The following is a 52,610-nucleotide window of genomic DNA, read 5'->3' on the forward strand; positions in this document are numbered from 1 at the left end:
GATCCGCCTGTCGTTGCCGATCTGACGTGCCAGCCAGTCGAGCATCGGCAGGGCGTTACCGGTGGCCTCGGTCAGCCCCGAGACGCTCCGCGTGCCGTAACGTCTCGGGGCCGGTCTATGTCGGTGACCCCGCCCTCTCGCCTCCAGAGGGCGGGGGCCACCACCCGGTGGTAACGGACCCCGGGGACTCACAGGCGCGGCGACACGGGGATGGGTGTGGTGTGCCGCCGCGCCAGCTTTTGGGGTCTACGGCACAGAGGCCGGCCGTAGGTCCTGCATGGTGACGATCAGTTGGGTGGCCAGAGCCAGGTTCAGCCGCTGGAACTCCTCCAAGGCGATCGGCACCTGGTGGTGGGTTTCCACCACCCCGTTGCCGAGCGGCGCGTAGAGGTTGGCCAGCACGCCGCTCGACCAGTAGTGGCCGACCGTGTAGAGAATCGGGGTGCCGGTGCGCAGGTGCGGGCAGCGGGCCAGCGCGAGCCGAACATGATCTTTGCATGTCGGTGCGTGCGCGGTTGTCCAGGAGTCCAGCATGCGGCCATCGGTCGGCGCGGCGGGCAGGATCCACCAGGTGCGGGCTGGGTCATCGGGGTCGGCGGCGCTTTGCCCGCACACGCGGCACACGCGCTCAAGCATGCAGCGGCGCTGCAGCAGCGTGTGGACCATGCTCATCATGGGCGTCGCGCCCGGTGTGACGCTCATCCGGGCCCAGAGCACGCCGAACATCCAGTCCTCGGCGTTGGCGTCGATGTAGGTGAGTCGTAAGCCTTCAGCCGTCCAACGACACACCAGCGGCAATGGCACCGTCTGCTCTTCGTAGGGTGTGATGTAAGGGACGATCTCATGGTGGCTGCCGACCTTGGCGATGGTCGTCATGGCAGCAAACCTCCCCGCTTTTCGAAGGGCAGGGGTGCGGGCAACGCGACCGGGGCGAGACTTTCAATGAGGATCTGCTCGGCGTACAGCAGGGCAGCGAGGCCCTGAAGGCTGTCGTCGTCGAGGAGACCCTTGCACCCGGCGTCGTACTCGGCGACGGTCAGAAAACGCTGCGCCCAGAATCGGCCGGCACCGGATCGGCGGATGATCCAGTGCGGGTAGGCGCGGCATAGTTCTTCGAGGGTGGTAGCGAGGCGCGGGGAAGGCATACCTGGAGGCCAGGGGGACCCCAGCCACATAGGAGCGGTGGGGGGTGGATCGTGCTGGGACATGGGTGGAAATCCTCGTAACGCTGGGTGGCATGGAGGACTCCGAGTGTAGGCCACCGTCCTATGCCGGTCTATGCGATCTCATAGCGTGTCACAGGATCTCTTGATGGAGAGGGGGCTGTCATGCCTCCCTACGGTGTTTCGTGTGATCGAATTCCGCCCGGACCGCACCCGATATGACCAAGTAGCCGACGTGATCCGTTCACGGATCGCGGAGGGCGTCTACCGGCCGGGAATGCCCGTTCCGTCGATCAATCGCCTATGCCAAGAATTCGGTATCGCGCGGGTCACCGCTGGCAAGGTCGTGACAGCTCTGCAGAAAAGCGGGCATGCTTACACGATTCCGAACCTTGGGACGTTCGTGATGACGGAAGAGAAGCGGCGAGAGCTGGGCGGGGAGACGGAGTCCGCGGAGGAGTAGTCCAGCGCGGAGGGTGGCCGGACGATTCAAAAACGCCCTGGTGCGGGCAGAGCGTTTCCAGGCGCCTAATGGTGTATCACGTCGGCCAGCTCGACGCCGTGTTCAAGGCCCAGCGCGTATACCTCCTTGGAGTCGGCGACCATCCGGCTGAAAGCCCGCAGCGTGAACAGAGTCACGGTGATGAAGGTCGCCGCTATCGCGGCACTGTGCACCCACAGCAGAATAATCAGAAAGCGGGGGGCGACGTCCGGATCGATAGCGATCCACGTAGTGACCGCCGCGCCTAACCAGGCGAGCACTGTGACGGTCACGGATACCTGTAGAGCCTGGTCGGCGCGCAGCATAGAAATTCCCCGGTGACGAGCGATGGTCATAGCTGGTCTTTCGTTGCGCAGTAAGTAAATGAAGTGTGCCCCTGCGACACTCGTTAATCAGCGCTTGCTCGGTGGAACGCTCCACCGTTCAGAGGAGCGCTCAGGCGTGGAGTCGATCGGTTCTACGGGCCGGGAGGGAGCGTAACTTCTGGCCACTCCCTCCCGGCCGGGGTCAGCGCTTGGAGATCATGCCGACAGCGCCGATGACGGCGGGGGCGTTCTCCGGGTAGGGGTCTCCGTCGACGGGGTTCCATTCTGCGACCGGCACAAGGCCGGGCGACAGGAGTTCCAGGCCGTCAACCAGAAGCCTGATCTCCTCGGTACTGCGCGGGTGCGCGGGGTTGCTGGTCTGCCGGTAGACGTCCTGACCAGCGGCTTTCTTCTCCTTGGTCATCGCGTCGGAGCAGGCGTGGGACAGCACGACGTAGGAGCCGGGGGCGAGGGCGTCGCACAAGACGTCCATGATCTTCCCGGTGTCAGGGCCGGGCAGGAAGTGCCACACCCCGACGAGGATCAGCGCGATCGGCTGGGTGAAGTCGAGGAGCTCCCGGATCTGCGGGTTGTTCAGGATGTCGTGGGGCTGCTTCAGGTCACCCTCGATGGTGACGACCCCGTCGGGCTCGTCGACGTTCGCATGGTTGTGGATGACGACGGTGAGGTCATTGTCCACGTAGGCCACCCGGGCGCCGGGCTGAACGGAGCGCACGGTTTCATGGACGTTCGGCCGGGTCGGCAGGCCACACCCGATCTCCAGGACCTGGGTGACGCCCTTTTCGGCGACCTTGCGGGCGGCGCGCAGCAGGAAACCGCGGTTGGCCCGGCAGGCGTCTCGCACCCACATGTCGTCCGCCATGAGGATTTTGGCGAATGCTTCGTCGGCCCCGAACCATTCCTCACCGTCGAGGAAGTAGTCGTAGATGCGAGCGGAAGATGGCTTCGACGCATCGGTCGGAGTGGTCATCGACTGGAGTGCCTTTCGTTGTTGAGGCGGGTCAGAAGTCCACGACAGTGGGGATACGGGCGCGGATTTCCGTGAGAATCTTCGGTGTTTCATGGGCGCGGGCGGCGGCGACCGCGACCCGGTCGAACGTGACCACGTGCTGCTCGTCGCTACGCCGTGGGATGATCACATCTTTGCCCTGCCGGTGGAAAGCGATCATCTGAGGCTTGTCGTCGAAGCGAAACACGCTGAAGGGACCGCACTCGGGCACGAACCCGGAGGTCATCCGGTTCACCTGAATCGTGATCCTCGGGTCCTGGCATGCCCGGATCAGCACGTCGAGCTGCTCGATGTGGGTCTTCAGATTGGCGATCGGCCGCCAGAGCACGGGCTCCTCGATGATCGCCCAGAAGCGGGAGTCATGTTCGGTGAGGATGCGCTGGCGGCGGGCGAGCCGCTTGACGCTGGTCTCGATCACGGACGCTGGCGGCTGATGTTGGGTGATGCGGTAAAACTCGGCGGCGTACTCCTCGGTTTGGAGGAGTGGCGGCACGAAGATCGGCTGGTAGGTACGGATGTAGCTTGCGGTCTGCTCCAGCCCCCACAGGGCTGTCGCTTCGAGCGGGACCTGCTGGTCGTCCCACCAACTGGGTTGGCGCTCCCCCATGGCTACGGAGATCAACGCTTCCTGTTGGTAGGGGTCAGTGACACCGTAGAGGGTGAGCAGGGCGGTGAGGTCGTCTCGACGGAACGGCAGAAAACCGTTTTCCAGACGGCTCATCTTCGAGTCCGACGCGCCGATGTGCCGGCCAGCGGCGCGGGCGGTGATCCGTGTTCCGTCTACGGCTTCGCGTAACTGGCGTAGGCGGGCGCCGACGAGTTTCCGTGTGGGGAACTCGTCGGTATTCGCCTCCTGTTCCGGGCCCCCGGACATGTGCTCCTCCTGATCGTTTCGCCCGCAAAGATCATCTCGCCCCGGAAGATCATGACTTGCATAAGCAATGCCGTCAAGCGGCCAGGGGAAGTGAGAGTACGGCAAATATCCCAGTGCACACTAGTGTTTTCGGAATGTCCGAGTCAGGCTCATGGTTTGCATACGCAAACTTCTGAAGGGGTGGTTCACGGATGTGCTGGCCGGAACGGGCGCATGCTCACATCAGCCATCAGGCCGGGGCATGAGGTGTTCTGTGGTGTGATGCGGCTTTCGCTTTTGGTTGTCACCAAGCTGGTGTCGAAAAGGTCACGATCCTCGCCGCATAATGTCGACTTGTCGATTGTGCTGATCCAGCGTGGTGTCGACCTTCTCCAGGAGCAGCGCCACCAGCTCCTTGCGCTGGTCTTCGTTAAGGATCGCCAAGGTGTTGATCTGCTCGATCGCCCGCTCCAGACGTTCAACCGTGCGTCTCGACGCTCCGGTCAGGGTGGGCGCGCGGCGTTGCTCGATCTCCTGGCGCAGGATCGCGGCGGCGTCGGCCCGGCCGGTTTCCTGTAGTTCCTCGGGCAGGGCGCCGACGACAAGGGCCATGAGGACGAGTTCCCGGTCGGGGATGTGCGACTTGCCTTGCTCGTAGTTGGCCCAGGTGCGGTCGGTGAACGGCTTGTCTGTGAAGGTCTTCAACATCTCGACGCAGCGGGCGAAGGAGAGGGGGCCTTCCAGTCCTCTCTCGGTTCGTCGTCGCAGGATGACAACGGCCTCGGGGGGTGTGGCAGTGTTGCGCTGCGATGGGGTCACCGGGGGCGCCTCCTTCGGTTTTTGGGGCTACCTTCGGTTTTTGCCCATACGGCGAACACTATCAGCCTGCGTCTGAACGTGCGGGTAAATGCGCGAAACACGCGTTGTCATCGCGAATTTCGCGAAGTTTCGCGAAACAACTTGAATTTCGCGAACGACCGTGTAACGTCATCCTTGAAGTTGCGTTGATCTTCAAAACGAAGATCACGAAGCACTCAGGGGGTGGCAATGACCAGCGCAAACACGGCGACGATGCCGGAGCGCATCGTCGCCGACCTCATCGACGCGGGCGAGCCGACCGGCGAGCTCCTGCTCAAGGTCAGCCAGGTCGCGAAGGTGCTCCAAGTGGTCGACCGCACCGTCCTGTACCTCCTGCAGGAGAACAGGCTCGGCTACATCACCACCGGCAAGCGGGGATACCGCATCCCCCGGGCGCTCCTTGCCCAATACATGCTGGAAAATCTCGTGCCCCGGCAGATCACCGAGGCTGAACAGGCACTCGCCCAGATCCAGCAGGCCATAGAGAACAGCAGAACCGAACTCGCCAGCCTCACCGCGCGCATCGCCGCGGCGAAAGCCGAGCTCGCCGAAGCCGGCACCCCCACCCGGCGTAGACGGTCCACCCAAACCGTCGCGTGACCAACCCACCAGAACCACAGATAAGGAGGCGAACCACCGTGACCACTACTGCTAGCACTATCGCTAGCGACAGTTTCCCGTACGACCGGTACGCCGAAGCCATGTACGACCTGATCCGTGGGGGAGAACTGTGAGCCGACTCGCAACCTCCGCCGTCGACGACCTGGCCTACGCCGCCGACGAGTGGCCCGAGCCCGAGGACGTGGCGGCGTTCCCCGACGTCTACCCCTGCCCGGGGGAGGAGTGCAAGGGGAAGCTCCAGAAGGTCAACAAGGGCGGCACGATCCGCAAGCACAAGGTGAACAAGGGCGACGTGCTGCCGTGCACCGGCTCCGGTGCTCCGATCCTCACCGCGCGTATCCCGCGCCGATCCAAGGCCGGGTTCTACAAGGACCCCGCGACCGGCGTGCTGCTGCGCAGCGTGACGACGATCCTCAACCAGGGCGGCGGCCACGAAGCGCTCGCGTTCTGGGCGGCCAAGGTCACCGCTGAGACCGCGATGGACAACGTGGTCGAGATGGTCGCCGCCAGCCGCACCGAGGAAGGCCGCGCCGAGTTCATCAAGTGGCTCAAAGGTGAGCCGAACCGCCGTAAGGACGAACGCGCCGACGTCGGCTCAGCGGTGCACAAGCTCATCGAATGCAGAATCCTCGGTGAGCCCGCACCGATCCGGCTGCTCGCGAACAAGAGCCTCACCTCGTACATCACCCACTTCCACCGGTGGGTGAAGGAGTGGGAGATCGAATTTGAGGCATCCGAGATGGTCGTCGCTCACTACGAAGACGGCTACGCCGGGACACTCGACTACCTGTTCCGGTCCCCGAAGGTCGCGAAGAAGCTCGGTGTGCCCGCCGACACCATCATCCCGGGCGACACGAAAACCGGCGGCACGCTGAACGGGACGACGTACAACGGCGACGTCCACGGCGTCTACCCGGAGGCCGGCCTGCAGATGAGCGCGTACCGCAAAGCGCCGTGGGGGTGGGAGCGCAACGGCGACCGGATCGAGTTGCCGCCCCGTCACGACGTCGGCGTGATCCTGCACCTCCGCCCGGAGGGCTACAACCTCTATCCGGTGAGGTGCGGCGACGACATGTACGACATGTTCCAGACGGTCCGCCGCCTCGCGGAATTCAACACCGGCCTCGCCAAGAACGTCGTCGGTGAACCTCTGACCCTCGACGACAACGACATGGAGGAGGTGGCCTGATGGGCGGCCGGATTCTGACCAGGCAGCAGCGTCTCCGCACGATCGGCCGGATCCGTCTGGGTACGTTCGAGGGCAGGGCGAAGGCGTCGGAGTTCTTCATCCCTACCTCGGAGTTCGAGCACTTCATCCGGCAGATGGAGGACATATACGGCGGCCGCGTCGAGCGGTGGAAGCCCCAGGGTGACGGCGGCATGCAGTGGCGGCTGATGAACCCGGAACTCACGTCCCTGGACGCGATTCTGCCGCCCGGCAGGGACCCGCTCGACCAGGCGTACGAGAAGTGGTCACGCGGCGGACGGCAGGCCCGCTGCAACGGCGAAACCGTGGAGAAGACGAACCAGCCGTGCGTCTGCACGCAGATGTGGGGGGAGCGGTTCTGGGAGAACGCGCCGAGAGACCAGGCGTGCAAGCTCCACACCCGCATGAACATCTGGATCCCCCAGATCCAGGACATCGGGACGTGGCTGCTGGAGACCAAGGGTGCGAACGCCGGAGCGGAGCTGCCGGGCTTCGTGGACATGGTGCGCGGCATGTTCGGCGATGCGGTCGCGGTCCCGATCAGTGTGTGGCTCGTTCCCCGCACGGCGCGGGAGAAGGGCCTGCTCAAGCACTTCACGAAGGTGGAGGCGGCTATCCGCGGTATGACCGCTGGGCAGGCAGCGGCCCGCATCATGGCCGCCGCACCCGAGCACGCGGAGCTCGGCGCCGGAGCGTCGGAGGATCGGCTGGCGATCGAGTCGGCCAAGCCCGCCCAGACGGATTACATCGCGGCGATCAACGCGGCGCCGACGTACGACACGGTCGTGGAGCTGTGGCGGCAGGCGAAAGCCGACCGTGAGGTGTGGATGGCCAACGGCCAGCGGATCGAAGCGGCGGCGAGCAGCCGCGCCCGGGCCCTCGAACGGATCGCCGAGGTGTGGAAGCAGGTCGTTGAAGCGTGGGAGGGCGGCGACATGGACGCGCTGCACCGCGCGTTCACCGACCACACCCGAGGTCGAAAGATCGAGGACGCCACCGCCAAGGAGCTGCAGGCGTTCCTCGCGAGCATCCAACCCGCCGAGCCGCCCGCCGCTCCGGCGCCGCCCGTGCAGGCCCCTGCCGGCCGCAGCGCCGAGGACATGCTGGTGCCGCCCGACGACGAGATCGAAGATGCCGTCATCGTTGACGACCCCAAGGACGTCCCGGTCGCTGCGGAACGTCTGACCTCGCTGAACATCGCGATCGGTGAGCGCGGCATCACCCCGCACACCGGCAAGGGCAGCACCGCGGCGAACAAGGCCGCCAAGGCGGCGTGGTTGAACGCGACCGTCCAGCGGCCAGCTGGTCAACCGCCGATCGAGTCCACCCGGGATCTGACGGAGCGGGAAGCCGACCAGGTGATGGCCGCGCTCAAGGCCATGCCGATCACGCACCCGGCCAAGCCGAAGAAGCCTGCCCAGCAGGTCGAGCAGCAGGACCCGGCCGAGCGTCGCGTCCACATGCTGAACCTGTTCGGGCAGCTCGGCATCGCCGACCGCGAAGAAGTGCTGCGCGACATCAGCATCATCACGGGCGACACCCTCACCGCGGCCGCCCCGCCGACCCCAGAGCAGGTCCAGGCCGCGATCGACGTGCTGGAGTCCGCTGGCGGCGACGTCGCCACCTACGACGCGATGGTCTCCGCCATTCAGGAAGCCCGCGCTGAGAACTGACCCCGCTTCACCCCCGGCCCGCCCCCAGGGCCGGGGCCAACCCCTCAAGGAGCACCGCAATGCGACCCATCTACTCGCAGTACGACCACCTCCGGCCCGAGCACGTCCGCTACACCCGGACCGAGGACGAAGCGTCGCTCGACCTCGGCGCGTACCGGATGCCCGCACCGGCGAACGACAAGACCCAGCTCGAAGACGCGGCCAACCTGTACCGCAGGATCCGGGACGAGGCGGACCGCGCCCACCGGGACGTGCTGGCCCGTATCGAGTTCCTGGACCGGCAGGAGAAGCAGCGGCAACTGGCCCACGCCACGCAGCAGACCGCCCCGGAGACGGGCGTCATGTTCCGGCGGCCGTGCCAGTGCGGCAACTCCACGGACACGCGCCTGGTGCACCGCTTCAACGGGCCGTGCCACCCGGCCGTGCAGGACGGGCAGCCCTGCCCCACGTGCAGTGGGAACGGCTGCCCCGACTGCTCCGCCTCCGGCCTGGCCGCGCTGAACACCACGCAGTTGATGCCGGCCGAGGTGTACCAGTTCCCGCAGACCCCGGTCGCCCCCCAGGGCCCGCCCGCTCCGCCCGCTCCGCCCGCTCCGGCACCGGCCAACTGACCTCGCACCACCACAGAAAAGGAAAAATCTCATGGCTTCGAAGCTCACCCCCGGCACCACCCTCTTCAAGGACGACATCATCGCCGCCGCCGCCGACAACTCCCTCATCAAGGAGGAGGCGTTCGAGGCGGACCCCAAGCTCATGGCCAAGGCGTTCGAGGCGATCATGAACGCCATCGAGGACCAGGTCTCCCAGGGCGCCCGGGTGCGTATCACCGGGTTCGGAATGTGGGAGCTGGCCGACCGGGCCCCCCGCACCGCCCGTAACCCCCACACCGGGGAGCCGGTGGAGGTCCCCGCGACGGTGAAGGTCCGCTTCAAGGTCGGTGCGGGCTTCGCGGGCCTGGTCAAGCAGAGGGCGGCCCAGCGCTGATGCAGCAGCACATGTTCCCCGGCACCGGGATGGTTCGGGTGTTCCCCTCCTGGGATGCCAGGAGGGGAACGTTCACCGCCTACGCCAAGGACATCCACGACACCATCGTCTGGCAGGTCGGCCAGCAGGCCGACCTGGTGACAATCGAGGACCTGCGGCTCGCGCTCCGCGCGCACCGGGCGTTCCTCACCGTCGAGGTGGCGGCTGCTCTCCTGGGAGACCAGGAGAGCGGCCCCGCCGTCCCCCTCGCGGACGCTGACCGGATGGTCGGGGTTGCCCAGTGAGCACCGCAGAGACGGCTCTCATCATCGGCGGCTTCTTCGTGGTCGGCGTCGCGGGCCTCGTGCTCGGCTACTTCGGCGCCGCCGCCAAGGGCCACACCCCGCACGACTGCCAGTGGAAAACGATCGGGGCCTCACCCGGCCCGCAGCCGTTCACACTGCACACCTCCGTCCTGCGGAGGTGCGCGATCTGCAGCGACTTCACCACCGTGACCCTGGACGGGCGATGGAAGATCGAGCAGCTCAACGCCCACGACCCCGAGGCCGGCACCGCCGTCGAGGAGGCCGCCCGGTGAACACAGACACGGTCGCGATCATCGTCGTGGCGGTCTGCGCCGTCGCGATGGCGATCACGTGGGGGGCGTGCCACGCAATCGACGCCCGCGCCGCCGTACGAGAGCGGGACGAGGCTCGGGCGCAGCGCGACCGATACGAGGAGTTCGTGAACAACCTCGACGCCCTGGCGAAGGGGAACCGCGACGACTACTTCGCGAGGGTGGTCATCGGCCAGGTACGCGTGTTCCACACGTCCCCGCCGCAGGTCACTCGATAAATCAAGGGCGCGTTGATCTCGGCGGGGGCCTTGATCAGCGCGCCCTTCACCCCCTCTGTGAGGAGAGACGTTGAAAACCCCCCTTGCCCTGGTCGTATGGGCGGCGCTCACAACGGCCCTGCTGGTCCTCAGCACGTGGCCCCCGCTGCTGTACATCCTGGTCGTCGTTGGCGCAGTCTGCGGGGCGTTCGTCGCGCTGGTCGCCGTTGAGAGCGTCTTCCAGAACGTGCGCGGCACCCTGCGGATGCATCTCTACGAACGGCGCCAGGACCGCGAGCGTGCGGCGTTCCTCGCCCAGCGGGACCAGTACTCGCGCCGGGAGGAGCGGTGACGCTCCAGGGCGGCGTCATGTCGCCAGTAGAGGCAGCCTGGGTGCAGGCACACGTCTGGACGGACGGCATGCGGCGCGTGGAGTCGCTGGCTTGGCCGGGCTTCTACACCCGGTGCGAATGCCAGCGCACCCGCTGTTACCAGTGCGACCGCGGCAAGCACGAGCAGTGCAGCGGCATGCCGCGCCAAGCCCGCGAAGGAATGATCGCCGACAAGAGCGGCACGGGCCCGGCGTGCTTCCGCGAGTCGTACCAGCACCGCACGATCGACGGGCCGCCGCTGGCCACGGTCGTCGCCCAGGTGTGGCTCGCCGATCGCATCTGCCGGTGGGCGTGCCGATGTGATTGCAAGGGCAAACGCCCCATGTCGCCAGTAGAGGCGGCCTGGGTGCGGGCCCGCGTCTGGACGGACCGCCAGCGGGCTGACCGCCAGCAACACCCTGACCGGTACACGCTCACCGCGTGCCAGCCGGTTGCCTCAATCCCTGTCCCCGGCGGCACACAGGACGCCTTGCCGGGCTTCAACATCGTGAAAGGAATCTGATGAACGACCCGTTCGACACCACCTCCAACCCGTTCGACCGGCGGAAGAAGAAGCGGAAGCCCCGGAAGGTCAACGGCAAGCGAGTCCCCAAGCGCAAGCGCACGCCGGACTACTCGATCCCCCGGCACTCCGTCGTCTCGGACAGCGGCGTCGTCATCGCCATCGTCGAGGGCCACGGCGTCACCCAGGACGACCTCGACCGCGCCCGCGCGATCGCCCTTGGCGTCGGCCTGGCCCACACCGGAGGCATGTGATGTCCGAGGACTTCATGGCCAACGCCGCAGTACGGCTCCGCATCACCCGCCAGATCGTGCTGGAGCGGATGGCCCAGCACCGCAAGTACGGCGTGCAGCGCCACCGCGACCGCGCCTCATTCACGGCGGCCGAGTTCGAGTTGCCCGAAATGCTCGCCGCAGCCGAGCGGCAGATCAACGACGACCCCCAGCGGAAGACCTGGCAGTCAATTTTGCTGGAGCAGGTCTGGGGGGCCATGGCCGCTGACGAGCTGCCCGCGATGCGCGCCGAGCTCGTCAAGGCCGGTGCAGTGATCGTGGCGTGGATCGAGGACATCGACACCAGGCCCACCCCGGGTGATGTCGATGGCAGATAACCCCACCAGCACACGAAGGCGCCGAACCTTCGTGGAAGGCGCCCGGCACGGGACGCTAACCGGCTACACCAAGGACGGGTGCGGCTGCGACAAGTGCCTGCCCGTCGGCACCAAGGCCCGGAAGATGCACCACCTCGGCATGTCGCTGAAGGCCGACGCCACCCCGCTGCGCAAGCACATCAAGGAGCTGCGCCGCACGATGAGCCTGCAGGACCTCATCGACCACAGCGGCGTCAGCAGGATAACGATCCTGAAGATCCAGCAGGGCAAGCAGGCCGCGGCGCTGCGGAGCACCGCGGAGAAGATCCTCGCGGTCACCCCGATGATCGGAAAAGGCGTGCGGATCAACGCGACCGGGTCGCAGCGCCGCGTTCAGGCGCTGACCGCCATGGGCTGGACCAACGACGAGATGAGGGCACGCATCGGCCAGCAGCAGGGCAACACGGCGACGAACCTCACCCACATCATGCGCAAGCCACAGATCACCGTGGCGCTGGCAGACGCGATCAGGGCCGCCTACGAAGAGATGCGTGCCCAGAAGCCGCCCATGGAGTACGGCAACCGCCGCGCCAAGGCCCGCGCGCAGCGCCGGAAATGGGCGCCGCCGGCCGCGTGGGAAGAGAACATCGACGACCCGGCCGCGAAGCCGGACTGGGAAGCGGTGCTGTGCGAGTTCGTCGAGTGTGGCCGCCCAGTGAAACCAGGGCGGCCACACTGCGGGCCGTGCGAGACACGGCTGACCGACCACGGCACACTCGACAGCTACGCCCCGTTGAAGAACGGGGCGGCGCTCGTGGAGAACGCCCAGTTCGTTTCCCACGCCGAGGGCTGGCCCCTGAACCAGGAGGCCGGGCAGATGCTGATCGCGAAACGGCTCGGTGTCTCCCTGACCACACTGAGCAAGGCTCTTAATCGGCAGGCTAAGCAAGAACACGAGAGGCAAGCAGAAGTGCTAGCGACAGTGGCAGGAGCAGGAAAGTGAAGGGGCACCCGAGGACGCAGCCGATCGTGGCGGCGCGGCACTTCGGCGCCTGCACCTGCGGCGCCGACCGGTACTCCAGCAAGAAGGTCGCGAAACTCGCGGTCAGGCAGCTCTACCCCGGCAGGAACCTGCGCGTGTACCGGTGCAAGGGCTACTGGCACTACAGGCCGCAGATGCTCGGCGTCAGCGCTTCCCTCGTGATCGTCGACGAGGCCGTGAACTGGAACCCCATGGGAAGGAAGGGCGCCTGATGGCGACCGAGAGTGAGCCGCGCACCCTGACCGACTGGCGGGGCAACTCGTACACGGTCGGCACGAGGGTCTTCTACCCGCGTATGTCCGGCCGCTCCTGCGAAATTCAGGAGGGGACCGTCCTGGACATCTGGGACGCCGTGTACGACTTCGACAAGTTCCGGTGGGTTCACTTCGACCCGGACAACCCCCGCCACCAGAAGATCAGCGGAAGAGACCGTGTCACCAAGGTCAAGGTGCAGCCGACCGGGCGAGGCTCCCGGGACTTCTACCGCAGCAACAAGCAGCACAAGAAAGACAACGACGGCAAACTCCTCTACGGCGACGACGGCTGGCCGGTGATGGAAGACGCTGACGCCAAGCCCGTCACCCTGGCGATCATCGAGAACATCACCGTCGTCTGCACCCACGAGGACGGCGGCCGATGAGCAGCGACGAACTCGTTTCCCGGTCGCGTAGGCGGATGTCGTCGAACAGTGTGGCGATCGGCACGATCACCACACTGTCAGTGATCGTCGCGGCGGGCTGCACCCCTGGCGACCCTGTCACCGCTGACTGTGTGATCACTTCTCCCGGCGCTGACGGCTCATACCAGGTGGTGGACGACCGGTTCTGCGACGGTGGCTCCCACAGCAGTTACACCTACGTGTACGGCGGCTCCTCCTCGGGCGGTCGGATCCGCGGCGCCACCACGGTGCGCCCCTCCGACGTGCACATCACCACCCGTAAGGGAACCGTCGTCCAGCGCGGCGGGTTCGGCGGCCGCGGGGCAGGTGGTAGCTGATGGCGAAGCGACCGAACCTCAACGTCGACCAGCGCCACCACCTGGCCCGCCTCGTTCACCTGGCCCTGCAGGGCAGCGGCGTCGACCAGGACCAGGCCCGGCTGGTGCTGGCCGCCTTCTTCGAGGACCTGTCGGCCTGGTGCGAGCCGGACTGGTTCACCCTCGGCTACACCGGGTGGCGGGGCGCGGACCGGGCCAAGGTGCGCGCGGACCTGACGGCCCGTCGTATCGAGGTGGGGCCACTACGGCTGATCGTCGGGTTCGACCCGGTCAAGCGCACCCCGCGCGGCGGTGACCTGCACGCCTACGAATGGGGGATGGAAGCGCCCGGCGTGATCGTGGAGTGCCTGCCCGCGCCGTGGCACCTGGAGGAGCTGGGCCACTCGGCCGGGCCGATCCGTAACGGCGCGCTCGTCGAACGGGTCGCGGCCGCGCCGGGCCCGAAAGCGATGCTCGCGCACCTGCACCCGGCGTCGCGGGGCGCGGCCGGCACCGCCGCGTACGCGACGTGGCGGGACTTGACCGTGTGGAAGGAGTCAGCGGTATGAACGCGAACCCGATGAGCGATCAGTTCTACGCGGCGGCCGCGGCCGCCAGACGCATCGTTGCCGCTCACGCTTTCCCTGACTCTCCCGTGGTGGTTCGTCCTCGCGGCTGGGTCGATGAGGTGTCGGACGACTTCATGGCTGCCTACAGGGCGGATCCTCGGGGTTGCCTGCACCTGCAAAGCCCGCAGCCGGTGTTCGGCACGTTGCAGGAGATGGGCATCGTGCGTTGCGTGGGCTGCTACACGCTGCACGCCCTGGCCGGGGTGCGCCCGCCGTGTGACCGGTGCGGCGGTGACAGCAGCGACGTGTGCCAGGGCAGCGTGACGGTGGGGCCGGTCGTGATCGTCGTGTCGATGTGTGACGCGTGCCGGGCGGTGACGAACGCCGAGCAGCAGGGGTAGACGAGCCGTGTTCTCCCGCGCACACAAGGGCTTCTGCAGGGGCGGCAAGGGCAAACGGCCATGCGGTGAGCTGGTCTGGTGGACGAAGACCAGCAACAACGTGGACTTCGCCGTTGACCTGAAGGAGAACCCGAAGGGGAACACAGCGGTGTGGTGCGACGCGGCCGGGACGCTCCGGTCGCGTCGCGTCACCGACGAGCGTCCCCTGGCCAAGCATGAACGGCGGATGATGCCGCACGTCGCGACGTGCAAACCACCGCAGGCGAAGGCCTCTTCGCGGCCGCCGAGGTCGCCCAGGCCCATGCCGACGCTGGGGGAGTTCTATGTGCGGCTCGGGGTGCCGGCGACCGCGACGGGCGACGACATCCGCCGCGCGTACCGGCGGCTCGCTCGCCAACTCCACCCGGACGCCAACCCTGGTGACGAGGCGGCGGCCGACCGTTTCAAAGGGGTGACCGAGGCGTACGCGACGCTGTCGGACCCCGCCAAACGCAGAACGTACGACGTGACCGGCAGGGCACCACGCCCTGGCCGGTGAAACGCATATGTGAAGGAACACCACATGGAAGATGACGAGACCCTCGTCCTGGGCCGGGTGACCGACCCGGTGGTTGAGGAGCTGGCCGCTGTCTACACGGCGGCGATGGTGCGTCAGATGCGGTCGGCCGGGGCCGGGGACGACCGGCTGAGCATGGACGAGATACGCGCCGCGGCGCTCGCTGAGGTCGCGGTCAGGGTGGCTGCGACGGAGCGGGGGAGGATCGCCGCGGCGTTGCTGCGCCGCTCGGTTGATCTCGGTGTGGGCGGGGAGCACCGCATGGTTGATCTTGGGCAGGGCCGTCAGCGGCCCGCTGGTGATCCGCTCGTGGAAGGGCTGCGCGAGGTGGTGCCGTGGCGGTGGCTGCGTCATGGCATGGCCAGGGTCATTTACCGTGTTCTGGCTGAGATGGTCCGCTGTGACCAGGTCTGATCTCCCTTCCCTCGAGGGACTTATGTGCGACGACGGGGGGAGTGGTGGCCGAGAGCCTGGTTGGGGAGGTGGCCGCGTGGCTGAGGACTCCTGCTGCGCAGGGGATGCCCGCGTCGGACCGGCTGGTGTTGATGATCATCGCGGAGCGGGCGCACAAGGTGTCGCGGAAGATGCTGTGGCATCGCGGGGACCGCAGGGACGACGGCACGAAGATCACGTTGACGGAGACGTTGCAGCTGGGGACGGGGCTCGGTGCGCGCGGTCTGGGCGATGCGTTGAAGCGGCTCGCGGATCGGGGGATCGAGGTTCGGATGCAGATCGACACGGATTCGCTGGGGCGGCCGGTGTTCGCGCGGCGGGGTCACGCCGTCGACTATCACGTGCCGTTGTTGCCGGCGTCGGTGGAGTTGCCTCCGGCGCCGGATAGGTCACGCTCTGACCGTAACCAAAGCCGGTCGGGGAAGCCTGTGGATAACTCATAAACGATCATGGAATCAGGGGGAGTTAGGTCACGTCTGAGCGTGACCCGTAGGTCACGCTCAGACCGTAACCAAACCCCGAGTTAGGTCACGCTAGAGCGGGGGCCCCTATCCCTACTAGCTATCCCTTCTCTATGTCCTTCTATGGATCCCTCCGTACGTGGCTAAGGAGGAAGGGGGCCAGAACGCGCGCCAAAACCAAGATCAACGAAGATGACGCCAGCACTCATGCAAGCGGAAACGCAACCACGAAAGGACCCCATGGCCCAGCCCACCATCCAACCCGCCTACGGCGCCCTCGCCGCCCTCCTGGTCGAAATGCGCGAAGACTGGAACCTCGGCCAAGTCCTCACCGAACTCGCCGGCTGCCCCTGGTCACCCCGCCTCGTCATCGAATCCGTCCTCGCCGCACGCGACGAAGAAGGCACACGGCTCCACGTCCGCAACGCCATCGTGAAAGTCCCCTCCCAGGCCCAGCGCATGACCCCCGAACAGATCGCCGCCTACCGCGCCCACGCCAAGCGCATCCTTAACCGACACCACACCGGAGACGACACATGAGCATCCGCATCGGACTCCACTGCGACACCCCCAACTGCGGAGCCCGCGTCTACCTCACCGCGGACTCCGCCACACACGCCCGCACCCAAGCCACACACCGCTACAGCTGGACCCACACCGGCAACCTCGACCACTGCCAGACCTGCACGACCACACCCACCCCGGACACCCTCCTCGTCGCGGAGAACTTCCCCACGAACAACACGACGCGGAGAACGGACCAGAAACCCGTCTAGAACGCTCTCAGACGCAAGCTGAAGCGCTAGCGCACACAACTCGACCAAAGAGGCGGGGGGCGCTCCAAAGCACTCAGAGAGCCACATAGCGTCTCGCAAGAGAAAACACGCCACCAACACCCACACCCACACGCACGAAAAGGCGGTTAGCCAAGACACAACGTCGGGGGACGGCTTCGCGCGAGGGGCGGCGGTGCCCTGACCTGCGGAAACACCGAGTGGTCGTTATGTGATCGTGACTCAAAAGGTCATCAGGCATTCCGAACGACCCATAGGCTGTCGCCATGATCGATTCAATGAGAGCAAGGGGGGCGGCGGCTGCGGCGGCCACCGCCATCCTGACCGCCTGCGCGGTGCTCCTCACAACCGCCACCGCCACCGCCGCCCCCGTGCCGGTACCGGAGAACCCGGTCCCAGCCATCACTGTGACGGAGACCGTCACGTCTACGACCACGGTGTCCGCCACGGTGTCCGTCACTACGACGATCACCCCGGCACCGTCCGTGTCCGTGTCCGTGACCACGGCGCCGCCAACTGTGACCCCCACGGTCACGGTGACCCCGGCACCGAAGACGGTCACTCCGGCACCGAAGACGGTGACCCCGGCACCGTCCGTGTCCGTGAGTTTCGTCTCCGCGCAGCCACTTCCCACGGTGCCCGCCGCACCGCCGGTGCCCACTCCGGAGGACACGCCGGTATTCGCACCCCCGGCGACCCCCGCATGTGGGACTCCGCCGGTGCCCGGTCTGGCTTGCATCCCGCAGGCTGTGACCGTGCCAGACGCGACGGACGTTCCCGTCACGCAGTTCGCCAGTAACGACACTCCGATGGGTATCGCTCTCGGTTCGCTCGGAGTGCTCGCACTGGCAGCGATCGGTGTAGCCATCTGGGCTGTACGGCGCAACGCCAAGCACTCCCCATCACGCAAGCAAAAGCGCAAGCGTAAGCGTGATACCTCCGGCGACGACACCGTCATCGCCTAGCAAACCCCCACGGGTCGCCCGCAACAGGGCGGGCGGCCCACTACCCACAAGGGAAGATCATGACTGAGTCCACCCCCGCCCCCGCCACCGTTGAGATCAAGCTCACCCGTGAGCAGGCGGAGACCCTTCTCCCCGTCTATGCGTGGCTCACCCGCGCGGAAACCCCCAAGGGAGGTTCGGCGCGTGGGACCGCGTCGTTTTGGGCATTCGTCGGCGGAAACCGTCCGTCCATCGCCACCCTGGTCAGCCTGCACAAGGCCGACAAGCTGCACGGCGACGCGCTGATCGGTGAGGACCTGATCCCGCTGCCTGACGGCGCAGACTTCCCCGCTGCCCACATCTACACGCAGGGCACCGGCAAGAACGTCACCCGGTGGACCACGCGCCGGTACGACGGCATGCGGGATCTGTCCCTCACTGACGAGACTCACCCGCTCGCCGCGCCCGCCGGTGCCAGCGTGTCGGACCTCACCAAGTGGATCACCGCCGTCATCCCGGACGCGATGGAGCAGATCAAGATCCGCCGTGAGGAGGCCCGTAAGGCGGCTGAGCGTAAGGCCGCCGGGGACCTGATGGACAAGACCGTCAAGGACCTGGAAGCCGCCATAGAGGTCGCTCGCACCCACGGGCTGGACGTCACCGCGCAAGAGGCGATGCTGGCCACCTTCAAGGCTCAGCAAGCCGCACAGCAGGCCGACATCAAGCCCAACGCCAAGTAACCACCACACCGGGGCGCGTACCCGCGCGCCCCGGTCCGTCCCAACCAACCTAGAACGGAGACTCTCCAATGGAGTCCAGCACCACGCCCACCAACGACCTGATCACCGACGCCGCAACGCTGTACGTGCTGTTGCTCACCGCCCTTCAGATCCCGGCTGCGGTGTTCGCCACCGCTGGTGCCAACCGGCGTCCGATCGTGGTCGTCACCGTCCCTAACTGCGCGGTTGAGCAGGCGGTGATCTACTGGGACGAGAAGATCACGGCGCAGCTCATCGCCGCGCATGACGCGATGAACCGGCTGAGCACCGTCAGCCTGAACCGCGCGACCAGCGACTACCAGGCCAACGGACGGTACGACGTCGTGACCCGCGCGGAGATCAAGAGCCTCCGCCTGGTCATCGCGCAAGCGGAGAACGTGATCCGTCACGAGCTGGCCAAGACGGAAGCCCAGATTCGCGCGGGTCTGATCTCGGAAGTCCTGGAGTTCTTCCGGAGCTAGCCAACGCTCGCACCCAGAAGCGCCCGCCGGTCATGCGACCGGCGGGCGCTTTCGTGTTCCCGGCCAGCACCCCCACCCCCCCGCGGGGCCCCGGGCCGGGCCCCGGTGTGTGTCGCTGTCCCGTCTGCCTTGTCTGGCCTGTGTGGTTTGTGTGTGGTTGTGATGATGGTGGTGTGTGGGTGGATTTTGCGGCGGCTGCTGCTCGTGTTGGGGTGGATCGTTCGACGATCGGGCGTTGGGTTGCGGCGGGCCGGTTGCGGTGTTTGGTGGTCGACGAGTGGACGGGGTTGCCGCGGGTTCGTCGGCGGGGGGAGGTGGGGGGGTTGGTGAATGTGCGGGAGTTGTTGGTGGTGGAGCGGGAGCGCCGGGGGTCGCGGGGCCGGCCGGGTGCTCGGTTGCCGGGTGTGGTGGCGGGGCGTGCCGAGGGTTGAGTGTGGGTGGTTTGGGTTCGGGTGTGGGTGAAAAGACCTCACGCGATCTTGGCTTTAACTCACGATAACCCCACTTATCGTGAGTTAGGATCAGCGTAGTGATCACGTAATTCAAGATCACAAAGCCCCATGATCACGAAAGTGCGTGATCAAGAAAACGCGCGTGACACACCCACGCCACGCACGCCGACCAACCCGCTAGCAGAATGGATAGCACCAATGAACGACTACCTGGCCAACCTGGAGAAGCGCCACTACGAGGCGAAGTACCGCGACGAGGTGCGCACCGAGACGACTCGCTACCGCGAGAACGCCGACGCCGCCGAGAAGATCCTCTTCGACCTCAAAGACGCCACGATCGACCCCACCGAGGACCCGACTACCCAGCGCCGCATCCGCATCGAGACGGTCGCCATGGCCCAGGTCTACGCGACCCTCGCACAGGCCGCCGCCACTCGCCTCATCACCCTGAGCCAGGTCTCCGTGAACAGGGACTGACCCGCTCCGCCCCCGGCGCACCCACGCCGGGGGCACCCCCCACCAACCAACCAGCGAAACGGAACACCATGCCGACGAAGGCCATCACCGAGCTCCACCCCGGTAGCAAGCTCTACATCCCCTACCTCCTGGAGCGCGACGTCTACGCGACCGCCACCGTCATCGAGCCAGCCATCCCCGGTTCCGACACCGACACCTGGGGCGTGCTCGTCACCTACGACTACAAGCCCACCGGTCAGCCGACCATGCTGTGGCTCGACAACAACGTCCCCGTCCCGGCGTCCAACGACGTACCTGCGCAGGTATGCACCCTGATGCTCCCGACCTTCCCGGGCCTGACGCTCCTCGGTCAGATCGACTTCTACGACGGCCCCGAGAGCTGCGACATCACCGGCGTCTGGCGCAACGACACCACCGGCCGGCTCTACCACGGCGACGAATGGGCCGGTCTGTCCCTCACGGTCGACCCTCTGACGTCCGAGGACCTCATCCCGTGCACCCCCAACGAGCTGGAGGCGCACCTGAACATGCGGCTCAACGCCGCCGAGTGGATGAACGACCGCGCGCCGTTCGCCCAGGCCGTCACCACGCTCATGGACACCGTCCGCAAAGCAACCGCCAAGCCCGACACCGCGACCCTCGACTTCCCGACGTTCCCCGGCCTGGAGCTCGTCGGTAGCGTCGACTTCGCCTCCACCTCCGAGGAGGTCGCCCACACCGGCGTGTGGCGCGACACCGACACCGGCACGCTCTACTACGGCAGCGACTACTACGCGCTGTGGATGGGCATGCCTTCCAGGCCCTGCCTTGAGCGGCACGAACTCACGGAAGCCACCCCCGACGACGTGGAGTGGTACCTGAACGACCGGCTCGCCAGGGTCGAAGGAATGGACGACTCCGCCCCGTGCGTCGCCGCGATCGCGAAGCTCATGGACCTCGTCCGCAACCTCTGATCCCTCCCAGCTCCCCGGTCACCCAGCCGGGGAGCCCCGCCCCCTGACCAACCCTCGGAAAGGCAAACCCCATGATCGACTCCCTGCGCGCGACGTTCCACACGCCGCTCATCGACCTCGACGGCGAAGGCGACTTCCTGTCCCTGCGCGACCTCGCCCTCACCTCCCGCGCGATCCACCCCGACTGGACGGCGGAGAGCATCCTCACCTGGCTGGACGAGGAGGGCCACATCAACTACCTCGCCGCCGAGGGGCACCTGCCCGCGGACTCCTCCACCGAGCTGCTCGCTCTCATCACGGACGTGATCCGCTGATGCCGCGCTGCCCTGACTGCCGGGTGGACGCCGGCCAGCCTCACCACCCGGAGTGCGACCTGGCGCGCTGCCCGGTGTGCGGCATCCAACGCCGCTCGTGCACCCAGCACCACGGCGCCGAGGTGTTCTCGTACTGGACCGGCCGGTGGCCCGGCGAAGCCGAGTGCGAGCGGCTGGGCTACTGGGTCCGCCTCGCCCCGGGGGAGGGCTGGATGTCTTGCGACCGGGACCACCCCGGCGCTACGCACGACCTGAACCGCCTCTACCGGGAGGCGGCCCGCGGACTGCTGCGCTGGGACACTGGCCGCCAGGAGTTCGTGGCCACCGCCGACCAGCCCGCCTGACCTTTCCCGGCCCCCGGCCCGCGCGCCGGGGGCTTCCCCTCACCACCCGACATGGAGACCTTCATGAGCGACAAGCCGATGTACGGCTTCGACTACGACGGCGTGACTGTCGCCGCCGCCCGCGAGCACCTGCTCCAGGACGGCTTCGCCCCCGACACCTTCCACCTGATCGGCCGCGAGTTCTACGTTCGGGTCTTGCATTGGAATCCCGACAGGGTTCGCGCAGCGCATGCGGCACTGTCCCAGCGCGGCCACTGTGCGCTCCTGGCGCTGCCACCCGAAAGCGTCGCGCCCGCAGCCCAGCCGTACCGCGGCTTCGATGGCGTCGACACGGTGGACCTGCTCGTCATGGAGGGCGAGATCGGCCGGGCCCCGTCGACCACTGTGCGAGCGACCGGTGTCCTCAACCGGATCCAGGAGGAGCTGGCCCACCGCCCGGTGGTGGAGCTGGTCAGAGCCGTCAGGCAGCTGAACCGCAAGGTACGTATGCCCGACTTCGTCGTCCGGGAGACCGACCGCTCCGCCCGCCACGAAGCGACGCAGAAGGTCACCTACGACGAGGCGCGGCGTATCGCGGAGGAGGCCCGCATCGAGCCCGCCCGCACTGGACGTGCCCCGGACGCGAAGCCGTGGCAGGCTGCCCTGTTCATCCCTGAGGGCCGGGAGCAGGAGGTGTGGCGGCTGCTGGAGGAGCGCGGCGTCGAGGTGTACCGGGTGTGGGAGATCAAGTCGCCGCTCCGTGACGCTAAGGACGGTGACGACCGATGAGCGAGAGCCTGTTCACGCGCGAGGTCATGAACGACGGGGGCGAGACTGGCCGGTCCGGCGTGGTCCACTACCTGCTGCAGGGGGAGCACGGCACGGTCGATGTGATGCTGATGAGCCCCCCAGAAGGGGCCGCCGTCTTCTGGCGGGAGACGGGCGGTTGGCACGGCGGTGGGGTCGCCTACCACGCCCCGTTCCCCTACCAGGTGGGCCAGGAGCCGCGTGAGGACCTGTGCAAGTTCGTGCCCGGTGACCGCTGCTACTACGACGTGTCCTACTCGGGCGCGGAGAACGTCGTGCAGCAGTGGTGGGACGTCGGCCAGGACAACGAGGTGATTTGGCGGTACGCGGAGGTGCTGTACCAGGAGTTTTTCGTGGACACGGCCCCGGCCGAGCACCTGCGGGACCCGGAGGAGCTGCTGGCTGAGTTGGCCAAGCTGATCGACGACAAGGAGGCGGGCGAGTGAAGGCGTTCACGTTCGCTCAGTGCGTCTTCTACCTGCGTGAGCCCGGCGTACGCGGCGGTTTCCGGTACACCCATCTTGACCAGCTGGTTGAGCCTGGGGATGACCTGCCCACGGCGATGCCGCCCCAGATCGGGGACCTGGTCAACCTGGCCGGGGTGGGACTGTTCCGGGTCGTGGACCGGCAGTGGTCGTATCCGGCGTACGGGTCGGCGTATTGGCCGTACGGCCAGGACCCGAAAGGCAGAGTGCGGCTTGACCTGATGGTCGAGCGCGCCAAGGGGATGTTCGTCGACGAGGAGGCGGGGGAGTGATGGACGTGTTCTTGGCGGCATGCACCGTGGTTGTCGTCCTGGTCGTGGCTGCGCTTGTCCGCGCTGACCACAGGCACAAGCGCCGCCTTGTCGAGCTGCGCCGCGTCGCTGAGAGGTACCGGGTTTCGGCGCCGTGGTGGCGGGTGTGGAACCGTAGCCCCGACGAGTGGCCGAGACGTGAGCGCCGATGACCGAGCTGGAGCTCCACGGCGGCGGCGAGCTGCTGCCCGCCCGGGACGGCGATCTGTGGGTGCGGCTGGCCGCGCTGGACGAGGCCGCCGCGCAGCACGTCACCCGGAAGGCGAACACCGCCCGCTCCTACAGCAGCGACTGGAAGGCGTGGGAGCAGTACACCACCACGATCGGTATCCCGCTGGAGGCCGCGACGATCGGGTCGTTCGTCGGGTTCGTCCTGTGGCACCAGCGGGCCGGTCTGGCCTTGTCGACGGCGTCGCGTCGCCTGTACGGCGTGGTTGTGTCGCTGCGGGACCGGGGTGTGACGGTGCCGCAGGACGCTCTTGACGGGGCGCGGCTCGCGCTCGACCAGTTCGCCCGGGAGGTCGCCGAGTTGGGGGAGCAGCGCGGTCGAGGCAAAGCGGCTCCGGTGACGGTGGCCGCTCTGCGGAAGATGTCCGCGGCGCTGCCGGACACCTTGAAGGGGGTGCGGGATCGGGCGATCCTGCTGGTCGGGTTCGGTATCGCCGGACGACGGGCGGAGGTGGCGAACCTCCTGACCCGGGATGTGGCGGTACACCCGGAGGGCCTGGTGGTGCAGATCCGCTACGCCAAGACGACGCCGCGTAGCCCCGCTGTGGCGCGGGGCACGCATCCGCTGACGTGCCCGGTGCGGGCATGGCAGGCGTGGGCACAAGCGGTGGAGCTGGCCCCGGACGGGCCGGCGTTCCGGCGCGTGAACCGGCACGGCCAGGTGCTGGGCGGCATGTCTGCGCAGGCGGTCGGGAACGTGTGGTCGGAAGCGTCCGTGCGGGCGGGCCTGCCCCGCCTGACGGCGCACGGGGCGCGCTCCGGCCTGGCCACGGAGGCCCGCCGGGCCGGGCATGACGCGAAAACCATCGCTCAGCAGGGTGGTTGGTCGCCGAATTCGCGGGTGCTGTACGAGTACATGCGGATCGTCGACCAGTGGGCAGACAACGCAACCGCAGGTCTTGGCCTGTGAGGAAGGAAACGAAAATGCCGAATCTCAACATGGAACGTGAACTGCTGTTCGTCGGCGGCCCGTACGACGGTGACAGGAAGTGGCAGCCGAAGGCGTTTTGGCCGATCCAGAACCTGTTCCCCGGCGGCGCGGACAGCCCGGATGTGTGGGCGCGGCAGGGCGGGCGCAGTGCGGACGAGTGGCGCTACATCCCGCAGACGTCGTGCGAGGGACCGACGCGGATGGTGTGGAGCCGCCCCGCGGGCGGGTGAGGGCGTGCCGGGTTGCGGCGACTTGACAACAGTGCATACTCTGGTCGTCAGTGTGGAACCCGCATGTCAAAGTGCTAGCGACAGTGCACATGTGAGTCGCTGAGCTTGCGCGTGACGGACGTTCGCAACCCTCCGCGTAGCCCTGGATCCCTCAGCGGCGATCTTGCTTAGAAACGCTCTCAGACGCTCAAAAGTCGAAGGCCCCGGAACCGTCACGGACCGGGGCCTTCCCCATGCCCCCGGTCCGGCGCGGCCCTGCGTTGTAGGGGGCAGCGCGGAAAACGTGCCGGACCGGGCACCACCCCTCACCCCTTTGGAAGGCCCCCTTGCGCTGGCACACCACCAACTACAAGCACCACGACCACGAAACCGGCGTGCCGGTCAACCGTGGCTGGTGGCTCGACGATCTGCCCCGCCTCATCCTGGCCTGTCGCCTGTTCGGCCACCGGCCGGTGGTCGACGGGTACGGCCCTCACAAGCGCGGCCTGGACGCGCGCCGCTGGGTGGTGTGCGACCGCTGCGGGGTTCGCCCCGACCCACACGGCAACCTCGACCCGGACGAGTGGGCGATCGGCGAGCCATACACCGAGCCGATCTGGAAGGACGGCCCGTCCGCCCGGTTCGTCACGTCTTTCCGCAAGGCCATGCCCCAGGTCCCGCATCACGTGCCGAGCCCGCCCGGCGCCTGGCCTGCCCGCCCGACCGGCTCGATCAGCGGGCAGATGATCCTCGGCCGCCACCACGGCCTATTGCACATTGGCCTCGACATCGGCGCCGCCGGTGACGAGGACACGCTGGCGTTCCGCATCTCGATCAACCCGCTGTTCTGGTTCTCCGTCCAAACCGAGGGGTTCGGCCAGTGGCTGCAGCGGCGCCTCATCCCGACCGGCTACGAAACCCGGCAGATCGGCGTGCTCCTGGACGGGTGGCAGCTGCACTGGAAGCTGTGGGCACGGCAGGGGCATTGGTCCCGTGACCAGCCGAAATGGTGGGAGGGGTCGGTCAACCTGGACCTGGCCGAACGCCTGTTCGGGCCGAAACGGTACGCCTACACCAACGCCGCCGGCCCCGAGCTCGCGTGGGTGCACTTGCCGGAGGGCGACTCCTACCAGGTGCAGCTGCGCCTGAAGCGGGAGCGGTTCGGACGGCCGAAGTCTCGCCGCCCGGCCATGTCGTGGTCCGTCGAGTGGGAGTCCGATCGGCCGATTCCCGTACGGCACCGGCACGACGGCAAGAGCGGTGGCATCACGTCGGCCGCGGTCGCGGTGGCTGACGACGCCGTCACGAACAACCTGTGGGTGACGGCCGCCTGCGCGCAGATCAGCGCCACCGTGGCCGAGCAGCGCACCCGGTACGACTACCGGCCGAAGGCCGCGGAGGAGGGCGACAACCGATGAGCGCGATGAAGGCGTACCTGGAGACGATCGCCCGCGTGTGCCACGAAGCGAACCGTGTCCTGCAGATCGCGCACGGCGACCCCGTGCCGTCCCCGCACTGGGACACCGCCCCGGCCTGGCAGCGCAAGCACGTAGCCGTGGGCGTCGAAGCCGCCCTGGGCGGAGCCACCCCGCAGGAACTCCACGAGACGTGGTGTAAGACGAAATTCGCCGCCGGGTGGACGTACGGCCCGGACAAGAACGCGAACATCAAGACGCACCCCTGCCTCATGGCGTACGAGGACCTGCCCGACGAGCAGCGCGTCAAAGGCCACATGTTCCATGCGATCGTCCGCGCCATGTCCACGACCGACACCCCTCGGACGGAGAGCTGATGACGCAACGCCGCATCGAGTACATGCCGCTGCCGGACATCCCGTCCGCGCTGCGCAACGCCAAGGACCACGACCTGCCCTCGATCCGCGCCTCCATCGAGCTGTTCGGCTGCATCGTCGCGGGAGAGGTCGACGAGCGTACCGGCCGGCTCGTAGTCGGTCACGGCCGCAAGGAAGTCCTGATGGCGATGGTCGAGGAGGGCAAGAGCCCCCCGGAGGGCATCCACCTCGGCGAAGACGGTACGTGGCTGGTGCCGATCGTGCGCGGCTGGTCGTCCCGGTCCGACGCGGACGCTGAGGCGTACCTCGTCGCGAACAACCGGACCGGTGAGAAAGGCGGCTGGGACAAAACCATGCTGGCCGAGTCCCTGCTCAGCATCCAGCAGGCCGACGCGGCGCTGCTCGCGGTCACCGGCTACACCGCCGACGACCTGGCGGACCTGGACGCGGAGTTGAGCGCGGCACTGGCCGACGACGACGAGCAGTCCATGCCGCAGGCACAGCCGCCCGAGGAGTTCCGTTCGTTCGACGAGGCGATCGACGTGGACTACCGCTGCCCCTCGTGCAGCTACGAATGGAGCGGGAAGCCCAAGTGAGCAAGCCGTCGTACCGGATCCCGTCCATGGCGGAGATCGCTGCCATCCCGTGGAACGGCTTCAACGCGGTGTCGACGTTCTCCGGCTGCGGCGGCTCCTCGCTCGGCTACCGGATGGCCGGGTTCCGGATGCGGTGGGCGTCGGAGTTCATCCCCGCGGCCGCCGAAACGTACCGGGCGAACGCCGCACCGTACACGGTGCTCGACACGCGCGACATCCGCGAGGTGACGGCTGCTGAGATCCTGGCCGCGACGGGCCTGAGCGTCGGTGAGATCGACCTGATGGACGGCTCCCCGCCGTGCGCTGCGTTCTCCACGTCGGGCAAGCGTGAGGCCGGTTGGGGCACAGTCAAGATCTACTCCGACACCCAGCAACGCGTCGACGACCTGTTCTTCGAGTTCGCCCGGCTGGTGCGGGACCTGCAGCCGCGCACGTTCGTCGCCGAGAACGTCGCGGGCCTGGTCACGGGGACGGCGAAGGGCTACTTCAAGCGGATCCTCAAGACGCTGCGCGATGCCGGTTACCGCGTGACGGCCCGGCTGCTGGACGCTCAGTGGCTCGGTGTCCCGCAGAGGCGGCTGCGGATCATCTTCGTCGGTGTCCGCGAGGACCTGGGCCTTGAGCCTGTCCACCCTGCTCCGGAGCCGTACTGCTACACCGTTCGGGAAGCTGTCGGGGACCTGCCGGGCGCGTTCGACGATCTCGCCACCGACCCTGAGACGGGGTATCCGATCAGTATCCGGGGCTACTCGATCGAGCCGCTGTGGAGGCAACTCAGGCCGGGGGAGGGCCACACGGAGCGGCTCAACTTGAAGCGGCTCAGCTTCGACCAGGCCGCGCCAGCCATCTTGGCCCGGGCCGGAACGGCGGGCACGGCCGCGCTCACCCACCCGACCCACCCGCGTTACCTGACGATTCCGGAGCTGCGCAGGCTCGGCGGGTTCCCCGACGACTTCGTGCTCACCGGGAACTACGCGCGGCGCTGGGAGCGGGTCGGCCGGGCGGTGCCGCCGCCGATGATGGCCAGGATCGCCGGGGTGGTCCGAGACCAGATCCTCGTGCCGCTGCGGGACGCGGAGGCGTCATGTGCGGAGTAGCGGCGATCCTCGGGGCGGCGGATCTGATGTCGGCCGCCGCCCGGCTCTCCCACCGTGGGCCGGACGCGGCGGCAACCGTCACGGTGGCGGGCGTGACGCTCGCGCACACGCGGCTCGCGATCCAGGACCCCGGTGACCGGTCCGACCAGCCGTTCCGCGACGGGCCGGTGACGATCGCGTACAACGGTGAGATCTACAACGCTGCTGACTTGCGGCTGGCGGTCGAGCGGGCCGACCCGGGCCGGACCTGGGCGACGACCGGCGACACGGAGGTCTTCGCGGCCGCGCTGAACATGCTCGGCCCGGCCGTGACGCTCCCCATGGTCAACGGCATGTTCGCCGTGGCGTGGGCCGATGAGCGGCATCCAGGTGTGCTCCATGTGGCTCGTGACCGGCACGGCGAGATTCCGCTGCACCTGCACCTGGCCCAGCCGGTCGCGGTGGCGTCGGAGTTGAAAGCGTTCACCGCGCTCGGCCGGCCGGTGACGGAGAACAACGTGGCCGATGTCCCCGCGGGCTGCTGGGCGGAGATCAGCCGGGCGGGCATCACGTGGACGCGCTACCACAAGCAGGGGTGCGCCCCGGTGGCGTCGAACCTCGCGAAGGCCAGCGTCATGCTGAAGTCGGCGCTGGCGCGTGCCGTACGGCGGCGCCTGATCTCGGACGTGCCTGTGTGCTCGCTGCTGTCCGGCGGAATCGACTCGGCCGCGATCACGTACGAGCTGGTCCAGCACCGGCCGGGCCTGGTCGCCTACACCGCGCGCCTCGACCCCAAGTCGCGGGATCTGCGGTGTGCGCGTGAGACGGCCGAGCAGCTCGGCATCCGCCTGGTTGAGGTCGACGTGCCGGTGCCCACCGCTGACGACCTGGCGCGCGTCGTGGCCACGGTCGAGATGCCATACAAAGCGCAGATCGAGATCGGATGGGCGTGCCTGCGCTTGGCTGAAGCGATGCGCGGCGACGGCTTCAAAGTGACGTACTCCGGTGAGGGGTCCGACGAGCTGTGGGCGTCCTACGGGTTCGCTTACCATGCCCTGCAGACGACCGACTGGCACATCTACCGGCGTGACCTGATGGCCGCTCAGAGCAGGAAGAACTTCCCGCGTGTGAACAAGACGTTCATGGCACACAGCGTGGAAGGCCGCCTTCCGTTCTGCGACCCTGACCTTGTCGACCTCGCCCTGAGCCTGCCCCAGCACGCCGTCGCGAACGGTAAGGCCCTCCCGAAAGCCGTCCTGCAGTACGCCTACGCCGGACTGCTGCCCGACTCGGTGGTCCGCCGACCAAAGGTCGCCTTCCAGGACGGGCTCGGCCTGAAGACCGCGATCACCCACGTGCTGCCCGATCCGGGCCGGTTCTACCGGGCCGAGTACCGGCGCATCGTCCGGAGCAAACCATGAACGAAGACAGCGACATTGCCCACCAGTTCGACGCTGGCGGGTGGGAGTTCACCAGCCACGTGGCCGAAGTGTTCGACGACCACGTCCGCGCGTCCGTGCCGCACTACGACGTGATTCAGGACCTGGTCGCCGAAACCACGGACTGGCTCGTTCCGGCCGGCGGCCTGGTAGCCGACCTCGGCGCGTCCACGGGCATCACGGCCCAGCGCATCCTGAAACGGCACCCAGGCCGGGGCATCCGGTTCGCGCTGTACGACGAGCAGCCCGCGATGCTCAGCCAGGCTGAGATCGCGCTGCGCAAACTCGACGGTGAGCACGATGTCACCTTCCACACGACCCGCATCCAGGAAGCGCCGCTCGCGCACGCGAACGCGGACCTGACGCTGTGCCTGTTCACGCTGCAGTTCCTCTCATGGAAGGAACGGCTGGACGCGCTGCGCCTGGCCTGCGCGCACTCACAGGAGACGGGCGCGCTGATCGTCGCGGAGAAGATCCGGCCGGTCGACTCCCGGTGGGCTGAGATCGCCATCGACGTAGCGCACGACTACAAGGCGGAGCACGGCATCAGCGACTCGGCGATCCGGGCGAAGGCCCGCGCGCTACGTGGCGTGCTTCGGCCCTACCCGCAGGCCACGACGATGCAGGACATCACCATGGCGGGCTGGCACGCCCCAGAGGTCCTGTTCAGATGGCATTCCTGGGCGGTGATCGGGGCGTTCGCGTCCGCACAGTGACCAGGGGAGGAGGCGCCCGGTGTGGTTCGATCAGCGCCCGCCCCCGGACTGGACGGTGGAGCTGCCGGTCGGGATGACCCTGCTGAACAGCAATCAGCGCCTTCACCCGATGGCGAAGGCGAAGCTGACGAAGGCCCTGCGCGAGGCCGGACACGACGCCGCGGCGAAGCTCGGCGTGCCCCACTTCGACCGGGTGTACGTGATCGGGGAGCTGCGGCCCGTCGACCGGCGCCGCCGCGACCCGGGCAACTGGTACCCCAGCGCGAAAGCCGCCGTTGACGGCCTGGTCGACGCCGGGCTGCTCGATGACGACGACCACACCCGTCTGGTCGGCCCGGACATGCGGCTCGGCCAGGTAGTGAAGGGCTCCCAGCTCGTCTTGCACATCTGGTGCGGGTCAGAGGTCACCGATGTAGCGGTAGGTCCGCTCGCCCCGGTCGCTGATCGACCCCGTGCGCTGGTACGCCGGGTGCCTGGGGAGGGGCGTCAGACCCGGTTCGTCTTCAGGTGAGACCAGCATGAAGACAGGGCTCGGTTCCCTCGGCATCCGCCACAGGTCGGGCCACTCACGATGGCCGATCTCGACGCGTTCGCCGTCGTTCGGGCCACCGACCAGCCGGATGACCTTCGCGGACCCACATCGTAGAAGTCGTCCAGCGTCACCGAGCCCACTCTTCCTGCCAGCCAGGGCGATAGCGGTAACCAGATGCTTTGATCCGGATCAGCCGATCCACCAGGGCGTCTCGGCCGCAGTCACACGGCTCGCCTCTGCGGTCGTCGTTGTAGCAGCTCAGCTCACCGTCCTCGTCGCGGGCCTGCGCGCAGGAGAACCACTCGTCGCCGTCGACGCGCTCATGCGGGATCGCTTCGATCACGTCCAGCTCAGCGAGCTCCGCTTCACACCGGGCGGTCGTGTCCCGGTCGGCGCCGCTGGTCTTCTCCGTCTCAATCGTGGCGCGAAGCCACCCCAGCACGGTCACCTCGCCACCTCCGGATGGTCCGTCCTGACGTGGTCGTTGCCCTGCTCGGTGACGGTCGCGGTGGGCAGCGGCCCCCCGAACTCGTCCTCGACGCGGAACCCGCACGAGCAGCGGAACCACGACCTGCCGGTGGGGACCTCCACTCCGGCTGGCCAGTCATCGATGTGCTCGAACTCATGCTCGATCTCGATCACTAATGCAAGCGGTACCGCTTGCGTTTCCTTTGGCTGCATCTCTCCTCCATCTGTCGATCTAGAAACGGGGGTCCCCTCATGGTCTCCAGCAGGCGACGAGCGTCAGCCACCGTCGTCGCTGAGCGTAGAGCCAAGGCCGTCCAGATGCGCACTGCGGGCATCAGTCCCACGATCATCGCGGAAACCCTCGGCTATGCCTCCTCAGCCGCCGCCGTCAAGGACATCACCCGCGCGATGCAGAAGGCGGCCAAGGCCGAACATCTCGCGTCGGAACAGCTCCTGCAGATCGAGATCGACCGGCTCGACCGGCTCATGGCCGCGGTCTGGGCCAAGGCGCTGCAGGGCGACGTGAAGGCTGTCGAGCAGGCCGAGAGGCTGATCGCGCGCCGTTGCAGCCTGCTGGGTCTGGACCTGCTCAACCGCAATGGCAGCGAGAACGGCGATGTGGTGTCGCTGCTCGGGTCGCTGTTCGCGCAGATGCAGGCCCGGCATGTCCCCGCCGGGATCACGGTGGACGTGGTGGACGCCATCGAGGCCGGCGAGGACGGCCAGTGAGCAAACTGGCGCTTGTCACACTGTCGCCTGCGCAGGAACGCAGCATCGCCGAATCCACGGCCCGCATCAACATCTGGACGGGATCGGTGCGGTCCGGGAAGACCATCGCGTCCCTGCTCAGGTGGCTGATGTACGTGGCGACCGCACCGCGCGGCGGACACCTGGTCATCGTCGGCAAGACGAGTGACACCGTCGCGAGAAATGTGTTCGAGCCGCTGATGGACCCCAGCTTGACGGGGCCGATCGCCCGCCGGATCTTCTTCACCAGAGGCGCTCCCACGGCCAACATCCTCGGCCGCCGCGTGGAGATCATCTCCGCGAACGACGTCCGCGCCGAGTCCCGGCTGAGGGGCCTCACCTGCGCGGGCGCGTACGTGGACGAGGCGACGCTGATCCCCGAGTCGTTCTGGGATCAGCTCCTGGCGCGCTGCTCGGTCACCGGATCGATGATCTTCGCGACGACGAACCCGGACGCGCCGAACCACTGGCTGCGGAAGAGGTTTCTGCTCCGCTCGCATGAGCTGGACCTGAAGTGGTGGCACTTCACCCTCGACGACAACCCGGCCCTCGACCCCGTGTACGTCGCCAACCTCAAGTCGGAGTACACCGGCCTGTGGTACCGCCGGTACGTCCTCGGCGAATGGTGCATGGCCGAAGGCGCGATCTTCGACATGTGGGACCCCGACCGCATGATCGTCGACTCGCTGCCGCTCATGGAACGCTGGCTGGGCGTGGGGATCGACTACGGCACCGTCAACCCGTTCTCCGCGATCCTCGCCGGGGTCTCCACCCCCGACCGGGACGGGCAGCGCCGCGTCTACCTGGTGTCGGAGTGGCGATGGGACTCCCGGATGGAGCGCCGCCAGCTCACCGACGCCGAATACTCCGCGAAGGTCGGCGACTGGCTGGACAACATCCCCGACACCTACGGCGCCGGCACCAGGGGTGTACGCCCGGACTGGATCATCGTCGACCCCAGCGCGGCCAGCTTCGTCACCCAGCTCCACCATGACGGGCTGCTGCCGCAGCTTGGTGACAACGCGGTCCTCGACGGGATCCGCACCGTCTCCAATCTCATCGGGGCCGACCACCTGCGGGTGCACCGGTCCTGCCATGGCTGGCTCGGTGAGATCGGCTCCTACTCCTGGGACGACCGGAAGGCGGAGAAAGGGGACGACGCCCCTATCAAGGTGGATGACCACTCCCTGGACGCGGGCCGGTACATCCTGCACACCACGCAAGCCGCATGGATGCCTCTGCTGGAACCCGTGCCGAACTACTAACGCCAGCGGAAACGCTGGCGGGATGAACCCCGCACTCGGTGGAGTGCGGGCCGCTCCGCGCTGACCTTCCGCAGCGCGTCGAGCCCCGGTGGGCCCGGTCTGCCGTCGTTGAGGGGCGGCGGCAGGCCGGGACCACCCACCTTCTTTCCCGACCTCGTCCAAGGAGGGACATGGCCGACTTTCAGTTCAACGTCAGTAAGGGCCGCGCTGTCGAGCTGTACAACCGGGTCAAGACCAGCGACCCCGTCAACAGCGCCCTGATCCTGGTCGCTCTGGCCGCCGCGAACGTCGAAACCGACGCCGTCCTGAAGGACAAGGACACGCTCGCCGATGTCCTGTCCGGCAGCACCGACGAAGCAACCAACGTCGGCTACAGCCGTAAGGTCCTGGCGGCCGCCGACCTGACCGCCGTGGTGCCTGATGACGTCAACGACTGGGTCGACCTGGCGCTGCCCGACCAGACGTGGGCCAACGTGCAGGCGGGCAGTAACTGGTCGAAGATCCTGGTGTGCTACCGTCCGGCGACCGGCTCGGCGGACTCGGCGATCGTGCCACTCACCTCGCATGATTTTCCCATCAACCCGGACGGCTCGAATGTGGTCGCCCAGGTTGACCCCAGCGGTTTCTTCCGGGCGGTCTGATGGCCAAGACCGGATACTCCGCGCTCATGCCCGCGTCGACCGCGCTCATCGCCAACACCGCGAAAAGCATCCTCGGCGTGCTCGCCCCGTCCACGTTCGGCTTGGATTTGAAGAAGCTCCGGGTCGGCCTGTACGGCATCTCCGCGTCCGGCGTACCGGGCGACATCGAGTTGTGCGTGGCAACGTTCGCGACCAACGCGCCGGCCGCCTCCATGGCCTACGCCACGGTGGTGACTCCACAGCAGCTCTACGGCCGCGTCATCGCCCCGGGATTCCTCGCCGCGGCGTCGTGGACGACGGAGCCGACCGTGCTGACCGTGCTCGACTCCTGGCCGCTGTCGCCCAACGGCGGCACGGCCCTGTACGACATCCCGCTCGGCGACACCCCGGACTGCGCACCGGGTGCGGGGTTCGTGCTGCGGGCGAAGTTCGCGGCGGGCGTGAACATCAGCGCGGGCCTGCAGGTCGAGCGGGCCTGAACGGAGGGCGACTGCCATGCCCATAACCGAAGGCTTCGAGTCCAGCCCGCTCGGCTTGACGTGGTCGGGGAACTGGGGCTGGACCGATTCCCGCGCACGCACCGGCTCCTGGTGCTTCACAAACGGTGACATCGGCGACGGCCAAACCGCTGACGTCGTCTTCACCGTCCCGCCCCGGGCCACCACCCTGCAGTTCTGGTACTCGGTTTCCTCTGAGGCCGGGTATGACTTTTTCAAGGTCATCATCGGCGGTGTAGAACGGCTTTCGGTCTCGGGTGAGATCGGCTGGACGCAGTCAGCTGTACTTAACCTGTCGGGCGCCACGCAGGTCACGTTCCGCTATACCAAGGACTCGTCTACGTCCGCAGGTAACGACGGCGCGTACATCGACGACCTGGTATTTCAGCTACAGCCGCTGACAGGTCTGAGTAACTCGTTCAACGGCGGCACCAGCGGAACGGACCTCACTACCGGCAACTCCGGCGGCAGCAGCGGAACCGCGTTCGACAAACTCGTCGGCACGTCACGCTACGCCGCGACGCCAACTCGCGGGGAGAGCGGCCTGTCGGTCGTGGCTGCCACCCCCGGCGCGGACACTCACGTCGACTGGGCGAGCCTTGAATCACCCGCTGACGTGTTCTGCGCGCGCATGTACCTCTACCTGGCGGCGCCTCTGAGCGGAACAGTGCCCGTCTTCGCGCTGCTGGGACCAACAGGCATCGTGTCTAAGACGTGGATGTTCGCCGATGGGCACTGCTCGATCTACGCGGGCAACACGTCGCCCTTGGCGGTAGCGGGCACCGTAGGCGCACCAGCCGGTCAATGGGTACGCCTGGAATGGCGCTACACCATCAACTCCAGCGGCAACGGCACAGCGGAGCTCTGGCTCTACCTGGATGCGGAATCCGCCGACCACGACGAATACGTCACGAGTTCAACCATCAGCTGGCCGGGCGGCGGAAAACCCTACACTGCCGAGTTCCACCTGCGGAACTACTTCGTCGACGACGTCGCCGTCAGCCCAACGAAGATCGGCCCGGCCGCGTCCACGGTTTCGTTGCGCCCCCGCCGGCCTGTGGGCGGCTCGACGGCCGCGCATCGCGTCGCCTCATGGTGAAGAGGGGTGAGCGATGCCGCGCTTAGGTCGAGCACTTCCCGGCCGCCCTATCCTCGCCCGCAGAGCTACGCAGGCAGGCCCGACCGCTGGGCAGGTCGTGGAGACCGGCCACCCGCAGCCACTCACCCGGACGAAGACCCGCACGCTGGGCCAGGTCGTCGAGACCAGCACGGTGAGCGTCCTCACCCGGGCCAAGGCGCGTCCGCTGGGCCTGGCCGCAGAGACCGGTAGCGTCGCCTCCGCACACCCGGTCAAGGCCCGCGGCTTCGGCCAGGTCGCTGAGACCGGCCATCCGGCGCCGCTCGTCCGGGTCAAGGCTCGCACCGCTGGTCAGGTCGTTGAGATCGGCGACGCGCGGCCCCTACGCGGCTGGGCGGCAGTTCGTCGGGTCTCCGAGACCGGCCAAACACGCCCGCTCACCCCGGCCAAGGCTCGCCCGCTCGGCCTGGTCGTCGAGACCAGCACGGCCCAGCCGCTCAGCCTCGCCCGCGGGGCACACCTGGCCCAGGTCATCGAGGCCGGCACGGGCCTGCCGCTCGACCGGATCAAGGTTCGGCCGCTGGCGGCCGCGACGGAGATCGGTACCGCGCGGCCCGTGCAGCCACAGCCGCCGCTCGTCGGCGTGCTCGGCCTGGTCGTCGAAACCGGCGCAGCCCGGCGGATCCTGCGTCTGAACCTGCCGCTTCGGGCCAGCACGCCGTTCGTGGCGTGGGCAGCGATGCCCCCCACCACAAGGTGGCGCGCGTCCTCGCCGCACACCGAATGGTCTGCCGGTCCCCCAACAACGTCGTAGGAGGAGATTTCGTGGAGCCGGTTTCGTCGCTTAGTCGCCCGTACGTCTACATCACCATCAAGGGCGCTTCCGGTTCGGAGCAGGTCGAGATCGCCTTCACGAATCCCGGTGCCGAACCAGAAGAGAGCGACTGGTGGCCCGCCGAGTGGGCGAGCAGCTCCGGAGGCGGCGTCCGGGCGCGAATCCTCATCGGTCCCGGAAGCGACGTCATCTTGGTGGACGGCACCTACATGGCGTGGGCGCGCGTGACCGGCGCGGTTGAACGGCCTGTGCTTCCTGCCGGGCTTGTCCCCATCAGTTGACGGAGACCCACGTGACTGTCGATGAAGCGGTGGACAACGCCGCGCGGCTCCTCCAGCAGGCCGAGCTAGAGCTGACGAACCTGCCGCTGATGGATCAGCTAGGAGACCTCGCCGACCGGTGGATCGAAATCGGGCGGCTGCTGAACGAACGAGAGGTGGTGTGATGCCGCTCCCCACGCATGACCAGGAGTGGCCGCCTCCGCACATGCGGGCCGAGATGAGGCTGTACGGCCAGCATGGGGCCTGGTACTCAGGTGACCCTGACCGGCTCGCTGAGGTGTACGGCAATGGTGCGGTGTCGCCGGGCTTGGGCCTGGACCTCAAGGGGTGGGATAGGCCGCTGCAGTACGCGGGCGGCGCGGTCGGCCGGATCGCCCGCTGGTTCTGGGGCAGCCCGATCCCGGCTGGGCAGAGCAGGTCGACGAAGCTGCATGTGCCGCTGGCCGCCGACATCGCGGCCAAGTCCGCTGACCTGCTGTTCTCGGAGCCGCCGACGCTACGCGCGGCGGGCAAGAAAACACAGAAGCGCCTCGACCAGATCATGAACGAAGGCAGTGTCTACGCGGGGCTCCTGGAAGCCGGTGAGCTGGGCTCGGCGTATGGCGGCGCGTACTGGCGGGTCGGCTGGGACACCGAGATGGCCGACTACCCGGTATATGACTCGCTGCCTGCCGACAGTGCGGTGCCGGAGTTCAACAGTGGGCGCCTGCGCGCAGTGACGTTCTGGAAGGTCGTGGGGGAGGACCAGAAAGTCGTCTGGCGGCACCTGGAACGGCACGAGAAAGGGCGTGTCTACCACGGCTTGTTCCAAGGGGACGACAGTCGTCTTGGCCACCCTGTGCCGTTGCAGGAGCACCCGGCGACCGAGGGGTTCGCCGACATGGTGGACTCCTCCGGCGGATTCGATTCCGGCTATCCAAAGGGCTTGCTGGTCCACTACGTGCCGAACATGCGCCCGCACCGGACGTTGCGCGGCACCAACCTGGGCCGCAGCGACTACGCCGGGGTTGAGCCGCTGATGGACGCCCTGGACGAGACCTACACGTCCTGGATGCGTGACCTCAGATTGGGCAAGTCGCGGATCATCGTGCCCGAGGTGTACCTGCAGAACACCGGGCGGGGCCGGGGCTCGTACTGGGATCCGGACCGGGAGATCTACTCCGGCATCGGCATGCTGCCGCCCGCGAACGGCAGCGGCAACATGATCACCTTGTCGCAGTTCGCGATCCGCGTCGAGGAGCATTGGAAGACCGCCAAGACGCTCGTCGCGGCGATCGTTCGCGGTGCCGGCTACTCCGTGCAGAGCTTCGGCGAAGCGGGGGAGGGAGTCGAGGCGACCGCGACGGAGATTCACTCCCGTGAGCGGCAGTCCCTCACCACACGCGGACGGAAGATCGGCTACAACACGCCCGCCCTGTCGTGGCTGGGCGACTGCCTGCTGTCGGTGGACCACTACATCTACAAAAGCAAGGTCACCGCTGAAAGGCCGCAGGTCGAGTGGCCGGACGGCGTGTTCCTGGAGACCGAGTCGGTGGCTCGCACCGTGGACCTGCTGAACCGGGCGCAGGCCGCGTCCATCGACACCCGTATCCGCATGGTTCACCCCGAATGGGATGAGGACCAGGTCGGTGCGGAGAAGAAGCGGCTGCGGGACGAGTTGGGACTGAACGTGCCGGACCCGGCCACGTTCACCGACCAGATCATCCCCGACCAGGCCGACGACCTCGATGGCTGATGCGCTCGAAGCCGTTGAGGGGCAGGTCGAGCTCGCCTATGCGATCTCCGCGATGTACGCCGACGCTGAAGAGCATCTGTTCGAGGTTCTGGCCAAGGCCGCGGCGAGGGGCACCCAGCCGCAGCAGGCCGCCAACCGGTTTGCTGAGGTCAAGAAGCTCAGCGAGCAGGCGGAGAAGGTCCTCAAGGATCTCGAAAAGCTCGCGTCTCAGATGCTCAGCAAGGGTGTCACGCAGGCGTGGGAGGACGGCTTCGAACGGGCGCGCCAGGAGTTGGGGCGTCTCGGCGAGGATCAAGGCATCACCCCGGGCCAAGGGGCGGCGCAGCTCGTGAAGGAGGCGCTGGGGCTGCTGCCACCCCTCACCATGGGGGCGCTGCGCATGGTCAACGACATCTACCGGCAGGTGATCGCTGAGGCGACACCGCTGGCGTTGACCGGCGCGATCACCAGGCAGCAGGCGACGACGGCGGCATTGCAGAAGATGGCCGCGAAGGGCATCAGCGGGTTCGTCGACAGCAAGGACCGCACCTGGTCGATCTCGGCGTACGCGGAGATGGCGGCCCGGACGGCGATGGCTCGGGCGGCGAACGAGGGGCATCTGTCGACGCTGCGAGACAACGGCCGTGACCTGGTGATCGTGTCTCGGGCCCCGTACCGGTGCCCGGTGTGCCTGCCGTGGGAGGGCAAGGTGCTGTCCCAGACCGGCTCGGCCGGGGACCGGCAGGAGAAGAACGTCCTGACGGGCGAGCCGGTCACGGTGCGAGTCGTGGCGACGGTTGAGGACGCCCGCCAGGCTGGGCTTCAGCATCCGAACTGCAAGCACACGTTCTCGGTGTATCTGCCGGGGCTGACGAAGCCACCGCCGAAGGTGGACACGGCCGGCACGTACGACGACACCCAGGAGCAGCGGCATCTGGAACGGCAGATCCGCGGGTGGAAGCGGCGTGCGGCGGCGGCCCCCAAGGGCAGCCCGGAGAAGAAGGCTGCCGACCAGCACGTCAAGGCGTACCAGGCGAAGATGCGTGAGCACCTGGACAAGACGGGCCTGCTGCGGCAGTCGAGCCGGGAGAAGGTCCGGCCGGACGAGACGACCGAGCCGAAGGCGCTGGCGTCGGTCAAGAAGGCGTCCTCGGGGGTGTCGGATCAGACACTCAAGAAGATCGAAAAGGCGCGGCAGGAGTTGCCGTCGAGCCGCACTGACTGGGGTGCCGAGCGGCACGGCACTGGCGATAACGCCTACCGCAAGGACAAGAACGGGCAGCTGCTGCCGCCGAAGGCGTACGAACGGTATCTGGATCGTCTGCTGGACGCAGGCAAGTCGCTGCAGAAGGACATGCAGAAGGCGTTCGACGGCGACGCCAAGCTCGCTGAGCTGCGCAAGACAGCGGAGTCTCTGCGGGGCAGGCTCGCGCATAAGGAAGCCACGCGGGATGTCGCGAAGCGGGAAAAGAAGCTCATCTTGGACCTGCTGCAGAAGCTCCGCCCCATGGGTGGGGCCGTCGACGCGGACAAGGCAGACGAGGCGACGCGCAAGCAGTACGGCCGCGGCGTCAAGGCGGCCCCGGACGACTGGCGGAGGCTGCTGGACGACGCGGCCAAGCATTACCCCGCTGACTGGCACGCCAAGACCCCCAAGGGGCTGCGGGTCGCCGGTAAGGAAAGGGCGTTCTACTCCCCGTACCGTGACATCCTCGCGATGCCGACGAAGCACCGGGACCCTAGCTACGACGGGGCGATGAACAGCCGCCGCCACCAGACGGCCGCGCATGAGCTGGCTCATCGGATGGAGGCGAACGTGCCGGGCGTCAACGAGATGAGCTACACCTACCGAACGCGCCGCTCGACTCGGGGTGGAACCCTGGAGCAGCTGACCGACATGCATGACATCCACCCGTGGTATGCGGCCGGTACGGAGTTCACCTACAAGGACAAGTGGGCGAACGCCTATACCGGCAGGTCGTACACCAGCCCGTATGACACCGACCCGGCCAGCGACGGCGGCGAAGTGTTCTCGACGGGTGTTGAGGAGCTGTTCGGCCGCTCCAGTCACAGGTTCGATACTGGTGACGAGTTGCAGGCGTTTGTTCTCGGCGTTTTGGCGGTGCTATGAGCTGGCGTGTCGATTCAGAGGTCGACTCTTCCCGATGGGTTGAGCATGACGGGCAGCAGTGGAGAGCTGATGAGGTGACCGCTGTTGCGATGTTCGATCTCGTGGACGGCCCGCAGATGCTCACCCCGTCCGGGCCGGTGTACGAGCCGCAGGGCAACGGTGACGAGGTCGCCGCGTTCCTGTGCGCGATGTCGCTGATCCCTGCCCCCGTGGTGTCTGGGGATCCGCCACCTGTTCCGCAGGTCGAGGCAGACGACGACCCGGACGTCCGTTACTGATCACATGGTCAGGCCCGCCAGGTGCGGGCCTGGTTTCCGTTATGGCCCGCCAGGCGCGGGCCTTTCTCATATCAGGGCTCACCCCACGGTGGGCCTTTTTTCATGCCGTCCGCAGGCCGGGCGGTGTGCGGCAGCCCGCAGGACGGGCGGCACATCACCGATTCGCAAGGAGACATCCATGGCTGACGAGGCGATCGAGGTCACCTCCACCGAAGACCGGGCCGGGCAGAGCGCCCCCGCGCCGGAGGTGAACACCACCCCCGAGCCGGCTCCGGCCGACGACGGAGAGAAGGCCAAGCCGGACGCGCGGAAGGTCGATGATCTGCCCGCGTGGGCGCAGGCCGAGCTGCGTCGTGCTCGTACCGACGCGGTGAAGTACCGGCAGCAGCTCCAGGAGAAGCAGGCCGAGCAGGTTCCGGCTGGGCCGTCCCCGGAGGAGATCGCCGCTCAGGCCAAGGCGGAGCTCGCACAGCAGATCGGTAAGGCCCTCGGCATCGTCGAGGAGGAGAAGCCGGTCGATCCGAAGGACATGATCGACCGCCTCACCACTGAGCGAGACAGCACGGCCAAGGAGCGTGACGCCGAGCGGGAGCTGCACCGCCGCGCGCTGCGCGAGCTGGGTGTTCACCGTGCCGCGCTCAAGCAGGGAGCGGACGGCGACGCGCTGCTCGACAGCCGGTCGTTCCTTCGCAGCATCAAGGATCTCGACCCCGACGCGGAGGACTTCGGCACGGTTTTGGCCGAGCGGATCACGCAGGCGGTCGAGGACAACCCGAAGTTCAAGGCGGCGGCTCTGTCCGGGCCGCCCGCGCGATCAGGGGGGGAGTTCACCGGTGGGCCCGGTGGCCGATCCAGCGATCCGGACCAGATGACCACCGATGACTTCCGGGCGCAGCGGCGCCGGAAGCCCAACACCAAGGAGTAGCCCACCATGGCTAACACGTTTTTGACCCCGCAGGTGATCGCCCGCGCTGCGCTGGCGACGCTGTACGAGACCACCGTCATGGCGATGTTGGTCCACAGGGATTACGAGGAAGAGTTCGCGGCCCGCATCGGCGACACCGTCAACGTGCGTAAGCCCGCGACGTTCACGGCGCACGAGTACGTCCGCGCGAACGGTATCCAGATCCAGAACGCACAGGAAACCTCGATCCCCGTCACGCTCAACCACTTCGCCGACGTCAGCTTTGCCGTGACCACGGAGGAGCTCACGCTCAAGATCGAGGACTTCGGGACGCAGCTCCTGAACCCCGCGATGGAGGCGATCAGCCAGAAGATCGACCGCGACATCTTGGCTCTGCGGGACGACGTGCTGCAGGAGGTCGGCGTCACGGGCCAGTTCGCTTCGAACCCGCCCGGTGCGAACGTCTTCCCGTACGGCAACCCCCGTACGGCGATCGACGCCAGGCGAGTCCTGAACCAGAGGAATGTTCCGGCGGCGGACCGCTACCTCGTGGTCGGCCCGGAGATCGAGGCCAAGTGGCTCGGCGACGAGCTGTTCCACCGCGCGGACGCCCGTGGTGACACGGACGGTCTGCGTGAGGCGAACCTGGGCCGAAGGATCTTCGGATTCGATGGCTATCAAACCCAGAACATCAACGTCCCGGCGCAGACCAGCGGCAACTCCACCACGGAGGTCGGCGTCGCTTTCCACCGCACCGCGTTCGCCCTAGTCACCCGCCCGCTGGTGCTGCCGCAGGGCGCGGCCAACGCCGCCGTCGCCAGCTACAAGGGCTTCGGCCTGCGTGTCGTGATGGATTACGACATCGACAAGAAGCAAGACGTGGTCAGCATCGACTGCCTGTACGGAACCAAGACGCTGGACGCCAACAGGGCCGTCCTGGTCAAGGGCGCCGACGTCGCGTAACTCATCCCGCTAGCAATCACGCTAGCGGCCTGTTTCTGGCCCGCCCGCCCGGGCGGGCCTCCTCACCACCTCATGGAAGGACAACAGCGATGGGTTACAAGACCCACACCGTGGACGGCAAGGCCGGAGAGGTCGACCTGGCCAACGTACGAACGTTCACCAAGGAGTACCGCGTCGCGGCCGGCACCGCTGGCACCTACGTGGTGACCCGGCTGCCGGTCGGAGTCACGGCCATCGCCGTGCGCGCCTACCGCGTCGGCGGCTCGGGCGGAACGGTCAACGCGAAGAAGAACACCTCGGACCTGCTCGCGGCCAACCTCGCCACGGTCACGGACGCCTGGGCGGGCTCCACCGCACTGCAGAACGCCACGTTCGCCGCAGGCGACACCCTGTCGGTCGTCGCGGCGGCCCCGGCCGGTACGCCGACCGAGATCATCGTGCAGGTCGACTTCCGTGTGATCCCGTAGGCCGGGCGCGTGTTCGTCTACCGCAACAGCAACACCGGGCAGATCACCGAACTTCACCACAGGTCGGTGCGGCTGGATCACCTGCCGAACTGGTTACTGATCGACGCCTCCGACGAGGCCCCGGACCTCGAACCGCTGCCCGCGGCTCCGGCCGCCGCGCCGGTCGACGTCGCGAGCAGCGCTCCGCGGCCCCGCCGCCCGCTGGACACCGACAACAAGGCCGCGTGGGTCACCTACGCGGTCGCTCGCGGCATGCCGGAGAAGGACGCCAGGGCGCTCAGTAAGGCGTCGCTGGTCAAGGAGTTCGGACAGGAGGACGACGATGGCGAGAGCTGATCTGCCGGTCACGCTGATGACCCGTGCCGGGCACAACCTGGCGGCTGCGCTGCCCACACCGGCCATCGCGGACGGCCACATGTTCACGAACAACGGCCGCCGCATGGTCCGTGTGAAGAACAGCAACGGCGCGTCGCGGACGGTCACGGTGCAGATCCCCGGCGAGGTGGAGGGGCAGGCCGTCCCTGACCGTACCTACACGGTGGCGGCGACCACCGGGGACGTGCTGATCCCGCCGCTGCCAGGTGTCTACAACCAGGCCAACGGCAAGGTCTACCTGGACTACTCGGACCCGGCCGGCGTGACGGTCGAGGTCCTTGAACTGCCTGCGGGGTAGCCCATGCCGACCTACGCCACGGCTGAGGAGTATCTCGACTATGCCGGGCAGCCCGGCCCGGCCGACATTGACCGGCGGCTCACGCGGGCGTCGGAACGCGTTGACGAGCTGCTGACCAACGCCATCTACGACACCGACGAGCAGGGCTTCGCTCTGGACGCGGAGCTGAAGAAGGCGATGATGCAGGCGACGTGCGCGCAGGCCGCATGGCTGATCGCAGTCGGCGATGAGTTCGGCACGGCGTCGGCGTTCAAGGACGTGTCGATGGGGTCTGTTCGCCTGGCCAGGGTGGACAGCAAGGACGGTACCGCGCCCCGCTACGCGCAGGACGCGGTGTCGATCCTGTTGCGGGCCGGTTTCCTGATCGCGGTGATGACCTGGTGACCGCCATCCCGGACTTCATGTTCCGCCATGTCGCGGTGGTGGAGCCGCTGGTCGGTGAAGGCGCGTACGGGCCGGTGTACGGGCCGCAGGTGAGTGAGCCGTGCCTGGCCGATGACAAGCGGCAGCTCGTGCGGGACGCCAACGGCCTGGAGGTCGTGTCCGACACGACGGTGTACTTCAAACCCGGCGTCGTGTGCCCGCCCGGTAGCCGGGTCACGGTCAACGGCCGCACGAGCACGGCCATCACGTCGCTGGTCCGCGACGGCGGCGGCCTGCCCACCCCTGATCATGTGGAGGTGGCGTTGAAGTGAAGCGCGACGTCGAGGTCGACATGGACCTCAGCATCAAAATGGAAGTCGCGGCGTTCGACGAGCGGACCAAGACTGTGGCCGCGCGGGCGCTCAGAGACGCCGCCGAGCACGTCCTGGGGGTGGCGAACACGCGGGTCCCGATCCAGGAAGGCCACCTGCAGAACTCCGGCGCCACGGCCGTGGACCGCTCGGAGATGAAGGCCACCATCAGCTACGACCAGCCGTACGCGGTGGCTCAACACGAAAACCTGGACTGGCAGCACGCGCCGGGACGTCAGGCGAAGTACCTGGAGACGGCGCTGCAAGAAGAAGCGTCCGCCGTTCAAGCGCTCCTGGCGCAGCAACTCAAGGAGCTGTTCCGGTGACGGCGCCACAGGGATGGACGCGGCTGCTGCTCGCCGGCCTGGGGCAGCTCCTGGAGGACGAGGGCGCGGGCGACTGGCACCCCGAGGGGATCTACACGCCCACGCAGACCGCCATCACACTCAGCGGGTTGCCGTCCGCTCCGGAGCGGGCCATCTCGATCGCCACGTACGGCCTTGGCCAGGCCGGTGACGACATCGACCAGACCGACTCGTCGGTGCTGGTGCAGTTCCGCATGCGGGGCGGCCCGGATCCGCGCGTGGCCGACGACCTCGCCGACGCCGTTTTCAACGCCGTGCACGGCCTGGCCGAGTACCGGCTGTCGACGGGGGTGTTCGTGCTGCTGGCCGAAAGGCGCATTGTCGCCCCGCACACGCGGGACGGCTCAGGCCGGGTCGAGAGGGCCGACAGCTACGAGCTGCGCTGCCACCGGCCGTCCACGCACCGGCCCTGACCGTTCCTGAATCACTACCGCTAGCGGTTGCGCTGGCGGTTTTTCGTATGCGCTCACAAGGAGAAAGTCATGACTCTGCGCAGCCTGCTCGCGAAGGACTGGGTGGTGGAAATCAACACCGCCACCCCGACCTCACCGGCCTGGACGCCCGTCAAGGGGCTCACGGAGTTCACCGAGGAGATCAACACCGAGACCGAGGACGACTCGGACTTCGACGGCGACGGCTGGGCCTCCCAGGTCGTCACCCAGCGCGGGTGGACGCTGGCTCTCAACGGCAACCGCAAGCGGGACGCTGACGCGCTGACGTTCATCCCGGACCCCGGTCAGGAGTTCCTGCGGCAGGCCGGCCACGTCGTCGGCCCCGGCGCGGACGTCCAGTGCCGCTGGTACCGCCGCGACGGCTCCCCGGACGCCTACATGGGTCGCGCCGCCGTCGACTACAAGGGCGCGGGCGGGGAGACCACCGACCTGGAGCCGTTCGAGTGTGAGCTGCTGGGCCAGGGCAAGCCCGAGCCGATCACGAACCCGGCGGCGTAGCCCATGGCGAAGCTCAAGGCCCTCGACGAGTTTCTCGACACGACTCTCACCTTGCCGGTCAACGGCAAGGAGTACGTCATCCCGGCGCCGTCAGCGCAGACCGGCCTGCTGTGCCAGAGGCTCATGCAGGCCGGTGTCGCCGCGGCGAACGGCAAGGAGGCGGACCTGGCCGACCTCGACGACGGCCAGGAACTCGACCTCTACAGGCGGTGCCTCGGCCCCGTCTACGACGAGCTGCTCACCGACAAGGTGTCCTGGCCAGCGATTAAGCACTGCGGTGTGACGGCGTTCCTGTGGATCGCCTCTGACCTCGACACCGCGACGCGGTATTGGGAGTCGGGCGGCAACCCGGAAGCGCAGGCCCCGGATCGGACGGCCTCCAAGGCGGCGGCGAGTACGACCCGGTCACGGGGCTCTACGAGTGGTACGAGCCCGCGCCGAAAGGCGGCTCCCTCACGTGGGAAAAGCTCCTGACCCACTGGGACCTGATCGAGGCGGACCTTCACAGCCACTACGGGATCGACCTCGACGCGCCCGGTGTGCTGACGGGCCGGTCCTGGCGGTGGCTGCGCAACCGGATCCTCGGCCTGCTTTCCGAAGAGACCCGGCTGGCCCGCCAGCTCGCGCCGCCTCCTGGCAAGACGCCCGGACGTGGGCGAGCTACCCCCTCCTTCGACTGATCTGAGCGACGACCTGGGAGGCGGGCATGGCGATCAACATTGGGGACCTGTACGCCACCTTGTCCTTCCGCGACAAGATGAGCGGGCCGTTCGGCAAAGCAGTCGCAGGCATCAAGGTCCACGCGACGGGGATTCACGCGGCGCTGATCGGCGCCGGGATGGCCGCGACCCGGCTGGGCGCGGCGGGCGTGGCGGGCGCAAGCGCACTGGCTTCGGCGGGCATCAAGAGCAGCGCGCTGCTGGCCGGAGTCGGCGTGGCCGGTGTCGCGGCTGGCGCCGGGGTGGCGCTCGCGTTCGCGGGCGCGGTCGCCAGTATCGCGAAACTCGGCATCAAGGCCGCACTGGAGGCTCCGAAGGTCAAGGCCGCCTTCGAGGACTTGCAGACCTCCGTTAAGAGCGATCTGGCGGGCGCCGCGTCGGTGTTCGAGGGGCCGCTGCTCCAGGCGGCCGGGTCGCTGAAGAGCATGTTCTCCAGCCAGATCGCGCCTGCTCTGCAAGGCATGTTCACCGATCTGGCTCCGCTGATCGGTAAGTTCACCTCCGGCCTGGGGTCGTTCCTGGCGCCGATGCTGCCTGCGGTCTCCGCTCTGGTGGCGGCGGTCGCGCCGATGCTGGGCGGTCTCGCCGGGTCGCTGGGGACCTTTGGCGGGCAGATCGCTGGGTTCATGGCGCCGATCACGGCGGCGCTGGCGCAAAACGGTGGCCTGCTGTCGACTCTGGTGACGGGGATCGGCGGCGTGCTGCAGTCGCTTGGCCCGGTCTTGGCCGCGCTGGTGCAGGTCGGCGCGCAGGTCGCCGGGCCGCTGATGGGCGCCCTAGCCGGGGTGGGGCAGGCGCTATCCACATCGCTAGCGCCAGTCCTGGTCCAGCTCGGCCCGGTCATCGGGCAGATCGTGGGCGCCTTCGGACAGATCCTCGTGGCGCTGATTCCGCTGCTGCCGCCGTTTCTGCAGCTCGCGGCCACGCTGGCGTCAGCGTTGATGCCGGTCCTGACGCAGATCGCTCAAGCCCTGTCAGCGGCGCTGCAGCCGGTGCTGGTCGCCCTGCAACCGGTGCTGGCCGAGCTTGCGTCCGCGTTCGGGCAGGTCATCGTCGCGCTGCTGCCGATCCTGCCGCCGCTGTCGCAGTTGCTTGTGGCGATCCTGCCGCCGGTCGTGGCCATCATCAAGGCGTTGACGCCGGTCCTGACCTTGCTCGCTGGGATTTTCGTCAAGCTCGTTGCGGCCGTCACCCCGTTCCTGCCGCCGCTCGTCCAGCTCGCCACCAGCGTGATCCCGCTGGTCCTGGCTGCGGTGCAGGCGGTCATCAAGCTGTTCCAAGGCGACTTCAAGGGCGCCTTCGACCTGATCAAGAACGCCGTGGGCGTCTTCGCTACGACCATCACCAGCGCCTTCAAGAAGCTGTGGACCCTGGGCGCTGACCTGGTCGCGGGCATCCGCGACGGGTTCGCCCGAGGGTGGGACTCCTTCAAGAAATGGGTCTCCGGCTTGGTCGGAGACCTGGTGTCCGCGGTGAAGAGCATGCTCGGCATCTCCAGCCCGTCGAAGGTGTTCGCCGAGATCGGCATGTACTCGGTCCATGGCTTGGCCAAGGGCTTCGCCGACAACGAAGGCGTCGCGCTGAACGCGGTCAAGGGCCTGGTCAGCAAGGTCGACGCGGTGGCCCGCGACGGGCTGGGCCGGGTGGTGGCCACCGCGAAGAAGAGCACGATTCCGCTGCCGTCACAGAAGAAAACCCAGATCAACACGGTCGGCAGTACTTCCGGGGGCGGAGGCTCCTCCGTGGTGGCTTTCGAGGGCGGCGGAGGATTCAGCGCCGGGCGGCCGGCGCCGGGCGGGTCGGTGACGGTGAATGTCACGAACAACTACCCGGTGGCCGAACCGACCTCGAAGACCGTGAACCGGGGCCTGCAGCTCGCCGCAGCGGTCGGCCTCACCTCCTGACACCCCAGCCCGCGCGGACCGTCCAGGAGGTGAGTCGTGGCGCTCAACATCGGTGACCTGTTCGCCACGATCAGCCTGCGAGACCAGCTCACGCCCGCTCTGGGCCGGGTAGTGCTCGCACTGCGCGTGACAGCGACCCGGTTCGGTGAAGGCGCGGCCAGCATCACGCGGTGGAGCTCGGCGATCTCTTTGGCCGCGACCGTGGCCAGCGCGACGCTCGGCGCGCTGGGGGTGGCCGCGTCCGGTGTCGCTGCGGGCGTCGCGTTGAGCTTCGTCAGCGCTGTTGGCGCGATCGGCGCCATCGGTATCGCCGCCGCCGCGTCCGCCGAAGGAGTCAAGGCGGCGTGGTCGGCGATGGGCGCCAACGTCCTCGCGGAACTGAAAGGCGCAGCAGCGGTGTTCGAGGAGCCGCTGGTGCAGCTCGCCGCGAACCTCCGCACGATCTTCTCCCAGATGGTCGCCCCGCATCTGGCGACCATGTTCGGGCAGATCGCGCCGCTGCTCGGCCAGTTCACCACGGCGTTGGTGCAGGCCCTGGTGCCGCTCCTGCCGGTCGTGCAGCAGCTCATCGCGGCCGTCGTGCCGATGCTGTCGCAGGTGGCCGGCTCGATGGGTGTGTTCGCCACGCAACTGGCGGGGTTCCTGGTGCCGATTATCGGGGTGTTCGCGGCGAACTCGGGGGTGCTGGCTCAGTTCGTGCTCGGCGTCGGGTCGCTCTTGCAGACTCTCGGGCCGATCATCGCTGGGCTGGTGCAGGTCGGCGCGCAGCTCATGGGGCCGGTCATGGCCGCCCTGAACATGCTCGTGCAGGCCCTCGGCGGGGCACTGGTAGCGGCATTGTCGCAAGCCGCACCGGCCATCGGTGTGCTGCTGGTGAGCGTCGGCCAGCTCGCCGCCGCCGTGCTGCCGCTGCTGCCGCCGCTGGTGCAGCTCGTCGCGGTGTTCGCGACCGCGTTAATGCCGGTGCTCGTGCAGGTCGCCTCAGCTATCACCGCCGCCCTGGTGCCGGTGCTGGTACGGCTCCAACCAGCGATCTGGCAGATCACGACCGCGTTCGGTCAGTTCCTCCTGGCCCTGGTGCCGCTGCTTGGGCCGCTGGCAGACCTGGCCGCCCAGATCATCACGGCGCTGGTGCCCGCCCTGGCTCCGCTGCTGCCCCTCGTCGGGCAGGTCACCGCTGTCCTGGGCGGCGCACTGGTTCAGGTCCTCGGCGTGCTCGTACAGGCCATCACGCCGATCCTGCCGCTCCTGACGCAGGCCGCGGTCCTGTTCGGCATGGAGATCATGCGGGCGCTGATCACACTGACACCCGCTCTGGTTCAGGTGGTGGCGGCGTTCACATCGATACTGCCCGCCCTGGAACCGCTGCTGCCGATGCTGCTGCAGCTCGGGGTGTCGCTGCTGCCGCCAGCGGTACAGCTCGCCTTGGCGCTGGCCCCGGTGCTGGTGCAGCTCGCGGAGGGCTTCGCGCAGATCCTTTACGCGGTGCTGCCGCTGCTGCCGCCGCTGCTGCTGTTCACCACGACGGTGCTGCCGCACGTCATCAGCCTCGTGGCACTGCTCGCGGGCAGCTTGTCGCAGGTGCTGGGCCCGGCCGTGCAGGTGATCGTCGTAATCGTCAACGCGATGGTTCAGACGGTCGTGGGCGCGTTCGGCTGGCTGTATGACGTGCTGATCGGCCACAGCATCATCCCGGACTTGGTCAACGGGATCGGCCGGTGGATCGGTGTGACGCTGGTCAAGTTCTTCGACGAGCTGCCGGGGCAGATCGTGTCCGCTGTCGGTGACATCGGCTCGGTGATGGGCAACCTCGGCATGGCCATGATCAGTGGCCTGTGGAACGGCATCCAGTCGATGTGGGACTGGTTTCGCGGCGTGCTGTACAACTTCTTCTCGTCGATCATGCCGGACTGGGTGCGCCAAGCCCTCGGCATCGCGAGCCCGTCCCGGGTGTTCGCGAAGATCGGCGGCTACACGATGCTCGGCATGGCGCAGGGCATGCAGGGTTCGGCCGGGCAGGTGCTGCGTACCGCTCGGAGCATCGCCGGGCAGCTCAGCTCGGAGTTCGCCCCGGACCTGGCTGTGCCGGTGGGGTCGGGTGGGGTCGTGGCCGGCGCTGGGCGGGGCCGGGGTGGAAGCGTGGTCTTCAACTTGACCACGATCAACCCGCAGGCTGAGCCGTCATCGCAGACGATCAATCGTGGCCTGCAAATGGCCGGTGCACTGGGGGTGGTGTGAGTGGCGACGTACGTCCTCGACGGTGTCCCGCTGGACCACCCGGGCGGGTGCTGGCGGTTGAAGAAGGGCACCAAACGTCGGCCGCTGCCGGGGGTGCGGTCGGTGAGTGTGGCCGTCGCGGGCCGGGCCGGTGATCTGCCGATCATGGGTCTTGACCATGAGGCGACGTCGTTTGGGCTGGCGCTGACCGTTTACTCGCGGACACCGGACGGCGACGACGGCGGGTTCGAGCAACTCGAAGTGAACCTCGAAGCCCTCGGCGCGCTGCTCGGCGTCCGGCACCGGCTGATCACCTGCGAGTGGGTGGCCGGGTCGATCGTCCGTGTCGCCGGGGTGACGATCGAGGCGGTGTCGGAGCCGGAGGTGAATGTCGGGGCGGCGCTGGCCAGGCTGACCGCCGTGGTGAAGGTCCCGGGCGTGTACTGGCGGGACGAGTCGGTGTCAACGTGGACCGGTGCTCTGCCGGGGGCCGAGCAGATCGTGACGCCGCTGGCCGGGTCGACGGGGCCGATCGTTGATTCAGTGTTGCAGGTGGCCGGGCCTGCGGTGAATCCCTCGGTGACGGATGTGGCCACCGGCGGCACCGTCTCGTACTCGGGCACCGTCCTGGACGGTGACTACCTACTGATCGACTGCGGGAACTTCACCGCGGCCGTGGTCGACACCGACACGTTCGACCTGGCCGGGGGAGAAGACGTGACCGGCGACATCGACGCGACCGGCCCCGGGTCGGCAACCCGTTGGCTGCATCTGACTCCGGCGATGGCGTTGGGCGATCCGCACTCGCGGGCCGTCCTGGTGAGCGCGACGGCCTCGAGCACGTCCGGCGCGTCAGGGGTGAAGGTCCGGGCGCGCCGGTCCTACCTGTAGTTGATCATCTGTAATCGATCATGGTTTAGATGCTCTAGTGTCCTTCCGTGGGCAATGCATTCCCTTCCCCCGGGGATTCCAGCGAGTGGTGGGCTAAGCGGCTTCAAGCGACTTTCGAGAACATACGCGAAGCTCAAACCCGTCATACGCAGGAAGCGGTGGACCGAGCGCTGGACAGGTTTGCTGACGCTACGCTCGCCAGGGTCGAAGAAGCCCAGTTTCGGCGCAGCCAGGAGGCGCTGGCGCGCTTCTACGACATGAGAGCCTCTGCTGTCGAGCGGATCTACGAGCGGATCAACGAGCGGCAAACGCAACAGCTCGCGAAGATCGCGGAGCGGTTGCAAACGCTGCCTCGCCCTCCTCAGCAGCCGGTTGACGTGCTGGAAGTACTCAGCGACCTGACGCGCAATGCTTTCGAGGCCGCGCCCGCTCTACAGCTTTCCGCGTCCGGAACAGTGACGAGCAGCGGAAGCGCCGAGTTGGAAGTCGTGAACTTCCCGTCGTCGCGCTGGACCCGTGAGCAGACCCGGCTGTTCATGCAGTTCTATGTGTCGCTCCTTGCCCTTGTACTCCTCGGTAGCTTGGCCGATCGTTTTCCGGATCAGTTCGACAGTGTGACGATGTGGACCGGGGGCGGAGTCTGGCCTGCTGCCCCGCTCATGTGGGCCCTCACCGGGAAGGCGTTCGACAGGCTGTATCCGGCTCCTGCTGGCGAAGAGGAAGATCGGGACTCCTGATCCGTTTCCGGCCATCGCCATGGTGCCCGGCCTTCACGTTGTTGCTCGCTGTCGTGCGCCCCGGATGATCATGGCGATGGCTTTCACGTCCAATGTCGAGAGCTTCGACAAAGATTAACGCCTCATGGTCCGCCTTTCTGAGCCAGAAAGGGAAACCATGAACTACGACCTCCGTCTCGTCGCCTACACCCCCAACAGCGACCGGCTGGGCCTGCTACCGCACCCGCTCGCGTTCCAGATCGCGCAGCCGCTGAACGACGTGCCCGCGCTGGTCCTGCGCTACAGCCGTCGTGCCCTCGGTGCCGATCTGCTCGGCCAGCCGTGCGAGGTCGCGGTGGAGTGGTCCGAGGACGGGCAGACGTGGACCGAATCCCCGGACGCGCGGTTCCTGCGGATCAAGCGCGGCACGGACATCACCGACGAGACTGGCGTCGAGACGTTCGAGATGCCCGGCTACGGCTGGCAGCTCCGCAAGATCGTGCTCTACGCGGGGCCGTCACCGCTCGTCGACGGCAAGCGGGCGTTCACCTCCGCGACTCCCGGCACCATCCTGCAGACGTTCCTCGCCGAAGCGCAGGTGCGC

The 52,610-nt window shown here is 67.6% G+C and carries 79 protein-coding genes (1 of these 79 only partly in view); 70 read left to right on the forward strand and 9 right to left on the reverse strand.

Annotation, left to right across the window (positions count from 1 at the left end; all coding sequences use genetic code 11):
* Positions 1-246 precede the first annotated feature (246 nt).
* Positions 247-876, reverse strand: coding sequence for a hypothetical protein (locus tag AB0K21_RS21725; protein WP_364152389.1), 630 nt, complete (start codon positions 874-876; stop codon positions 247-249).
* Positions 873-1,145, reverse strand: coding sequence for a hypothetical protein (locus tag AB0K21_RS21730; RefSeq protein WP_364152392.1), 273 nt, complete (start codon positions 1,143-1,145; stop codon positions 873-875). Before AB0K21_RS21730 ends, AB0K21_RS21725 begins: the two co-directional genes overlap by 4 nt.
* 205 nt (positions 1,146-1,350) lie before the next feature.
* On the opposite strand from AB0K21_RS21730, the gene AB0K21_RS21735 reads away from it, so the two are divergent.
* A complete protein-coding gene (locus tag AB0K21_RS21735; protein ID WP_364152395.1) occupies positions 1,351-1,626 on the forward strand; it encodes a winged helix-turn-helix domain-containing protein in 276 nt (91 codons plus the stop codon).
* A gap of 65 nt (positions 1,627-1,691) precedes the next feature.
* Here AB0K21_RS21735 and AB0K21_RS21740 read toward each other — a convergent pair whose 3' ends face one another.
* The 4 genes from AB0K21_RS21740 to AB0K21_RS21755 form a co-directional block, all read right to left on the reverse strand.
* On the reverse strand, positions 1,692-1,970 hold the full coding sequence (locus AB0K21_RS21740; RefSeq protein ID WP_364152398.1) for a hypothetical protein: 279 nt from the start codon (positions 1,968-1,970) through the stop codon (positions 1,692-1,694).
* Between the two features lie 202 nt (positions 1,971-2,172).
* Positions 2,173-2,961, reverse strand: coding sequence for an SAM-dependent methyltransferase (locus AB0K21_RS21745; RefSeq protein WP_364152401.1), 789 nt, complete (start codon positions 2,959-2,961; stop codon positions 2,173-2,175).
* A 31-nt stretch (positions 2,962-2,992) separates the two neighbouring features.
* Positions 2,993-3,874, reverse strand: coding sequence for a helix-turn-helix transcriptional regulator (locus tag AB0K21_RS21750; RefSeq protein ID WP_364152404.1), 882 nt, complete (start codon positions 3,872-3,874; stop codon positions 2,993-2,995).
* Positions 3,875-4,180: 306 nt separating this feature from the next.
* Positions 4,181-4,672 (reverse strand): hypothetical protein, encoded by a 492-nt coding sequence (locus AB0K21_RS21755; RefSeq protein WP_364152407.1) that lies wholly within the window; start codon positions 4,670-4,672, stop codon positions 4,181-4,183.
* Positions 4,673-4,900: 228 nt separating this feature from the next.
* Between AB0K21_RS21755 and AB0K21_RS21760 the strand changes: the two genes are divergently transcribed.
* The 23 genes from AB0K21_RS21760 to AB0K21_RS21870 all read left to right on the forward strand — a co-directional run bounded on the left by AB0K21_RS21760 (position 4,901) and on the right by AB0K21_RS21870 (position 16,725).
* Positions 4,901-5,311, forward strand: a complete 411-nt coding sequence (locus tag AB0K21_RS21760) for an excisionase family DNA-binding protein (RefSeq protein ID WP_364152410.1) — start codon at positions 4,901-4,903, stop codon at positions 5,309-5,311.
* Positions 5,312-5,441: 130 nt separating this feature from the next.
* Positions 5,442-6,521, forward strand: a complete 1,080-nt coding sequence (locus AB0K21_RS21765; protein WP_364152413.1) for a hypothetical protein — start codon at positions 5,442-5,444, stop codon at positions 6,519-6,521.
* Positions 6,521-8,212 carry a hypothetical protein gene (locus AB0K21_RS21770; protein WP_364152416.1) on the forward strand — a complete coding sequence of 564 codons (1,692 nt, stop codon included), beginning with the start codon at positions 6,521-6,523 and terminating at the stop codon, positions 8,210-8,212. Before AB0K21_RS21765 ends, AB0K21_RS21770 begins: the two co-directional genes overlap by 1 nt.
* 59 nt (positions 8,213-8,271) lie before the next feature.
* Positions 8,272-8,823 (forward strand): hypothetical protein, encoded by a 552-nt coding sequence (locus AB0K21_RS21775; protein ID WP_364152419.1) that lies wholly within the window; start codon positions 8,272-8,274, stop codon positions 8,821-8,823.
* Between the two features lie 31 nt (positions 8,824-8,854).
* Positions 8,855-9,196 (forward strand): HU family DNA-binding protein, encoded by a 342-nt coding sequence (locus AB0K21_RS21780; RefSeq protein WP_364152422.1) that lies wholly within the window; start codon positions 8,855-8,857, stop codon positions 9,194-9,196.
* The gene (locus AB0K21_RS21785; protein WP_364152425.1) at positions 9,196-9,480 is read left to right on the forward strand and encodes a hypothetical protein; all 285 of its coding nucleotides are present in this window, start codon (positions 9,196-9,198) and stop codon (positions 9,478-9,480) included. Before AB0K21_RS21780 ends, AB0K21_RS21785 begins: the two co-directional genes overlap by 1 nt.
* Positions 9,477-9,773: a hypothetical protein gene (locus tag AB0K21_RS21790; RefSeq protein WP_364152427.1), complete on the forward strand. Its 297-nt coding sequence runs from the start codon at positions 9,477-9,479 to the stop codon at positions 9,771-9,773. Before AB0K21_RS21785 ends, AB0K21_RS21790 begins: the two co-directional genes overlap by 4 nt.
* Entirely contained in the window at positions 9,770-10,030 is a 261-nt protein-coding gene (locus AB0K21_RS21795) for a hypothetical protein (protein WP_364152430.1), read from the forward strand. Before AB0K21_RS21790 ends, AB0K21_RS21795 begins: the two co-directional genes overlap by 4 nt.
* A 70-nt stretch (positions 10,031-10,100) precedes the next feature.
* Positions 10,101-10,361: a hypothetical protein gene (locus tag AB0K21_RS21800; RefSeq protein ID WP_364152433.1), complete on the forward strand. Its 261-nt coding sequence runs from the start codon at positions 10,101-10,103 to the stop codon at positions 10,359-10,361.
* Positions 10,358-10,903, forward strand: a complete 546-nt coding sequence (locus AB0K21_RS21805) for a DUF6248 family natural product biosynthesis protein (protein WP_364152436.1) — start codon at positions 10,358-10,360, stop codon at positions 10,901-10,903. Before AB0K21_RS21800 ends, AB0K21_RS21805 begins: the two co-directional genes overlap by 4 nt.
* Positions 10,903-11,157: a hypothetical protein gene (locus tag AB0K21_RS21810; RefSeq protein ID WP_364152439.1), complete on the forward strand. Its 255-nt coding sequence runs from the start codon at positions 10,903-10,905 to the stop codon at positions 11,155-11,157. The genes AB0K21_RS21805 and AB0K21_RS21810 overlap by 1 nt, the downstream gene beginning before the upstream one ends.
* On the forward strand, positions 11,157-11,513 hold the full coding sequence (locus AB0K21_RS21815; RefSeq protein ID WP_364152442.1) for a hypothetical protein: 357 nt from the start codon (positions 11,157-11,159) through the stop codon (positions 11,511-11,513). The genes AB0K21_RS21810 and AB0K21_RS21815 overlap by 1 nt, the downstream gene beginning before the upstream one ends.
* Positions 11,503-12,495, forward strand: coding sequence for a hypothetical protein (locus AB0K21_RS21820; protein WP_364152445.1), 993 nt, complete (start codon positions 11,503-11,505; stop codon positions 12,493-12,495). The genes AB0K21_RS21815 and AB0K21_RS21820 overlap by 11 nt, the downstream gene beginning before the upstream one ends.
* Complete coding sequence (locus tag AB0K21_RS21825; protein ID WP_364152448.1) at positions 12,492-12,746, forward strand: hypothetical protein; 255 nt, start codon at positions 12,492-12,494, stop codon at positions 12,744-12,746. The genes AB0K21_RS21820 and AB0K21_RS21825 overlap by 4 nt, the downstream gene beginning before the upstream one ends.
* Positions 12,746-13,174 carry a hypothetical protein gene (locus AB0K21_RS21830; RefSeq protein WP_364152451.1) on the forward strand — a complete coding sequence of 143 codons (429 nt, stop codon included), beginning with the start codon at positions 12,746-12,748 and terminating at the stop codon, positions 13,172-13,174. Before AB0K21_RS21825 ends, AB0K21_RS21830 begins: the two co-directional genes overlap by 1 nt.
* Before the next feature lie 35 nt (positions 13,175-13,209).
* Positions 13,210-13,530 (forward strand): hypothetical protein, encoded by a 321-nt coding sequence (locus AB0K21_RS21835; RefSeq protein ID WP_364152454.1) that lies wholly within the window; start codon positions 13,210-13,212, stop codon positions 13,528-13,530.
* On the forward strand, positions 13,530-14,078 hold the full coding sequence (locus AB0K21_RS21840; RefSeq protein ID WP_364152457.1) for a hypothetical protein: 549 nt from the start codon (positions 13,530-13,532) through the stop codon (positions 14,076-14,078). The genes AB0K21_RS21835 and AB0K21_RS21840 overlap by 1 nt, the downstream gene beginning before the upstream one ends.
* On the forward strand, positions 14,075-14,479 hold the full coding sequence (locus tag AB0K21_RS21845; RefSeq protein ID WP_364152460.1) for a hypothetical protein: 405 nt from the start codon (positions 14,075-14,077) through the stop codon (positions 14,477-14,479). Before AB0K21_RS21840 ends, AB0K21_RS21845 begins: the two co-directional genes overlap by 4 nt.
* A 7-nt stretch (positions 14,480-14,486) precedes the next feature.
* Positions 14,487-15,017, forward strand: coding sequence for a J domain-containing protein (locus tag AB0K21_RS21850; protein ID WP_364152463.1), 531 nt, complete (start codon positions 14,487-14,489; stop codon positions 15,015-15,017).
* A gap of 24 nt (positions 15,018-15,041) precedes the next feature.
* A complete protein-coding gene (locus AB0K21_RS21855; RefSeq protein ID WP_364152466.1) occupies positions 15,042-15,449 on the forward strand; it encodes a hypothetical protein in 408 nt (135 codons plus the stop codon).
* Positions 15,450-15,493: 44 nt separating this feature from the next.
* Complete coding sequence (locus AB0K21_RS21860; protein ID WP_364152469.1) at positions 15,494-15,931, forward strand: hypothetical protein; 438 nt, start codon at positions 15,494-15,496, stop codon at positions 15,929-15,931.
* A gap of 258 nt (positions 15,932-16,189) precedes the next feature.
* Positions 16,190-16,489: a hypothetical protein gene (locus AB0K21_RS21865; RefSeq protein WP_364152472.1), complete on the forward strand. Its 300-nt coding sequence runs from the start codon at positions 16,190-16,192 to the stop codon at positions 16,487-16,489.
* Positions 16,486-16,725, forward strand: coding sequence for a hypothetical protein (locus AB0K21_RS21870; protein WP_364152475.1), 240 nt, complete (start codon positions 16,486-16,488; stop codon positions 16,723-16,725). Before AB0K21_RS21865 ends, AB0K21_RS21870 begins: the two co-directional genes overlap by 4 nt.
* Positions 16,726-16,798: 73 nt before the next feature.
* Here AB0K21_RS21870 and AB0K21_RS21875 read toward each other — a convergent pair whose 3' ends face one another.
* The gene (locus AB0K21_RS21875) at positions 16,799-17,416 is read right to left on the reverse strand and encodes a hypothetical protein (RefSeq protein ID WP_364152478.1); all 618 of its coding nucleotides are present in this window, start codon (positions 17,414-17,416) and stop codon (positions 16,799-16,801) included.
* Positions 17,417-17,492: 76 nt separating this feature from the next.
* Here AB0K21_RS21875 and AB0K21_RS21880 point away from each other — a divergent pair, with 76 nt between their 5' ends.
* The 19 genes from AB0K21_RS21880 (at position 17,493) to AB0K21_RS21970 (ending at position 30,547) form a co-directional block, all read left to right on the forward strand.
* Positions 17,493-17,708: a hypothetical protein gene (locus AB0K21_RS21880; RefSeq protein ID WP_364152481.1), complete on the forward strand. Its 216-nt coding sequence runs from the start codon at positions 17,493-17,495 to the stop codon at positions 17,706-17,708.
* Positions 17,709-17,767: 59 nt separating this feature from the next.
* Complete coding sequence (locus AB0K21_RS21885) at positions 17,768-18,427, forward strand: hypothetical protein (RefSeq protein WP_364152484.1); 660 nt, start codon at positions 17,768-17,770, stop codon at positions 18,425-18,427.
* Between the two features lie 68 nt (positions 18,428-18,495).
* The gene (locus tag AB0K21_RS21890; RefSeq protein ID WP_364152487.1) at positions 18,496-18,927 is read left to right on the forward strand and encodes a hypothetical protein; all 432 of its coding nucleotides are present in this window, start codon (positions 18,496-18,498) and stop codon (positions 18,925-18,927) included.
* 650 nt (positions 18,928-19,577) lie between these two features.
* Positions 19,578-19,856 carry a hypothetical protein gene (locus tag AB0K21_RS21895; RefSeq protein WP_364152490.1) on the forward strand — a complete coding sequence of 93 codons (279 nt, stop codon included), beginning with the start codon at positions 19,578-19,580 and terminating at the stop codon, positions 19,854-19,856.
* 68 nt (positions 19,857-19,924) lie between these two features.
* Positions 19,925-20,809 (forward strand): hypothetical protein, encoded by an 885-nt coding sequence (locus AB0K21_RS21900; protein WP_364152493.1) that lies wholly within the window; start codon positions 19,925-19,927, stop codon positions 20,807-20,809.
* A 71-nt stretch (positions 20,810-20,880) separates the two neighbouring features.
* Entirely contained in the window at positions 20,881-21,123 is a 243-nt protein-coding gene (locus AB0K21_RS21905; RefSeq protein ID WP_364152496.1) for a hypothetical protein, read from the forward strand.
* A complete protein-coding gene (locus tag AB0K21_RS21910) occupies positions 21,123-21,467 on the forward strand; it encodes a hypothetical protein (protein ID WP_364152499.1) in 345 nt (114 codons plus the stop codon). The genes AB0K21_RS21905 and AB0K21_RS21910 overlap by 1 nt, the downstream gene beginning before the upstream one ends.
* Positions 21,468-21,530: 63 nt before the next feature.
* Positions 21,531-22,235: a hypothetical protein gene (locus AB0K21_RS21915; RefSeq protein ID WP_364152502.1), complete on the forward strand. Its 705-nt coding sequence runs from the start codon at positions 21,531-21,533 to the stop codon at positions 22,233-22,235.
* Entirely contained in the window at positions 22,232-22,699 is a 468-nt protein-coding gene (locus AB0K21_RS21920; protein WP_364152505.1) for a hypothetical protein, read from the forward strand. The genes AB0K21_RS21915 and AB0K21_RS21920 overlap by 4 nt, the downstream gene beginning before the upstream one ends.
* Positions 22,696-23,010: a hypothetical protein gene (locus tag AB0K21_RS21925; RefSeq protein ID WP_364152508.1), complete on the forward strand. Its 315-nt coding sequence runs from the start codon at positions 22,696-22,698 to the stop codon at positions 23,008-23,010. Before AB0K21_RS21920 ends, AB0K21_RS21925 begins: the two co-directional genes overlap by 4 nt.
* Positions 23,011-23,197: 187 nt before the next feature.
* Positions 23,198-24,187, forward strand: coding sequence for a tyrosine-type recombinase/integrase (locus tag AB0K21_RS21930; RefSeq protein WP_364152511.1), 990 nt, complete (start codon positions 23,198-23,200; stop codon positions 24,185-24,187).
* Positions 24,188-24,201: 14 nt separating this feature from the next.
* Positions 24,202-24,438, forward strand: coding sequence for a hypothetical protein (locus tag AB0K21_RS21935; RefSeq protein ID WP_364152514.1), 237 nt, complete (start codon positions 24,202-24,204; stop codon positions 24,436-24,438).
* 326 nt (positions 24,439-24,764) lie between these two features.
* Complete coding sequence (locus tag AB0K21_RS21940; protein WP_364152517.1) at positions 24,765-25,835, forward strand: hypothetical protein; 1,071 nt, start codon at positions 24,765-24,767, stop codon at positions 25,833-25,835.
* On the forward strand, positions 25,832-26,209 hold the full coding sequence (locus AB0K21_RS21945; RefSeq protein WP_364152520.1) for a RyR domain-containing protein: 378 nt from the start codon (positions 25,832-25,834) through the stop codon (positions 26,207-26,209). The genes AB0K21_RS21940 and AB0K21_RS21945 overlap by 4 nt, the downstream gene beginning before the upstream one ends.
* Positions 26,209-26,805, forward strand: a complete 597-nt coding sequence (locus AB0K21_RS21950) for a hypothetical protein (RefSeq protein WP_364152523.1) — start codon at positions 26,209-26,211, stop codon at positions 26,803-26,805. Before AB0K21_RS21945 ends, AB0K21_RS21950 begins: the two co-directional genes overlap by 1 nt.
* Positions 26,802-27,902 carry a DNA cytosine methyltransferase gene (locus tag AB0K21_RS21955; protein WP_364152526.1) on the forward strand — a complete coding sequence of 367 codons (1,101 nt, stop codon included), beginning with the start codon at positions 26,802-26,804 and terminating at the stop codon, positions 27,900-27,902. Before AB0K21_RS21950 ends, AB0K21_RS21955 begins: the two co-directional genes overlap by 4 nt.
* Complete coding sequence (locus AB0K21_RS21960) at positions 27,890-29,302, forward strand: asparagine synthetase B (RefSeq protein ID WP_364152529.1); 1,413 nt, start codon at positions 27,890-27,892, stop codon at positions 29,300-29,302. Before AB0K21_RS21955 ends, AB0K21_RS21960 begins: the two co-directional genes overlap by 13 nt.
* The gene (locus AB0K21_RS21965; RefSeq protein WP_364152532.1) at positions 29,299-30,036 is read left to right on the forward strand and encodes a methyltransferase domain-containing protein; all 738 of its coding nucleotides are present in this window, start codon (positions 29,299-29,301) and stop codon (positions 30,034-30,036) included. Before AB0K21_RS21960 ends, AB0K21_RS21965 begins: the two co-directional genes overlap by 4 nt.
* A 19-nt stretch (positions 30,037-30,055) precedes the next feature.
* Complete coding sequence (locus AB0K21_RS21970; RefSeq protein WP_364152535.1) at positions 30,056-30,547, forward strand: hypothetical protein; 492 nt, start codon at positions 30,056-30,058, stop codon at positions 30,545-30,547.
* Between the two features lie 148 nt (positions 30,548-30,695).
* Here AB0K21_RS21970 and AB0K21_RS21975 read toward each other — a convergent pair whose 3' ends face one another.
* Both AB0K21_RS21975 and AB0K21_RS21980 read right to left on the reverse strand, forming a co-directional pair.
* Positions 30,696-31,016: a hypothetical protein gene (locus AB0K21_RS21975; RefSeq protein ID WP_364152538.1), complete on the reverse strand. Its 321-nt coding sequence runs from the start codon at positions 31,014-31,016 to the stop codon at positions 30,696-30,698.
* Positions 31,013-31,210: a hypothetical protein gene (locus tag AB0K21_RS21980; RefSeq protein WP_364152541.1), complete on the reverse strand. Its 198-nt coding sequence runs from the start codon at positions 31,208-31,210 to the stop codon at positions 31,013-31,015. The genes AB0K21_RS21975 and AB0K21_RS21980 overlap by 4 nt, the downstream gene beginning before the upstream one ends.
* Positions 31,211-31,354: 144 nt before the next feature.
* Between AB0K21_RS21980 and AB0K21_RS21985 the strand changes: the two genes are divergently transcribed.
* From AB0K21_RS21985 to AB0K21_RS22115, 27 genes are all read left to right on the forward strand, one after another.
* Positions 31,355-31,765, forward strand: coding sequence for a hypothetical protein (locus tag AB0K21_RS21985; protein ID WP_364152544.1), 411 nt, complete (start codon positions 31,355-31,357; stop codon positions 31,763-31,765).
* Positions 31,762-33,048, forward strand: coding sequence for a PBSX family phage terminase large subunit (locus tag AB0K21_RS21990; protein ID WP_364152547.1), 1,287 nt, complete (start codon positions 31,762-31,764; stop codon positions 33,046-33,048). The genes AB0K21_RS21985 and AB0K21_RS21990 overlap by 4 nt, the downstream gene beginning before the upstream one ends.
* 170 nt (positions 33,049-33,218) lie before the next feature.
* Positions 33,219-33,689 carry a hypothetical protein gene (locus tag AB0K21_RS21995; protein WP_364152550.1) on the forward strand — a complete coding sequence of 157 codons (471 nt, stop codon included), beginning with the start codon at positions 33,219-33,221 and terminating at the stop codon, positions 33,687-33,689.
* On the forward strand, positions 33,689-34,168 hold the full coding sequence (locus AB0K21_RS22000; protein WP_364152553.1) for a hypothetical protein: 480 nt from the start codon (positions 33,689-33,691) through the stop codon (positions 34,166-34,168). Before AB0K21_RS21995 ends, AB0K21_RS22000 begins: the two co-directional genes overlap by 1 nt.
* A gap of 16 nt (positions 34,169-34,184) precedes the next feature.
* Entirely contained in the window at positions 34,185-35,285 is a 1,101-nt protein-coding gene (locus AB0K21_RS22005; RefSeq protein ID WP_364152556.1) for a hypothetical protein, read from the forward strand.
* Between the two features lie 97 nt (positions 35,286-35,382).
* A complete protein-coding gene (locus AB0K21_RS22010; protein WP_364152559.1) occupies positions 35,383-36,078 on the forward strand; it encodes a hypothetical protein in 696 nt (231 codons plus the stop codon).
* 11 nt (positions 36,079-36,089) lie between these two features.
* Positions 36,090-36,380: a hypothetical protein gene (locus AB0K21_RS22015; RefSeq protein WP_364152562.1), complete on the forward strand. Its 291-nt coding sequence runs from the start codon at positions 36,090-36,092 to the stop codon at positions 36,378-36,380.
* Between the two features lie 11 nt (positions 36,381-36,391).
* A complete protein-coding gene (locus AB0K21_RS22020; protein WP_364152565.1) occupies positions 36,392-36,544 on the forward strand; it encodes a hypothetical protein in 153 nt (50 codons plus the stop codon).
* Complete coding sequence (locus AB0K21_RS22025) at positions 36,544-38,115, forward strand: phage portal protein (protein ID WP_364152568.1); 1,572 nt, start codon at positions 36,544-36,546, stop codon at positions 38,113-38,115. Before AB0K21_RS22020 ends, AB0K21_RS22025 begins: the two co-directional genes overlap by 1 nt.
* Complete coding sequence (locus tag AB0K21_RS22030) at positions 38,108-40,225, forward strand: phage minor capsid protein (RefSeq protein WP_364152571.1); 2,118 nt, start codon at positions 38,108-38,110, stop codon at positions 40,223-40,225. Before AB0K21_RS22025 ends, AB0K21_RS22030 begins: the two co-directional genes overlap by 8 nt.
* Before the next feature lie 74 nt (positions 40,226-40,299).
* Positions 40,300-40,503, forward strand: coding sequence for a hypothetical protein (locus AB0K21_RS22035; protein WP_364152574.1), 204 nt, complete (start codon positions 40,300-40,302; stop codon positions 40,501-40,503).
* Positions 40,504-40,681: 178 nt separating this feature from the next.
* Complete coding sequence (locus AB0K21_RS22040; RefSeq protein ID WP_364152577.1) at positions 40,682-41,428, forward strand: hypothetical protein; 747 nt, start codon at positions 40,682-40,684, stop codon at positions 41,426-41,428.
* A gap of 6 nt (positions 41,429-41,434) precedes the next feature.
* On the forward strand, positions 41,435-42,370 hold the full coding sequence (locus AB0K21_RS22045; RefSeq protein ID WP_364152580.1) for a P22 phage major capsid protein family protein: 936 nt from the start codon (positions 41,435-41,437) through the stop codon (positions 42,368-42,370).
* A gap of 89 nt (positions 42,371-42,459) precedes the next feature.
* Complete coding sequence (locus AB0K21_RS22050) at positions 42,460-42,837, forward strand: hypothetical protein (RefSeq protein WP_364152583.1); 378 nt, start codon at positions 42,460-42,462, stop codon at positions 42,835-42,837.
* A gap of 9 nt (positions 42,838-42,846) precedes the next feature.
* Positions 42,847-43,173 carry a hypothetical protein gene (locus tag AB0K21_RS22055; protein ID WP_364152586.1) on the forward strand — a complete coding sequence of 109 codons (327 nt, stop codon included), beginning with the start codon at positions 42,847-42,849 and terminating at the stop codon, positions 43,171-43,173.
* Positions 43,160-43,510, forward strand: coding sequence for a hypothetical protein (locus tag AB0K21_RS22060; RefSeq protein WP_364152589.1), 351 nt, complete (start codon positions 43,160-43,162; stop codon positions 43,508-43,510). The genes AB0K21_RS22055 and AB0K21_RS22060 overlap by 14 nt, the downstream gene beginning before the upstream one ends.
* 3 nt (positions 43,511-43,513) lie before the next feature.
* Complete coding sequence (locus AB0K21_RS22065) at positions 43,514-43,894, forward strand: hypothetical protein (protein ID WP_364152592.1); 381 nt, start codon at positions 43,514-43,516, stop codon at positions 43,892-43,894.
* The gene (locus AB0K21_RS22070) at positions 43,891-44,205 is read left to right on the forward strand and encodes a hypothetical protein (protein WP_364152595.1); all 315 of its coding nucleotides are present in this window, start codon (positions 43,891-43,893) and stop codon (positions 44,203-44,205) included. The genes AB0K21_RS22065 and AB0K21_RS22070 overlap by 4 nt, the downstream gene beginning before the upstream one ends.
* Positions 44,202-44,570 (forward strand): hypothetical protein, encoded by a 369-nt coding sequence (locus AB0K21_RS22075; protein WP_364152598.1) that lies wholly within the window; start codon positions 44,202-44,204, stop codon positions 44,568-44,570. The genes AB0K21_RS22070 and AB0K21_RS22075 overlap by 4 nt, the downstream gene beginning before the upstream one ends.
* A complete protein-coding gene (locus tag AB0K21_RS22080) occupies positions 44,567-45,022 on the forward strand; it encodes a minor capsid protein (protein WP_364152601.1) in 456 nt (151 codons plus the stop codon). Before AB0K21_RS22075 ends, AB0K21_RS22080 begins: the two co-directional genes overlap by 4 nt.
* Positions 45,023-45,091: 69 nt before the next feature.
* A complete protein-coding gene (locus AB0K21_RS22085; RefSeq protein ID WP_364152604.1) occupies positions 45,092-45,559 on the forward strand; it encodes a hypothetical protein in 468 nt (155 codons plus the stop codon).
* 3 nt (positions 45,560-45,562) lie between these two features.
* Entirely contained in the window at positions 45,563-46,033 is a 471-nt protein-coding gene (locus tag AB0K21_RS22090; RefSeq protein ID WP_364152607.1) for a hypothetical protein, read from the forward strand.
* 232 nt (positions 46,034-46,265) lie between these two features.
* On the forward strand, positions 46,266-48,182 hold the full coding sequence (locus AB0K21_RS22095; protein WP_364152610.1) for a hypothetical protein: 1,917 nt from the start codon (positions 46,266-46,268) through the stop codon (positions 48,180-48,182).
* 36 nt (positions 48,183-48,218) lie between these two features.
* Complete coding sequence (locus tag AB0K21_RS22100; RefSeq protein WP_364152613.1) at positions 48,219-50,420, forward strand: hypothetical protein; 2,202 nt, start codon at positions 48,219-48,221, stop codon at positions 50,418-50,420.
* Positions 50,421-51,290: a hypothetical protein gene (locus AB0K21_RS22105; RefSeq protein ID WP_364152616.1), complete on the forward strand. Its 870-nt coding sequence runs from the start codon at positions 50,421-50,423 to the stop codon at positions 51,288-51,290. It abuts the gene before it with no gap.
* A gap of 47 nt (positions 51,291-51,337) precedes the next feature.
* Entirely contained in the window at positions 51,338-52,027 is a 690-nt protein-coding gene (locus AB0K21_RS22110; RefSeq protein ID WP_364152619.1) for a hypothetical protein, read from the forward strand.
* A gap of 157 nt (positions 52,028-52,184) precedes the next feature.
* Positions 52,185-52,610 carry the 5' end (the start) of a fibronectin type III domain-containing protein gene (locus AB0K21_RS22115; RefSeq protein WP_364152622.1) on the forward strand. The gene runs 2,382 nt beyond the window's last position, so only the first 426 of its 2,808 coding nucleotides appear in the window; its start codon is at positions 52,185-52,187; its stop codon lies beyond the right edge, outside the window.

The sequence above is a fragment of the Streptosporangium sp. NPDC049248 genome (genome assembly GCF_040678965.1).
Classification (GTDB): Bacteria; Actinomycetota; Actinomycetes; order Streptosporangiales; family Streptosporangiaceae; genus Streptosporangium; species Streptosporangium fukuiense.

Excerpts from the sequence above, each read along its gene's own strand:
- AB0K21_RS21915 (WP_364152502.1), top strand. The coding sequence starts at position 21,531 with ATGAGCGACAAGCCGATGTACGGCTTCGACTACGACGGCGTGACTGTC.
- AB0K21_RS21910 (WP_364152499.1), top strand. The coding sequence starts at position 21,123 with ATGCCGCGCTGCCCTGACTGCCGGGTGGACGCCGGCCAGCCTCACCAC.
- AB0K21_RS21905 (WP_364152496.1), top strand. The coding sequence starts at position 20,881 with ATGATCGACTCCCTGCGCGCGACGTTCCACACGCCGCTCATCGACCTC.
- AB0K21_RS21835 (WP_364152454.1), top strand. The coding sequence starts at position 13,210 with ATGTCGTCGAACAGTGTGGCGATCGGCACGATCACCACACTGTCAGTG.
- AB0K21_RS21840 (WP_364152457.1), top strand. The coding sequence starts at position 13,530 with ATGGCGAAGCGACCGAACCTCAACGTCGACCAGCGCCACCACCTGGCC.
- AB0K21_RS21865 (WP_364152472.1), top strand. The coding sequence starts at position 16,190 with ATGGCCCAGCCCACCATCCAACCCGCCTACGGCGCCCTCGCCGCCCTC.
- AB0K21_RS22095 (WP_364152610.1), top strand. The coding sequence starts at position 46,266 with ATGGCGATCAACATTGGGGACCTGTACGCCACCTTGTCCTTCCGCGAC.
- AB0K21_RS22040 (WP_364152577.1), top strand. The coding sequence starts at position 40,682 with ATGGCTGACGAGGCGATCGAGGTCACCTCCACCGAAGACCGGGCCGGG.
- AB0K21_RS21900 (WP_364152493.1), top strand. The coding sequence starts at position 19,925 with ATGCCGACGAAGGCCATCACCGAGCTCCACCCCGGTAGCAAGCTCTAC.
- AB0K21_RS22045 (WP_364152580.1), top strand. The coding sequence starts at position 41,435 with ATGGCTAACACGTTTTTGACCCCGCAGGTGATCGCCCGCGCTGCGCTG.
- AB0K21_RS21870 (WP_364152475.1), top strand. The coding sequence starts at position 16,486 with ATGAGCATCCGCATCGGACTCCACTGCGACACCCCCAACTGCGGAGCC.
- AB0K21_RS21780 (WP_364152422.1), top strand. The coding sequence starts at position 8,855 with ATGGCTTCGAAGCTCACCCCCGGCACCACCCTCTTCAAGGACGACATC.
- AB0K21_RS21845 (WP_364152460.1), top strand. The coding sequence starts at position 14,075 with ATGAACGCGAACCCGATGAGCGATCAGTTCTACGCGGCGGCCGCGGCC.
- AB0K21_RS21740 (WP_364152398.1), bottom strand. The coding sequence starts at position 1,970 with ATGCTGCGCGCCGACCAGGCTCTACAGGTATCCGTGACCGTCACAGTG.
- AB0K21_RS21770 (WP_364152416.1), top strand. The coding sequence starts at position 6,521 with ATGGGCGGCCGGATTCTGACCAGGCAGCAGCGTCTCCGCACGATCGGC.
- AB0K21_RS21960 (WP_364152529.1), top strand. The coding sequence starts at position 27,890 with ATGTGCGGAGTAGCGGCGATCCTCGGGGCGGCGGATCTGATGTCGGCC.
- AB0K21_RS22065 (WP_364152592.1), top strand. The coding sequence starts at position 43,514 with ATGCCGACCTACGCCACGGCTGAGGAGTATCTCGACTATGCCGGGCAG.
- AB0K21_RS21815 (WP_364152442.1), top strand. The coding sequence starts at position 11,157 with ATGTCCGAGGACTTCATGGCCAACGCCGCAGTACGGCTCCGCATCACC.
- AB0K21_RS21760 (WP_364152410.1), top strand. The coding sequence starts at position 4,901 with ATGACCAGCGCAAACACGGCGACGATGCCGGAGCGCATCGTCGCCGAC.
- AB0K21_RS22025 (WP_364152568.1), top strand. The coding sequence starts at position 36,544 with ATGCCGCTCCCCACGCATGACCAGGAGTGGCCGCCTCCGCACATGCGG.
- AB0K21_RS21920 (WP_364152505.1), top strand. The coding sequence starts at position 22,232 with ATGAGCGAGAGCCTGTTCACGCGCGAGGTCATGAACGACGGGGGCGAG.
- AB0K21_RS21950 (WP_364152523.1), top strand. The coding sequence starts at position 26,209 with ATGACGCAACGCCGCATCGAGTACATGCCGCTGCCGGACATCCCGTCC.
- AB0K21_RS21730 (WP_364152392.1), bottom strand. The coding sequence starts at position 1,145 with ATGCCTTCCCCGCGCCTCGCTACCACCCTCGAAGAACTATGCCGCGCC.
- AB0K21_RS21810 (WP_364152439.1), top strand. The coding sequence starts at position 10,903 with ATGAACGACCCGTTCGACACCACCTCCAACCCGTTCGACCGGCGGAAG.
- AB0K21_RS21985 (WP_364152544.1), top strand. The coding sequence starts at position 31,355 with ATGCGCACTGCGGGCATCAGTCCCACGATCATCGCGGAAACCCTCGGC.
- AB0K21_RS22050 (WP_364152583.1), top strand. The coding sequence starts at position 42,460 with ATGGGTTACAAGACCCACACCGTGGACGGCAAGGCCGGAGAGGTCGAC.
- AB0K21_RS21885 (WP_364152484.1), top strand. The coding sequence starts at position 17,768 with ATGACTGAGTCCACCCCCGCCCCCGCCACCGTTGAGATCAAGCTCACC.
- AB0K21_RS21945 (WP_364152520.1), top strand. The coding sequence starts at position 25,832 with ATGAGCGCGATGAAGGCGTACCTGGAGACGATCGCCCGCGTGTGCCAC.
- AB0K21_RS21935 (WP_364152514.1), top strand. The coding sequence starts at position 24,202 with ATGCCGAATCTCAACATGGAACGTGAACTGCTGTTCGTCGGCGGCCCG.
- AB0K21_RS22000 (WP_364152553.1), top strand. The coding sequence starts at position 33,689 with ATGGCCAAGACCGGATACTCCGCGCTCATGCCCGCGTCGACCGCGCTC.
- AB0K21_RS21785 (WP_364152425.1), top strand. The coding sequence starts at position 9,196 with ATGCAGCAGCACATGTTCCCCGGCACCGGGATGGTTCGGGTGTTCCCC.
- AB0K21_RS22030 (WP_364152571.1), top strand. The coding sequence starts at position 38,108 with ATGGCTGATGCGCTCGAAGCCGTTGAGGGGCAGGTCGAGCTCGCCTAT.
- AB0K21_RS21750 (WP_364152404.1), bottom strand. The coding sequence starts at position 3,874 with ATGTCCGGGGGCCCGGAACAGGAGGCGAATACCGACGAGTTCCCCACA.
- AB0K21_RS21745 (WP_364152401.1), bottom strand. The coding sequence starts at position 2,961 with ATGACCACTCCGACCGATGCGTCGAAGCCATCTTCCGCTCGCATCTAC.
- AB0K21_RS21890 (WP_364152487.1), top strand. The coding sequence starts at position 18,496 with ATGGAGTCCAGCACCACGCCCACCAACGACCTGATCACCGACGCCGCA.
- AB0K21_RS22085 (WP_364152604.1), top strand. The coding sequence starts at position 45,092 with ATGACTCTGCGCAGCCTGCTCGCGAAGGACTGGGTGGTGGAAATCAAC.
- AB0K21_RS21895 (WP_364152490.1), top strand. The coding sequence starts at position 19,578 with ATGAACGACTACCTGGCCAACCTGGAGAAGCGCCACTACGAGGCGAAG.
- AB0K21_RS22090 (WP_364152607.1), top strand. The coding sequence starts at position 45,563 with ATGGCGAAGCTCAAGGCCCTCGACGAGTTTCTCGACACGACTCTCACC.
- AB0K21_RS21830 (WP_364152451.1), top strand. The coding sequence starts at position 12,746 with ATGGCGACCGAGAGTGAGCCGCGCACCCTGACCGACTGGCGGGGCAAC.
- AB0K21_RS21775 (WP_364152419.1), top strand. The coding sequence starts at position 8,272 with ATGCGACCCATCTACTCGCAGTACGACCACCTCCGGCCCGAGCACGTC.
- AB0K21_RS21725 (WP_364152389.1), bottom strand. The coding sequence starts at position 876 with ATGACGACCATCGCCAAGGTCGGCAGCCACCATGAGATCGTCCCTTAC.
- AB0K21_RS21855 (WP_364152466.1), top strand. The coding sequence starts at position 15,042 with ATGGAAGATGACGAGACCCTCGTCCTGGGCCGGGTGACCGACCCGGTG.
- AB0K21_RS21820 (WP_364152445.1), top strand. The coding sequence starts at position 11,503 with ATGGCAGATAACCCCACCAGCACACGAAGGCGCCGAACCTTCGTGGAA.
- AB0K21_RS21995 (WP_364152550.1), top strand. The coding sequence starts at position 33,219 with ATGGCCGACTTTCAGTTCAACGTCAGTAAGGGCCGCGCTGTCGAGCTG.
- AB0K21_RS21965 (WP_364152532.1), top strand. The coding sequence starts at position 29,299 with ATGAACGAAGACAGCGACATTGCCCACCAGTTCGACGCTGGCGGGTGG.
- AB0K21_RS22060 (WP_364152589.1), top strand. The coding sequence starts at position 43,160 with ATGGCGAGAGCTGATCTGCCGGTCACGCTGATGACCCGTGCCGGGCAC.
- AB0K21_RS21930 (WP_364152511.1), top strand. The coding sequence starts at position 23,198 with ATGACCGAGCTGGAGCTCCACGGCGGCGGCGAGCTGCTGCCCGCCCGG.
- AB0K21_RS22005 (WP_364152556.1), top strand. The coding sequence starts at position 34,185 with ATGCCCATAACCGAAGGCTTCGAGTCCAGCCCGCTCGGCTTGACGTGG.